The following is a 56171-nucleotide window of genomic DNA, read 5'->3' as shown; positions in this document are numbered from 1 at the left end:
TGAACCGCGGCCGATGCCGATGGTGGACCAGGTGGCCTGGTCTGGCAGATGGTCCAGGAAATGGAGATAGGCCTTGGCAGTGGCCGGTGCTCCCCATGGAGTGCCCAGGACGAACTGAAAATGCAAGGGGTCGTGGAGAAATCCATCCTGACGCAGCTTTTTGCAGGTCATGATCATGCCCAGGTCAAAGACTTCCAGCTCCGGCTTGACCTGGTATTCCCGCATTCTAACGGCCGCTTCCTGCAGGAAGTCTATGGGGTTGGCAAAGACCCCGCTGCCCAGATTGATGGATCCCGCGTCGAAGGAGGCCAGTTCCGGACGCAGCTGTAAAGGGGCCAGCCGCTCATCAATGGGCAGATTGCGGCCCGGGATGCCGCTGGTTGTCAGGCAAAGGACCAGGTCGGTCTGTTCCCGCAGGGGCTCGACGACCCGTTTGTATTGGTCCAAATCCTGGGTTCCCAGGCCGGTCTCCGGGTCCCGGACATGGATGTGGGCCACGGCCGCTCCCGCCTTCCAGGCCTCAACAGCCGACCGGGTGATCTCCTCGGCCGTGATCGGTATATACGGTGCCTTGTCCCTCATGATCCGGCTGCCGGTCAAGGCGGCGGTGATAATGATCTTGGACATATGCTCCTTCCTCTCGCGGTCTGCCGCTTTGGATGGGTGATCTTGACTCAGAGAGCTCCTTCCTCCTGCAGTTCGGCGCTGATCTCACCGATCACCCGGTCCAGGATGTCCACCATCTCTGCAATCTGATCCCGGGTGATGATAAAGGGCGGGGCCAGCAGGATATGATCCCCGTGTACCCCGTCCGCTCCTCCGGACCCCGGATAGACGATGAGCTCGTGGGCAAAGGCCCGCTCGGTGATCCGGGCGTGTATCTTCTGCCCCGGGGCAAAAGGGGCCTTGGTCTGTTTGTCCCGGACGAACTCCACCCCGGCGAACAGCCCGAGGCCTCGAATGTCGCCGACAATAGGGTGGGAGGACAGGCCCTGCAAGGCATCCAGGAGGACCTGTCCCATCTCTGCGGAGCGCTGGATGAGCCCCTCCTCCTGGATGGTGTCCAGAACCGCCAGGCCAATGGCGCAGGACAGGGGGTTCTGGCTGTAGGTGTGCCCATGGACGAAGGCTCCGCTGCCTTCCTGGATGGTCCTGTGGATCTCTTCCGAGGCGATAACGCAGAACAGCGGGGTGTAGCCGCTGGCCAGCCCCTTGGCGCAGACCAACAGATCCGGGGCGACCCCCCAGTGATCGATCCCGAAGTTGCGGCCGGTGCGTCCGACTCCGGTCATGACCTCGTCCACAATGAGCAGGACGTCGTATGCATCGCAGATTTCCCGGACCCGCTGGAAGTAGCCGTCCCGGGGGACCACCGCCCCGGCTGTGGCTCCGACCACCGGTTCGGCGATAAAGGCCGAGACCGAGTCCGGGCCTTCATACAGGATGGCCTTTTCCAGCTCCTCGGCGCATTCCAAACCACAGGCGTCCGGGGTGCGTCCGAACGGACAGCGGTAGCAGTAGGCCGGGCCGATGTGCGGGGTATGCTGGATAAGGGGTTGATAGTACTTGCGCCGGCCGGTATGTCCGCTCAGGGCCAAGGCGCCCAGGGTGTTGCCGTGGTAGCTGGACCACCTGGAAATGACCTTGTATTTGCCCCCCCGCCCCCGGTCCACCTGGTACTGCCTGGCCATCTTGATTGAGGTTTCAATGGCCTCTGATCCGCCGGAGAGGAAGTAGACCCGGTTCAGGCCCTCCGGGGCCATGCCCGCCAGTCTGGCCGCAAGCTCCCTGGCTGCCCTGGTGGTGAACTGGGAACCGTGGGTGAAGGCCACCTTGTCGGCCTGTTCCAGCATGGCCTCCCTGACCTTGTGCGACCCGTGGCCGATGGAGACCACCACCGCGCCGCCACACCCGTCAATGTACCGCTTGCCCTGGGTATCGATGATATAGATGCCTTCTCCGCGGTCCGCCTGTGGATAGTATTTGGTCGGGTTGCGGTAAAAGACATGGTCATTGGGATCGTGATGGCTGCACATAGTCTTCCTCGTCTTCCGGGGTTGAGGTTGGGTAAACGGATCAAGAGCCGGTCGGAGACAGGGCCGGTTCCTGTTTCCTTCTGCGGCTTAACTGGAGAGCCAGGACCAGAATGAACAGGGGGATGCCGATGCTGTCGGTGGCCAGTCCGGGCTTGATCATCAACAGGGCCACGATCAGGAGCATGAGTGTCTCGTACCAGGTGGACGGTACCAGCATGCAGGCCTGAACTCCGGCGGCCAGGCAGTAGATGCCCAGGAAGGCGGTCAGGCAGGCCAGGATGATCTTCAGCGGATGGCCGATGAGTAGAAGCTCCGGGGCGTACACAAACATAAAGGGGATGATGAACCCGGCGATTCCCAGCTGAAAGGCCCGGACCCCGGTCTTCATCGGGTCTGATCCGGCCACTCCGGAGCCGGCATAGGCGGCCAGGGCCACCGGAGGGGTAATGTCCGCCCTGGTCCCGAAGTAGAGGACAAAGAGATGGGCGGCTATGGGCACCACTCCCATCTGCGACAGGGCCGGGGCCACCAGGGAGGAGATGATCACGTACTGGGCGGTGGTGGGCACGCCCATGCCCAAAAAGATGCAGGCCAGCATGGTGAAGGGCAGGGCCAGGGCCAGATAGCCCATGGAGGCGTCCACAACCAGGGAGGAGAAACGGATGCCCAGGCCGGACATGGTGATGGAGCCGATGATAATTCCGGCCGCGGCGCAGGCGGCCGCGACCTCGGCCGTGCCCAGGGCCCCTTCCTTGAGCCCGGCCAGGACGGACAGTCCGAATTCCTTGAGAGATTCCCTGCGCACCACGCACATGATCAAGGAGGAAACCACGGTTGCGACAATGGCCCAGAACACCGCCCGTTCCGGAGAGTAGTTGTGCATCAGAAAGTAGACCAGAAGGACGATGGAGAAGATATGGTGCCATCCCCGGGACAGTGCCCCCCGCACCGTGGGCAGTTCGGATCTGGGGATGCCGGACAGACCCAGGGCCGTGGCCCGGAAATGGACCTGGAGAAAGGTGGCGGCGAAGGCCAGGAAGGCTGGTATCAGGGCGGCTATGCATACCTTGTAGTAGGGGATGGACAAGAACTCGGCCATGATGAAGGCGGCGGCTCCCATGATCGGGGGCATGATCTGGCCCATGGTCGAGGAGCAGGCCTCAACCCCGGCGGCGAACTCACCTGAATAGCCGGTCCGCTTCATCAGGGGGATGGTGAAGGATCCGGTGGTTACGGTGTTGGCCACCGAGCTGCCGGAGATCATGCCGAAGAAGGTACTGGAGGCCACGGCCGCCTTGGCCGGCCCTCCCCGGGCCCATCCGGTGAGGGCGAAGGCGATGTCGGTGAAGAACTGTCCGGCCCCGGTCTTGCGGAGCAGGGCCCCGTAGAGGATAAACAAGAGGATGAAGTTGGCCGAGACCCCGATGGGGACGCCGAAGATGCCGTCAGTGGACAGGGACAGATAGGTGGACAGGCGGTCGACCCCGTATCCCTTGTGGGCCAGGATGGCGGGCAGATGCGGTCCAAACAGGACATAGAAGAGAAAGACGGCGGCGATGGAGGTGACCGCCATGCCTGTGGCCCGCCTGGCCGCCTCCAGGACCAGGAGGACCAGGGCGGAGGCCAGAACCACGTCCAGCAGGGGATAGATCCCGGCCCGACGCATGATTTCCGTGGAATTGAAAAATATCCACAGACAGATCCCGCAGGAGATGGCCATGAACAGCCAATCAAATACGGACAGTCTGCCTTGGGGAGAGATCCTTCTGGAAAACGGGTAGCGGGCAAAGATGATCATGGACATGAAGAACCAGTGCAGTGCCCGATGGTCCAGAGCGAAATATGGATGAAAATAGGCGTAGTACAGGTGATAGACCGAGGCGGCGATGGCCACCATGGTCAGGACCAGACCGGAGAGGCCGGTAAAGTTTCGGGATTTTTCAAAGACCGAGAGCACCTGGTTGATCTTATCCGGGGAGCCGTTGCCGGCGCTTTGCGGATCGGACGCAGGCTGCAGGGGGCTCTGACTGTGCTCTTCACTCATGTCTGGGTTCTCCTCTTGGTCTGAGCCGTATCCACAGACTGGTTCCCCCGGGTGCGAGATCGCGGAGGGCAATGGATCGATTGCCTATGTGCAGGGCGTGATCCGCCACCCGGCCCACCCGGAGAAAGAAGGGATCCATGTCCCGATGCATGCGGACCGCAGTCCATTCCCGGGAGGTGTCTATGTCGCTTTGGGCATGAAAGGCCAAGCCTGCCCCATACCAGGCAAACCGTTCTTCCACCAGCACGATGCCCCCCTGGGCTGTGGCCTTGAATCTGGCCGCAACCGGGGTGTGGTCGGATGAATGGATGTAGTGCAGGACGAATTCCTGGTCCGGCTGCATGGGGTAGGAGGCCAGGATCGTGTTCTGACCGCGGTGGACCAGTTCCAGCCGGAACTCCTGGCCGGCAGCTGAACCGGGAAGTAGAGTTCCGTACACACAGACCACCAGGCACACTAAGACCGGTGCTCTCCTTCGACATGCCGTCCACAGCATGGAAAACATCCTCTCATATCCGGCAGGGCAGGCCTACCCTGCCGGATTGGTCTGCCGGTTTATGAGGCTTTTAAGGCTGGGCGCCCTGTTCTTTGAAGTATCGAGCTGACCCTGGGTGGAGATCCAAGGGGCTGTTGACCGCATTCTGGGGCGTAAGCTGCTTGGCAATGGGATGGATATCCACCAGGGCGTGCTTGCCCTGATCCACATTTTCAAAGATGGCCTTGGTCACTCTATAGGCCAGATCTTCCTGCATGTCCTTGTTGGCCACCATGACGTTGGAATCGCCGATGCACAGGACGTCTTCGCTCACGTCATCATATGTTCCGCCCGGGATGGTGGTCTTCAGGTAGTAGGGATACTTTTCAACGATTGTGTCGGCCAGGTCCTCGCCGACTGGAACCAGGGCGATGTCCCGGGTTGCAGCCAGGTCCATGACCGCTGAAGCCGGGTAGGCAAAGTTGAAAAAGCAGGCGTCGACAATGCCGTCCTTGAGGGCCTGCACTGATTCGGACTGAGACAGGTGGGCGATCTCCAGGTCTTTTTTCAGGTCATACCCGTACTCGCGGAGGATGACCTTGGCCATGGTCGAACACCCGCTGCCGGGCACGTCGATGGATACCTTCTTGCCTTTCAGGTCGGCCAGGGAGGTGATCCCCGAATCGGTGGTAGTCACGATGTGTTCCGGTGCCGGGTACATCTGGAACAGAGCGACCAGGGGATAGGAGTCCTGAAACGGGTCCTGGCCGTGGACCGCCTTATAGGCCACGCTGCCCATGACCATGCCCATATCCGTGTCTCCCAGCCCGACCAGGCGGCTGTTTTCCACGGAGGCGCCGGTGGACTCGGCCGCACAGCGGATACCGTCCACAGTCTTTTGGATGACCACGGACATGCCCCCGCCGAGAGGGTAATACACCCCTCCAGGGCTGCCAGTGCCCATGGTCAAAAAGGTGGTTCCAGCCCAGGCCAGGCCGGAGGCCAAAACCAGTGCCAGTCCAGCGATCAGGGGCGTGCACAGAAAACGTTTGCTCATAGCATCCTCCTGCAGGTTTGGGGTCCAGGCGCAAAGCGCCTTACAAGGCCTCGTCGCGAGAATAGGTATCAAAGTCCTCAAATGCTGATTCCATCTGCTCCAGGGCGTGCAGGGCACTGTTCCCGGTTTGCAGAGCCACCGCGGCCAAAAGGGCGTTTATCAGACTCATGGCCGCGGTATAGGATTCAAAAAAACTGGGCACGGCGGTGGAGACGATAAGAGGCGTATCGGCCAGGTGAGCCAGGGGCGAGAGCATGCTGTCGGTCAGGCCCACAACCTTTGTCCCCTTGGATTTCAGTTTTCCGGTCAAATCGATGGTGGTCTGGGTATAGCGGCGGAAGCTGATGCTGATCAGAACATCGTCCGGACCGGCCCCGATGGCCTGCTCCGGCAGGTCGCACACGTCCGGCTTCAACAGCCTGGATGTGGAGGAAAAAAAACGCAGGGTGAAAAAGAGGTAGAAGGCCAGGGCATAGCTGGAACGAAGGCCCAGGATGTATACGGTGTTCGCCTGAGTGATGGCCCGGACCGCTTCCTGAAAGGTCTCTTCGGTCAGGGAGGAGCTGATTTCCCGGATGTTGTCCATGTCCGTAGAGAGGACTGTGGAGAGGACGGAGCCCTGCAGTCTGTCCGGTGAGTCGGCCAGGCGGCGGGTGGTGCTGAAGTCGGTAAACGCCTCTCGGGCCAAGGCGTCCTTGAATGCATTGAATCGGGAGAAGCCCAAGAAGTGGATGAATCTGGACACTGTTGCCTCCGAGGTCCCCACCTGCGCAGCCAGCTGGGCCTGGGTAGAGACCAGGACATCGTTGGCGTGATGAAGGATATGCCTGGCTATTTTGCGTTGACTGGGGGTCAATCCCGGAAAACGTTCGGCCAGGATGGTGGAGAGCGTGCCCATATCAATGAACCTCAACCGGGGGAGTCTCAATCCTCAATACGAAGGGCTGGTGTTTCAATTGGTTAGGCTCAGGACCGTTGAGACCAAGTGAAAGAAAATTTTCATTAAATGTATAATTTGCAAATTTTATTGCATGAGGGATGAAAATTGTCAACCCAATGCTCCCTTTTTAAGGAAAGAGAATTCCCCTCCTGAGCTGTGGCAAGGAGTTCTGAACCTTTACCCCGGCCTGGATTTGTGAAATTAAGAACTTTGACCAGTGGGGCGCAGGTGGTGTTGAGGGCGTCATGCAAACTATCCAGGTCAAGAGGCAGGTATTGCAGGATGTTAAATGGTAAATCCGTTGAGTTGTTTTGTGAAGGTGTGAACTCGAGCGCTTAGGGAGATGTTCCAGGTCAGAGAGGGCAATAAAAATCTACAAATCTATTGACACAGAGGTGCTGATATGTAAAAACTTTCCAAAATACAAAAAAAGGCATGCATTTCATGTTATGCATTGTTATAATGCATAGTGTGTATGCTGTTTTGCATATGGCATAAGAAAAACAAAAGGAGGGATTATGTCATCTCAGGAAAGGCATTACGAATCGCACTGGCAGGAGGAAGAATACTATTATCAGAATCCTGAATTTATTGGCCAGGCCAATATTACTGATCCAGGCATATTCGACCGGATGAGCCTGGATAACTTTCCAGAATGCTATAAGGAGTTTGCCGATCTCTTGGATTGGGACCAGTATTGGCACACAACACTGGATACAAGTGATGCCCCATGCTGGAAATGGTTTGTGGGTGGAAGGCTGAACGCATGTTACAACTGTGTGGACAGACATCTGGACAGCTATAAAAATAAAACCGCCATACATTTTGTCCCTGAGCTGGAAGAAGAGCCGGTTCAGAATATCACCTATCAGGAGCTGTATCGCCGGGTGAATGAAACTGCAATCATGCTTCGCGACTTCTGCGGGCTCAAGGCCGGAGACAGGGTGACCCTGTATCTGCCCATGACCCCGGAGTTGCCCATTACCATGCTGGCTTGCGCCAGGTTGGGCATCATTCACTGCCAGGTCTTTGCCGGATTCAGCGGAAAAGCCTGTGGAGACAGGATCTGGGATTCGGAAAGCGAGGTCCTGATCACCATGGACGCCTATTACCGCAGCGGCAAGCTCTTAAACCACAAGGCCAATGCCGATGAGGCGGTCAAGGCGGCCGAAGAGCAGGGGCAGAAAGTGAACAAGGTTCTGGTCTGGAGACGCTATCCCGGGACCTATTCGTCCTCCGCACCAGTGGTCGAGGGCCGGGACTACTTTGTGGACCAGCTCCTTGAAAAGTATAAGCGGCAGGAGATTGCCCCGGCCTCCATGCCTGCGGAAGACATTCTGTTTCTGATGTACACCAGCGGCTCCACCGGCAAGCCCAAGGGATGCCAGCACAGCATAGGCGGCTATCTTTCCTATGTGGCCTGGATGTCCAAGTATGTTCAGGACATCCATCCCGAGGACGTGTACTGGTGCATGGCTGATATCGGCTGGATCACCGGCCATTCCTTCATTGTCTACGGCCCGTTGGCTGTGGCGGCCAGTACCGTGGTCTACGAAGGCGTGCCCACGTACCCCGACGCCGGCCGGTGCTGGCGCATAGCAGAAGAACTCGACGTGGACATCTTCCACACCTCGCCCACAGCTATTCGCGCCCTGCGCAAGGTGGGCGGGGATGAGCCGGCCAAGTACAATTACAGCTTTAAGCATATGACCACCGTGGGCGAGCCCATCGAGCCGGAAGTGTGGCGCTGGTACTACGAGGTTGTGGGCAAGGGCAAGGCGGTGATCGTGGACACCTGGTGGCAGACCGAGACCGGCGGCTTCCTGTGCAGCACCCTGCCCGGGATCCAGCCTATGAAGCCGGGAAGTGCCGGGACTGGGCTGCCCGGCATCCATCCGGTGATACTCGACGACGAGGGCAACGAGATCCAGCCCGGAGAAGGCAAGGCCGGGAACCTGTGCATTAAAAACCCCTGGCCCGGGGCCTTCCAGACCATTTGGAAGAACAAGGAGCGGTATATAGACAGCTACTACGGCAAGTACTGCCGTGACAAGAACAGCACGGACTGGAGGGACTGGCCCTATATGGCCGGGGATGCGGCGGTGATGTCTGCAGACGGCTACGTGCGCATCCTGGGCCGGATCGACGACGTGATCAATGTCTCGGGCCACCGTCTGGGAACAAAGGAGATCGAGTCCGCGGCCTTGGCGGCGGAAGAAGTGGCCGAGGCCGCAGTGGTTGCCGTGACCGATGAGATAAAAGGTGCGGTGCCGGAGCTGTACGTCTCGCTGAAGCCGGACTATGACCCAAGCGACGATCTGGCCAAGAAGGTCTCGGACGCTGTTGCCGATGTCCTGGGCAAAATAGCCAAGCCCTCCAATGTGTATATCGTTCCGGATATGCCCAAGACCAGATCCGGAAAGATCATGCGCAGGGTTTTGGCCTCAATCTCCTCCAACAAGGACGTGGGAGATGTGAGCACCCTGGCCAATCCTCAGGTGGTGGAAGAAATCCGGCGCCAGGTTCAATCAGGGTAAAGACCTCCCGGCCGGCGGGCCTTAAAGCCCGCCGGCCGGGGAATTGTTATTCAAAATGCGATTTGGCCTGGGAAAATGCGTCTTTGAGATGAGTCCAGGCCTGATCGACTCCCTTGCGCAAGTCCTCCCAGGCATCCTCGCTTGAGTCCCGCATCTTGTTCAGCTGCTCGCGGATCTCGTCCCGTTTGGCCCTGAACCTCTCCACCTGAGCCTCGTATTCCCGTCTGGAATCCATCTGAGCCAGCTTGCCCTGGACCTGCAGCTGATCAAGGGTGCTGTTCAGCTCGTCCAGCTTTTCTTTCAGGTCCTGAATATATTCTTCTCTGCTGCGCATGGGCATGTTTCAACTCCCGGTTGCGGTTTTGGGTAAAATATACCTTATGCGAAAAGGCCGGGAAGTTGTCAAGAAGACTCGACCCCCGCATCCGCTTCTGCTATACATGAGATGGGAATATGCGTGTTCGCCGGTTCAGACAGCTGAGAAGCCAAATCCACCATCCTCGTATGGGGCGAGCCCCTTCGGGGCTGGGAGAAGGAGCCCAAAGAGATGAGGACACAAGAGGATAATATTTGCTGGCTGGGTACAACCGGAATGGACGATGTGGGCCGGGTGGGAGGCAAGAATGCAGCCCTGGGGGCCATGATCCAGGAGCTGAAGGGAGAGGGGATCCTGGTTCCGGAAGGGTTTGCCACCACGGCCGACATGTACTGGCAGGTCATCCGGGCCAATGGGCTGGATCACACAGTCGCTCAAGGCATTTCCCAGCTGCGGGACGGAACACAGTCCCTGTCCGCAGTCGGACGGGAGATCCGGACCCGTTTTCTCCAGTTCAGCTGGCCGGAGGAGATCGCTGCGGACATAACCGAGGCCTACAGGCAGTTAAGCGCCCTGTACGAGACCCAGGCCGTGGATGTGGCCGTGCGCAGCAGCGCCACCGCAGAAGATCTTCCCGAGGCCTCATTCGCCGGACAGCAGGAGACCTTTCTGAACATCAGCGGTGAGAGTCAGCTCCTGGAGGCCATCCGCAAGTGCTTTGCCTCCCTGTTCACTGACCGGGCCATCAGCTATCGGGAGGAACGAGGCTTTGACCACCTGCAGGTGGCCCTGTCCGCCGGGGTGCAGAAAATGGTCCGTTCCGACCTGTCCGGGTCCGGGGTTATGTTTTCCATAGATACCGAGACCGGTTTCCCGCATACCGTGATCATCAATGCCGCCTGGGGGCTGGGGGAGAACGTGGTCCAGGGGACGGTCACCCCGGATGAATACCGCGTTTTCAAGCCCCTGCTCTCAGACCCCGGATGCCGGCCCATAGTGGAGAAGAACCTGGGGGCCAAGGAACAGAAGATGGTCTACGCTCACGGGGGGACGAAATCGATCAAGAATGTACTGACTACAGCGGAGGAAAAGCAGTCCTTTGTCCTGTCCGATGACGAGATCCTGCAGCTGGCCAGATGGGCCAAGGCCATTGAGGACCATTACGGCCGGCCCATGGATATGGAATGGGCCAAAGACGGGCAGAGCAAGGAGATCTTTATGGTCCAGGCCAGGCCGGAGACCGTGCAGTCCAGACGGGGAGCGGCCAGCCTGAAGCACTACCGTCTCAAAGAGCGGGGGGAGCCCATTGTCGCCGGACTGAGCATCGGGGATGCCATTGCCTCCGGGAGGGTGTGCCGGATCGCCTCGGCCGCGGATATCGAACGCTTTGAAGACGACTCCATTCTGGTCACGGAGATGACCGACCCGGATTGGGTCCCGATCATGAAGAAGGCAGCGGGCATCGTCACCGACCACGGAGGACGGACCTGTCACGCGGCCATCGTCAGCAGGGAGCTGGGTATTCCGGCCATCGTGGGCACCGGGAGCGGAACCCAGGTCTTGCAGCCAGGGGACGAGGTGACCATGTCCTGCGCCGAAGGGGAGGAGGGTGTGGTCTACCGAGGCATTCTGGACTATGAAATCAGCGAGGTCAGTCTGGACGACATCCCGGAAACAGCCACCCAGATCATGATGAATATCGCCAGCCCAACAGCCGCCTATCGCTGGTGGCGGCTGCCCTGCCACGGGATCGGCCTGGCCAGGATGGAGTTTATCATCAACAATGTGATCAAGATCCACCCCATGGCCCTGCTCCGCTTTGACCAGCTTGAGGACCGAACGGCCAGGGCGAACATCGAAATGCTCACCTATAGGTATGCGGACAAGGCAGAGTATTTTGTGGACAATCTGGCCATGGGCATCGCCAAGATCGCCGCTTCCCAGTATCCCTATCCGGTCATCGTGCGCATGAGCGACTTCAAGACCAATGAATACGCCAACCTGATCGGGGGACGGGCCTTTGAGCCCCATGAGAGCAACCCCATGATCGGGTTTCGGGGGGCCTCCCGGTACTATTCAAAGGAGTACCGGGAGGGCTTTGCCCTGGAATGCCGGGCTGTGAAGCGGGTCAGAGAGGAGATAGGTCTGAGCAACGTGGTGGTCATGATCCCCTTCTGCCGTACCCTGGCCGAAGCGGACAAGGTCCTGGAGGTCATGGCCGGGAATGGGCTTTCCCGGGGGGAAAACGGGCTGGAGATCTATGTCATGTGCGAGATCCCATCCAATGTCCTCCTGGCCGAGGAGTTCGCCCGCCGATTCGACGGCTTTTCCATCGGTTCCAACGATCTCACCCAGCTCATTCTGGGCGTGGACAGGGACTCTGGACAGCTCAAGCACCTGTTCAACGAGCAGGACGAGGCCGTCAAACGGAGCATCAGCGCCCTGCTGCAGACCGTAAAAGCCAAGGCCCCGGGGTGCAAGGTGGGCATCTGCGGCCAGGCCCCGAGCGACTATCCGGAATTTGCCGCCTTCCTGGTCCGGGAAGGGATCGACTCCATCTCCCTGAACCCGGACAGCGTGCTTCCTGTTATGCAGCGGGTGGCGGCCATAGAGAAGGAGATGGGCCACAGCCCGGGGAGATAGGGTTCTTCGACGTAGTCTGTGGATTTTTGGAGTTTGCCATCTCTTCTGTGTGCCCACTTTCGCCCCGGTATTTTCTAAGCCCCGCCAAAGGGGGATCCCTGCCCCCTCCAGGCACTCACATGATGGACATTGCCTTCAGATGGACTGAGCATATCATGCATGTGAGTGCCTGGTTTCCCCCTTTTGGCGGGACCAAGAAAATGTGCGGGCCTGTCGCTTACGGCACACAGAAGAAACGGCAAACTCTTATGTATGCAATTCCACCTTCTGTGTCGAAGAGCCGGGGAGATAGAGTCCAGGATGCCGGGCGGTGAAATGCAGCTTGACAGGGAGGCCGGGACAAGACACAAGGGCCAGTGGTCGCCGGCGTCTCGGAAAGAGACCCCTTCGGCCTGAGACGAGCGATATCCGCTCATATCCTATCCTTATTAGAAAGCAGGGGTGTTCATGCGAACATTCTTCTTGCCCCAGCAGGGAAAAGCCGGGGTGCTGACCATTGCCCATCGAGGGGCCCGCTCCATGGCCCCGGAAAACACCTTGCAAGCTATCAGAAAGGCCCACGCCGTGGGAGCTGACATGTGCGAGGTGGATGTCCGGCTCACAGCGGATGACGTGCCGGTGCTGATCCATGACAAGGTCCTGGAACGGGTGAGCAATATCCGGGAAGTCCCCGATTTTCAGGGCCGCAGGTCGTGGGCGGTGGGCAGCTTGACTTTGGAGGAGCTCATGCGCCTGGACTGCGGCTCCTGGTTCCTGGCCCAGGATCCTTTCCGCTGCATCCGCGGGGGGAAGATCCCTGCGCAAGAGATGGAAAGCTACAAGGGCCTGCACCTGGCCACCTTGGAGCATGCCCTGGGGCTGATCAAGGCCAGCGGGTGGCGGATCAACCTGGAGCTCAAGGACGTGGGCCCCAAGCGGAATCAGGTCCTGGTGGACCGGGTGTGCGCATTGATCCGGGACATGGACCTGGTGGATCAGGTCCTTATTTCCTCCCTGCGCTTTGAGACCCTGGAGGCGGTTCGGGCCATGGGGCCGGAGTTCCATTTGGCCTTTGTGGACAGCATTGTCCACCCCCAAGTCATCTACCGTCTGCAGAGCATCCAGGCCACGACCTATCACCCCAAGCATACCCTGGTCCGCCCGGATCTGATCAGGGCCTGCCGGGGGGCGGAAATTGCGGTCAATGTGTGGACAGTGAACAGGCTCACGGATCTGAGGCTGCTGCAGGCCATGGGCGTGGACGGGATCATCACCGATGTCCCCCAGCGGATGCACACCCTCCGGATTGTCCCGGCTGCGGTCTAGGTTGGGGTCAGGATGCGCAGGGCAGGGATGTCCGTCCAGGCCTATACCAACACCCAGAAGTAGGCGCAGCCGGCGGCCAGGAAGAGGACGCTGGGAGTGATTATCCGCAGCCAGGCAGCGAAAGGGTTGACCCGGAAGAACTCGCAGGTCAGCAGAAAGCAGATATGCAGGGGGGAGCCCAGGACCCCGGCGTATCCGGCAAACATGGCCAAAACCAGATACGCGAGCCTGTTTTCCAGCCCCAGGTGATCCAGGATGCCCACGATGAGCGGAAAAGTAGCCCCAACAAAGGCCAGGGTGATTCCGGAGATCATTCCCACCACCAAGGGCAGGAAAACGCTGATCAGAACCAGGGCCGAGGCGCTGCCCGTGCCCTGAGCCAACTCCCGGACCACACCGCTTGTATCCAGCACATCCTTGAAGACGAAGATGGCCACCAGGGTAAAGAGCATCTGGAGGAAGTGCTTCTTGACCAGAAGAGGCCAGACCGTGGCAGTCTTAAGCCGGTTCTGGCGCAGACAGGCCCAGATCGCAAGGACCAGGGCCAAAATGAACCCCAGTTCTGAGGGCACGGGGATATCAGCGACCCAGATCGCTCCCTGAAGGCCGAGGGTTCCCCCCACGGCCAGGGCCAGGGGGAGGGTGTCCCACCAGGTCCCGCTGTGCCCGTCAGGAGGGGCGGATTCAGAGGCCTGTTGCGGGAGGGGCATTTTCCGGGGACGCAAAAAGAAAATCCAGCCCAAGAGGATGCAGATGGGAAAGCTGGGCCAGGTGAGCCCGATGAACTGCAGCAGGGAGGTGCTGCTCAGGGAAGCGGCCAGGATGATGCCCGGATACATGGGCCAGATCAGCTCCCATAAATGCCGGAACCAGTAGTTGAGCAGGGTCTGATGCATTGGGGTCAGGGAGAATTCGCGGGCCGCGGACTTGACCATGGGAGCGGAGAACACGGCGCCGCCGGGCATGGGCAAAAGCCCGATCAGGGCCGGGAAAAAGGCCAGGCGGAGCCTGGGCCATTTCAGATGCCTGGACAGGGTGTGCATGATCTTCTGGCTCTGACCGCTGGTCTCCAAAAGATGGCTCAGGATCATGATGGCTTCAATGATAACCAGGAGCAGGATGAACTGGGGGGCGGCCAGGGCCGAAACTGCGGTTGCGGCCCAGTCTATCGGCCCCAGTCCGAAGCTCAGCCCCAGGATGAGGCTGCCGGCCAGGATGGAGAGACCTATGCCCAGCCTGAAGCGGATTCCAAGGAGCATGAGGGCAAAAGCCGCGCCGACCTTGAGCACGGGAAGAAACAGTGGTGCGTCCATATTTATCATAGCAGCGTATTAAGGTGTTTTTCCTTCATCCCCGGGGGCCTCCGGCCGGCCCAGAATCCATGCCGCGGCACTCGCCAGGTCAAAAGCGATGCACGACGGATGCCCGCCCCATCCGGATTCCTCCCTGCAGGGCTGTTTCTGTTCAGGCCCCGGACCCTGGGGGGAGGCAATCAGAATGGAGCCCAGCAGGCCCGCATTGCGGGCAAAGAGGATATCGGATTCTTTGTCTCCGATCATCAGGCTTGTGCCGGGCTGGAGGCCGTGCTCGGCAGCCAGCCTGGTCCACAGGCCGGTCCCGGGTTTGCGGCAGTCGCAGCCCTGGTCCGGGGCATGAAAGCAGACCGCATGGCCGTCAATGACGATGCCGTGCTCCCGGAGTCTGTCCTCCAGCGCGGCCTGGACCCGGGAGAAGTCCTGTCTGGAGAAATAGCCTCGTCCCACACCGGACTGGTTGGTGACCACAAACAAGCGGAATCCGGCCCGGGACAGGGCCCGGAGTCCTTGTGCGGCCCCGGGCAAAAGGCGGACCCCCTCCGGACTGGCCAGGTAGTGCCGGTCGTAGATGATGGTTCCGTCCCGGTCCAGGAGGATGCTGCAAACTGATGAAGCAGTGGGCATAGGCCTGTGTACCAAGGGGTCGGGAGGAAGTAAACACAGCAAAGGCCGGCTGTGTTGCAGGCCGGATAGGCTTCTGATATGTTTTGGCCAATCGAGGGGCTGGATGCCTTCGACGGGCGATACGCCCTTTTCAGGGTTGTGCACACACGTTTTCCCATCATTATATGATCACACTGATTGCAGCGGTGCTCCTCGCTCTGGGTGTTTCGGCCTTGTGTTCCCTGGCTGAAGCAGTCCTGTATTCCGTAAGCTGGAGCTACATCGAGACTCTGCGCCAGTCGGGAAGCACCTCGGGCAAGGTGCTGTTCAAGCTGCGGGAGAACGTGGACGAGCCGATTACGGCCATTTTGACCCTGAATACGATCGCCCATACCGTCGGGGCCTCGGTTGCCGGCGCATCCGCGGCAGTGGTCTTTGGCTCCGATTCCCTGCTTGTCTTTTCTGTGGTCTTTACCCTCCTGATCCTGATCCTGTCCGAGATCATTCCCAAGACCATCGGGGTGATGTACAACAGGGGACTGGCCGTCTTCATGGCTCGGCCTTTGAATCTTCTGGTCCTGGCCATGAAGCCGGTGATCAAGGCCATCAGCCTGCTGGTGTACTTCATCGGCCGCAATCAGGACAGCCCGGAGCATTCGGAAGAAGACCTTCTGGCCCTGGCCAGCTTGACTCGCAAGAGCGGGGTGCTTAAACGGTTCGAAGAGCTGTCCATTCAAAACATCCTGGCTCTTGATACCCGTACCGTGCGTCAGGTCATGACCCCGCGCACGGTTATTTTTTCTCTGCCCAGCCAGAGCACTGTATCCGAGGTCTGGGACGGACAGCATGTCTGGCCTCACAGCCGGGTGCCGGTGTACGACAACGATGATCCGGAAGATATCGTCGGTCTGGTCTACAGGCGGGAGGTTCTGCAGGCCCTGGCCCAGGACCGGTATGAACAGAAGCTCAGCGACCTGATGAAGCCGGTTCACTTTGTCCTGGAGTCCATGACCCTGGACCGGGTGCTGGTCACCTTTCTGGAATCCAGGCTGCATCTGGCCGTGGTTCTGGATGAATACGGCGGTTTGGCCGGGGTGATCACCCTGGAGGATATCCTGGAAGAGATCCTGGGCAACGAAATCATGGATGAAACCGATCAAGTTGCTGATATGCGCGATCTGGCCCGGCGCAAGCGCCAGAGGCTGCAGAACGCGGCTGGGAAAACCTAAGGAGGTGGCACATGGCCGGAAAATCAGGCCAGCGCATGATGTATATTGGTGCCTTCGCCCTGCTGGCCGTGGGGTTGGCGGGATTGATGATCAGCGGAGTGAGCAGGGACAGCGTCTACTTCTTGAATGTTTCAGAGGCCTTGGCCAAGGGGCTGGACAACCTGGACAAGGCCAGGCTGTTCGGGAAAGTGAAGGAAAACGGCCTGGAGCACCGGAAGGATACCGTGGGAGTGAGCTTTCTGCTGGCTGATACGGAGAATCCTGACCAGGCCATCCGGGTTGCCTACCAGGGGGCTGTGCCGGACACCTTCCGGCCCGGAGTGGAGGTGATCGTTGAAGGAAGATCACACAGCACGGCCTCGTCGTTCACCGCCCATACCCTGATGACCAAATGCCCCTCCAAATACGAGAACGAGTAGCAGCCCTTGATGACACATAGTATAGGTTTTTTCTGTTTGCTGGCTGGGATGGGGCTGAGCATTGCGCTCTGCGCCTGGTGCGGGCACATGCTCTGGCGGGGAAAGGCGCAGGGGATGCACAAGGTGGTGTGGATCCAGGCGCTCATCGTGGGCTTGACCCTGGTTCCCTCCCTCATTCTGGCCGACGCCCTGCTCGGACATGATTTTTCCTTTAAGCTGGTGGCCGACTACACAGACTCCCTCCTGCCCTGGACCTACGCCCTGACCGCATTCTGGGCCGGCCAGGAGGGCTCGTTCCTGTTCTGGACCCTGGCCCTGGCCGTGGTTGGGCTGTTCTGGGCCGGATCGTCCTCCGGCAGGGGCGTGCCGGCAGAAAGCACCTGTGCTTTCTGGATGGTCTACAGCCTGGTCCAGGCCTTTTTCTTTCTGATCTTGACCACGGTCAGCAACCCCCTGCTCCAGCTCTCACCGCCCCCTGCAGACGGAAACGGCCTCAATCCCTTGCTGCAGCATCCGGGGATGGTCTTTCATCCCCCACTGCTGTTCATCGGATACGCCGGTCTGACCGTACCGGCCGCGGCCGGCCTGGGAACGGTCTTTGTCCAGGACGACGCCTGGCTGGAACGGGTCAGAAACTGGACCTTAACGGCCTGGATCTTTCTGACCGCCGGCATTGTCCTCGGGGCCTGGTGGTCGTATATGGAGCTGGGCTGGGGCGGATACTGGGCCTGGGATCCGGTGGAGAACGCCTCCCTGATTCCCTGGCTGGCCTGCAGCGCCTTCGTGCACACGGCGGTCATCGGCCGCAAGAGCCGGGCCCTGGGCCGAACCAATGTAGCCCTGGCCGGGCTGAGTCTCGTGCTCTGCCTCCTGGCCACATTCGTTACCCGCAGCGGGATGCTGGACTCCCTGCACGCCTTCGGGGCTCAAGGGGTGGGCCTGCCCCTGATCTGGGGCATGGGAGCCGGAGTCCTCTTGGTGCTGCTGGGGATACTCGGGGCCCAAACCTCCCTCCGGCGCCAGCTGCCCTCCATCGGCAGCCAGCAGGGTGGGATCGTCCTGCTGACCTGGCTTTTGCTCATCCTGGCCGCTGTGATCGGCCTGGGGACCCTGTGGCCGCTGATCAGCCGGATCTGGTCCGCGCAAAGCGTGGGGTTCGGTCCAGATTTCTACAACCGGGTCTGCCTGCCCTTTTTTGCCCTGTTCATCATCGGCCTGCCCTTCTGCCCCTGGCTGGGGTGGACCGGCTGGAAGCGTTTTCCCAAAGTGCTGGCCGGAATCCTGGGCGGGGCCCTGATCCTGGGGGCGGCTGCCTGGACCCTGGGGATCCGGGATCTTCTCCCCCTGCCCACTGTTGCCTTTGCCCTTGTCGCCGTGCCCTCTCTGCTTGGTATCTGTCTGTATCGCTCCGCATACCGCAGGCGCAGGTCGGGATGGGCGGTGATGGCGGTTCATATCGGGCTGGCTGTAGTGGCTCTGGGCATTGCCGTGTCCGGTCCCTACGCCCAGGAGAAAGACGCGGTGCTCAGTCCTGGACAACAGCTGCGGCTTAAGGAGTATACCTTCACCCATCTCTCTCTGAGCAGAGAGCGGACCCAAAGGATGGAGGCCTACAAAGCCACTTTGCGGGTGGCCAAGAACGGCAGGGAGATCGCACGTCTGGTCCCGGAGCGCAGAATGTACCGCAGCTTCAACCAGCCCTTTGCCGAGGCCGCTGTTATTCCCGGCCTGGGAGACGAGATCTACGCCACATTGCTGGGCTTTGACCAGGAGGACCGGGTTCGGGTTCAGGTGCGGATCAATCCCGGAGTGAACTGGATCTGGATAGGAGGAACCCTCATGTGTCTGGCCGGGCTGCTGGCCATACGGAGGCAGAGGCCACCCCGGCAGGAAAGTGATGCATAAGGCAGTACCCAGGCATCCGGGACAAAAAATAGGGGTTCTTCGACGTAACCTGTGGATTTTTGGAGTTTGCCGTCTCTTTGTAATCGTTCAGGCTCCCTGAACAAATACCTCTATTCTATGTGCTGAGAAGGAAGGGCTTGAGGTGGGGACACAGGTGAGACAGGAGCTGGTCTTTGAGCTGAAGGATGTGAGCTACGGATACGGGGCCGGGGATGTCCTGCATGCTGTTTGGCTTCAGATCCCGGCCCGGACCACCGTCCTGGTCTCCGGCCCGAACGGAAGCGGAAAGACCACCCTGTTCAAGCTGCTGTCCGGGGTGCTGACCCCTTCGCAGGGGCGCATCGACCGCTGGATATCCTGGGCAGAGATGGTCAGTCTGGGCCATGAGACCGCTTTGTATTCCGGATTGACCGTGCTCGAGAATCTGCGTTTCTGGACCCGCATGTACCGCAGCCAGAAACCGGAGCGGGAGCTTCTGGACCTCCTGGCCCGGGCAGGGCTGGAGGCAGTGGCCTATGAGCCGGCCTCTCATCTGTCCCGGGGCATGGCTCAGCGCTTGAGCCTGGCCCGGGTGTTGGCCTTGACCCCCAAAGTGCTTCTGCTGGATGAGCCCATGACCGGTCTGGATGGTCCGTCCCAGGACATGATACGCAGGGAGGTGGTCCGGGCCAGAAGGCGGGGGGCCACGGTCCTGCTGATCACTCATTCCCCGGATACGGACATCCAGTCGGCGGACTACCGCCTGGAACTGGGCGAAGGGAAAGCGACAATGCGGGCGTGGGACTGATGCGAGACAGCGTGTGCGGACATGTTCAGGAAGCGAAGGCCGAAGGCGGGACATGTGGGCCCAGATAGCAGCCCTGGCCGGAAAGGACCTGCGCCTGTTTCTGACCCGGGGGCATGGGGCGGTTCAGGCCATTCTCCTTGGCCTGCTGCTGATTTTTCTCTTCAGCCTGGCCGGGGCCGGGGAGGACAGAGTGCCGGGGGATTGGGCCGCGGCCATCTTCTGGTTGGCCAGCTGTTTTTGCCAGGTCCTGGTTTTTAATGCCCTTTACGCCCTTGAGGATGCACACAATGCCCGGGACGCCCTGCTCATGGCCCCTATGCCCGTGCAGGCCATCTGGGCCGGGAAGGCGGCGGCCGGGGGAGCGGTGCTGATCATTGTCCAGGCCGTGTTCATCCCGGCCTGCACTGTTTTTCTCAAGCTGGGCGGGGTGCATTCCTGGGCCTGGCTGTATGGAACCATCCTGCTCATTGACTGCGGGGTGATTGTTTTGGGCGCCCTGCTCGGAGGGATGGGCAGCGAGCAGTCCGGCCGGGATTCCCTGTTCACAGTGATTTTTTTCCCCCTGCTGGCCCCGTTGCTCCTGGCCGGGATCCGCCTGGGCGGGTTTGCCCTGGAGGGCGGGCTGGACAATCCCTGGGCCTGGGTTCAGCTGGCCGCGTCCTTTGATCTGGTGTTTGCCGGTTTGGCCCTGCTCCTTTTTCCAGTTGTCTATCGAGGATGACCCGCTGGGGAAACCCCGCATGTCTGGCCAGCCGCAGGCCCGCAGCGACAGCCAGCAACTCCGCCGGAGATACAGGGATGCCGTTTTTTTTCATTCTTGCCGCGCTCACCTGGGCCGCCCTACTCGTTTCGCAGGGCATGGTCTGGCTCTACGCCCCGGTGGAGGCGAGTATGGGCCCGGTGCAGAAGATATTCTATCTGCATCTGCCTCTGGCCTGGTGGGCATTCATGGCTTTTTTTGCCGTTTTTGTGGCCAGCATCGGCTTCTTGTGGACCAGGAGACCGGCCTGGGACAGACTGGCCGCGGCCTCGGCCGAAGTCGGGGTTGTGTTTACCCTTCTGGTCCTGATTACTGGCTCCATGTGGGGCAGGGCTTCCTGGAACACCTGGTGGACCTGGGATCCCCGTCTGACCACGGCCCTGGTCATGTGCTTCGCATACAGCGCCTATCTGGCCCTGCGCCAGGCATGGATCCCCAGCCCCAGACGGGAGGTGCTGTGCGCGGTGCTCGGGGTTCTGGCCTTTGCCGATGTCCCCCTGGTCTTTGTCTCCGCCCGCTTGTGGCGGAGCATACATCCTGCGGTCTTTGCCTCTTCCGGAGGCGGAATGCCCGGGGAGATGCTGAGCACCGTGGCAGTCTGCCTGCTGGCCTGGGGAGGTTTGACAGGGCTCATGATCACCCACAGGTACCGTCAGCTCCAGGTGCAGGCCAGACTGGACAGGCTTCTGGCGGAAAGATACAGGTGAGGAGCGGACATGCTCCGGGAACCAAAAGAACAGGGAGTCGTTTCTATGCTCAGTGGGTCAGGTATGCTCCTGGCGGCCAATATCGTGGTCTGGAGCGGCATAGCCCTCTATATCGTGGGCTTGGGCCGTCGATTTCAACGCCTGGACAGACGCGTCCACCAGCTGGAGATTCTGCGTGAGCAATCCACTGAGTCGAAATAGGCCGCACAGCGCGGCGGCAACCGGTCTTGTCCTTGTGGCCCTGGTGCTCATGATCGGATACTCCGTGGCCTATCGATGGGCGAACCCCTCGCTGACCATCCACAGGAGCCACTCCCATGCGCCGGAGCAAAATGACATGACGGACATGATCGGGAGCTTGATGCAGCGCCTGGAGGACAACCCGGAGGATGCTGACGCCCTGCGGGGGCTGGGGCAGGCCTTTATGCGCATGCAGGCCTGGTCCCAGGCCAGACGGTTCTGGGAGCGCCTGGTGGCTGTAGAGCCGGAGAATACAGATGCCCGCCAGCGGCTGGCCATGTGTCTCTTCCGGCTTGAGGAATACGCAGCTGCTGCAAAGGAATTGAGCCAGGTCCTTCGGGCTGAGCCGCACAACGGCTTCGCCCTTTTCAACCTGGGGGTGCTGTACACCCATTATCTCCATGATCCCAAGCAGGGACAGGCCTATTTTCAAAAAATCGTTGATTCGCCTGGGGTCAGTCCTGAGATCAAAGACCAAGCCCAGGAGCAACTTGAAGCCAGGAATGGAGGATAAGAGAACAATGACCAAAGTGCTCAAGCACGCCCTGACCTTTGACGATGTCCTGCTGACCCCGAGATATTCGGAGGTCCTTCCGGACACTGTGGATGTATCCACCCAGCTCACCCCCAGCATCCGCTTGAACATCCCCCTGCTCAGTGCAGCCATGGATACGGTTACCGAATCCAGGCTGGCCATTTCTATGGCCCGGGCCGGCGGAATCGGCGTTATCCACAAGAACATGTCTATTTCCAGGCAGCGGGTCGAGGTGGACAAAGTCAAAAAGTCCGAAAGCGGAATGATCGTGGACCCGATCACCATCGAACCGGAGTGCAGCGTGGGCCGGGCCCTGGAGATCATGGGTGAATACCGGATATCCGGACTGCCTGTGGTCAAGAACGAGCAGCTCCTGGGGATCGTGACCAACCGGGACGTCTTGTTTGTGGAAGACATGCAGACCAAGGTCTCGGAGGTGATGACCAGTGAACATCTGGTCACCGTGCCTCCGGGGACCAGCCTGGAACAGGCCAAGCGCCTGCTGCACAAGAACAGGATCGAGAAGCTCTTGGTCGTGGACGATGCGTACCAGCTCAAGGGGTTGATCACGATCAAGGACATAGACAAGATCAAGAAGTATCCGGATGCCTGCAAGGACGAGCTGGGCCGCTTGCGGGTGGCGGCTGCGGTCGGAGGCGGAGAGGACCTGGACGAACGCTCCGCGGCCCTGGTCAGCGCTGGTGTGGATGTCCTGGTCCTGGACTCGGCGCACGGACACAGCAAGAATATTCTTGCCGCTATCTCCAGGCTGAAGTCCGATTATCCAGAGATACAGGTCGTGGCCGGAAACGTGGCGACCACGGAAGGAACCGAGGCCCTGATCAAGGCCGGGGCGGACGCGGTCAAGGTGGGCATCGGGCCGGGCTCCATCTGCACCACCCGGGTGGTGGCCGGAGTCGGTGTGCCCCAGGTCACCGCCATCATGGATGCGGCCAAGGCCTGCCGCAAGCACGGCCGCTGCTTGATTGCCGACGGCGGGGTCAAGTTTTCCGGGGATGTGGTCAAGGCCCTTTCCGCAGGCGCGGACTCGGTCATGATGGGCAGCATGCTGGCCGGAACCGAGGAAAGCCCGGGGGAGACCATCCTCTATCAGGGCCGGAGATACAAGATCTACCGGGGGATGGGCTCCATAGACGCGATGAAGGAAGGCAGCAGCGAGCGGTATTTTCAGCAGCAGAGCAACAAGTATGTGCCGGAAGGCATTGTGGGCCGGGTTCCGTACAAGGGCAAGGTCAAAGAGACCCTGTATCAGCTGGTCGGGGGGCTCCGCTCCGGCATGGGCTATGTGGGCTGCGCCTCTATCCAGGAGCTCAAGGAGGACAGCGAGTTCATCCAGATCTCTGCGGCCGGATACAAGGAAAGCCATGTCCACGATGTGATCATCACCAAGGAATCCCCCAACTATCAGATAGAAAGCTACTAGCAAATGCCTGCGGGCCCGCCGCAGGTTATGCGAACCTTGAATTCTGAACTCGGAGCGCGCAATGCATCCTGAAGAAACGGTTCTCATCCTGGATTTCGGTTCCCAGTACACCCAGCTGATCGCCCGCCGCATCCGGGAGGCCGGGGTGTATTCCGAAATCCAGCCCTATACATTGCCTGTGCAGGAGATTCGGGCTCTTCAGCCCACTGGCATCGTTCTTTCCGGAGGTCCGGCCAGTGTGTGCGACCCGGACTCCCCGGGGGTTGATGCGGAGATTTTTTCCCTGGGAATTCCCATCCTCGGGATCTGCTACGGCATGCAGCTCATGGCCAAGGCCCTGGGCGGGGACGTGGTTCCGGCCCAGAACCGGGAGTACGGCCGGGCCGAGCTCAGTCTGCTGGCCCGTAATGCAGTGTGGACCAACATGCGCGATGACGGGCTGACGGTGTGGATGTCCCACGGAGACAGGGTCATACGTCCGCCGGACGGGTTTACTGTCCTGGCCCGGACCGATCAGGTGGAGATCGCGGCCATGGCCGACCCGGACCGTAAACTGTACGCCTTGCAGTTTCATCCGGAAGTGGCCCATACCGAGGACGGAGATCAGATCCTGCGCAACTTCCTGTTTGAGATTGTTCAGGCCAAGCCGAGCTGGACCATGGCCTCCTTTGTCCAGTCCGTTCTGGACGAGGTCCCGGCACAGGTGGGTTCCAGCCAGGTGGTCTGCGGCCTGAGCGGGGGGATCGATTCCACGGTGGTGGCCGCTCTTTTGCACCAGGCAATCGGCAAGCAGCTGCACTGCATCTTTGTGGACAACGGTTTGCTCCGGGCCGACGAAGGGGAGGAGGTGGTCCAGTACCTGCGCAAGTACTTCGACCTCAACCTGCGTTACGTTCAGGCCCAGGACATCTTTCTCAGCCGCCTGCATGGGGTGCACGACCCGGAGGAAAAGCGCAAGATCATCGGAAACACCTTTATCGAGGTCTTTGAACAGGAAGCCACGTCCATTCCAGGGGTTCGCTTCCTGGCCCAGGGCACCTTGTATCCGGACGTGATCGAAAGCGTGTCCTTTAAGGGGCCGTCAGCCGTGATCAAGAGCCACCACAATGTGGGCGGGCTGCCGGAAAAGATGAATCTTGAGCTCATTGAACCCCTGCGGGAGCTGTTCAAGGATGAAGTGCGCAAGGTGGCCATGGAGCTGGGCCTGCCGGATTTTCTGGTCTGGAGGCATCCGTTTCCCGGACCGGGGCTGGCCATCCGGGTGATTGGAGAGATCACCCCGCAACGGCTGGAGATCCTGCGTCGGGCGGACAAGATCGTGCAGCACGAGCTCATGGCTTCTGGGTGGTATTTTAAGATATGGCAGGGGTTTGCCGTGCTCCTTCCGTTGAAGACAGTGGGCGTGATGGGAGACGAGCGGACCTATGAGCATGTGATCGCCCTGCGGGCGGTGGAGAGCAAGGATGCTATGACCGCGGACTGGGCCAGGCTGCCAGACGACCTCCTGGCCCGGATCTCCAACCGGATCATCAATGAGGTCAAAGGGGTCAATCGGGTAGTTCTGGATATCTCCTCCAAGCCCCCGAGCACTATTGAATGGGAGTAGGGCCACTGTCGGGATTCGGCTCCAGTGGCCGATATATGCCGGGGCTTGATCCCGAGTCACGGATGACGGCCTGATCAAAAGGAAAATGCCATGTTTGGAATTGGTACCACGGAAGTCCTGCTCATCCTGGTAGTGGCCCTGCTGGTCATCGGCCCCTCCAAGCTGCCGGACGTGGCTCGGGCCCTGGGCAAGGGCATGGCCGAGTTTCGGCGCATGAGCTCTGATGTGAAACGGACCATTGATTTTGAGTCCCAGCTGGCGGACATGGAACAGAGCAGTCAGGCCAAGACCGGAACGGACAAAGCCGGCGCCGGCCAGGAAAGCGCGGATTCATCTTCGCAGCAGGGGATGACCGGGGAAGGGACCCAGGGGGACGAGGAGAGGCCAACCGGCCGGGAAACGGACGCAGCCCAGGACCGGTCCGCTGCGGGGACTGGACAGGGGCCGGACCGGGCGGAGGAGACCCGGAGTACGCACAATGGCTGATACGGAGGGACAGGAGACTCAGGACCAAGGCTCCGGCCTGGGGGAAATGGGGTTTCTGGAGCACCTGGACGAGCTGCGGAAGCGGCTGATCCGGGCCCTGATTGCGGCATTTGCTGGAATGCTGGCCTGTTATGCATTCTCCAAGACCCTGTTCGACTGGCTTATGCTCCCCTTGTTCCGGGCCTTGCCGGATGAAAGCTCCATGATCTATACCGCCCCGCACGAGGCGTTTTTTACCTATATCAAGGTGGCTTTTGTGGCCGGGGTCTTTGTGACCAGCCCGTATATCTTCCACCAGGTATGGCTCTTCGTCCGCCCGGGGCTGTACGCCCATGAGCGGAAATACATCCTGCCCATTTCCTTCTGCTCGGCCCTGCTGTTTGTAGTCGGCAGCCTGTTCGGGTACTTCATCGTCTTTCCCTTTGCCTACAAGTTCTTCATGGGGTTCGCGGATGTATTCATCAGCCCCATGATTACTATGAAGGAAGGCTTTTCCTTTGCCCTCCGTCTGCTCATAGCCTTCGGCATTGTGTTTGAGCTGCCCCTGGTCATATTCTTCCTGGCCAGACTGGGCCTGGTTACCCCGGCCTGGCTGCGGGCGAAGCGCAAGTATGCAATCCTGTGCGGCTTTTTGGTTTCAGCCTTTTTGACCCCCCCGGATATCTTCACCCAGACCTTTATGGCCGGACCGCTTATTCTCCTGTATGAGCTGGGGATATGGATTGCGGTTTTTGTAGGCAGACAACGAAACGACGAGGCCAAGGAGACGGCCCATGCCTCAGATGACGGCGCGGCTTGAGCGGAGGACCAAGGAAACCAGCATCCGGGTCGGCCTAAAAATCCCTGGAGAGGGGCAGATACAGGTTGATACCGGCATGGGATATGCAGATCACATGATGACCCTGATGGCCTTCTGGGCCGGAATGGATCTGGAGCTCACCTGCCAGGGTGATCTGGAGGTGGACGCCCACCACAGCCTGGAAGATATCGGACTCTGCCTGGGCCAGGCCCTGCAGGAGGCGGTCGGGGACAAGGCAGGCCTGGCCCGGATTGGCTGGGCCAGGGTCCCCATGGATGAGGCCTTGGTGGAAGCGGTTGTCGACCTGTCCGGACGCCCCTATCTGGTCTATTCGGATCAGGTGGTTCCGGCCGTGCTCTTCGGCCAGGAAAAGGATGTCTGGCGGGAGTTTTTCAAGTCCCTCGCCTTTCGGGCCGGGATGAACATACACATCAATTTTGCTTACGGACGCAACGGACATCACCTTTTGGAAGCGGCCTTCAAGGGGGTTGGGCTGTGCCTGCGGCAGGCCCTGCGCCACGAACATGCAACGGTATTCAGCACAAAGGGGAGCTTGGATTGAACGCCAGATATGTACTCGGTCTCGGAGTCGCTATCGGACTGCTTCTCATCCTTGGATGCGGTCCACGGCAGGTAGGCGGTCCTGATCTGGATCAGACTGATCTGGCTGTGGCCAACTTCATCAAGCCCTGCCATGCATGGCAGCTCTTGGCCGGATGCCTTCCTGAAGACAGGGAGCGCCTGGACCCAGAGGTGCTGAAAACCCTGGATGCAATCTTGGACCAAGAGCTGGAGGCCCGGGATGTCACCGCCTATCAGGGGCCCTCGGTAGTGCGCCAGTGCCAGGAGATCATCCTGTTCGAAGCCGAAGACCTGGACATGTCCGGACTGGAGTATTGGACCCGGATAGGGCGCTGTGTACCGGCCGATCTTCTGCTGGTCCCTCAGGTCTTTGAATGGCGGGAACGCAAAGGAGGGGAATGGAGCGCGGAGCAGCCGGCCAAGGTTGTCTTTGATCTCTTCCTGGTGGATGTGCGCAAAAAAGAGCTTGTGGACCGCTTCCATTTTGATCAGGAGCAGAAATCCCTGACTGAGAATCTGCTCGGCCTGGGCCGCTTTTTTAGCCGGGGGGGCAAGTGGGTGCGCGCCGAGACCCTGGCCCGGGAAGGGATGCGCAAGGGCCTGGAGGAGCTGGGCCTATGATCGTCTTTCCGGCCATAGACATCAAGGACGGCCGCTGTGTGCGCCTGCGGCAGGGCGTGGCCAGCGAGCTGACCGTGTTTTCCGACGACCCCCTGCAGATGGCCATGCACTGGGTCGAACAGGGGGCACAGTGGCTGCATGTGGTGGACCTCGACGGGGCATTCCAGGGAGAGCCGGTGAATAAGGATCTCATCCAGGCCCTGTGCAGTCGGGTTCCAGTTCCGGTCCAGCTGGGCGGGGGGATCCGGGAGATTGAGGCAGCCAAACAGTATTTTCAGGCCGGAGTGGCCAGGTTGATCATCGGGACCATGGCCCTGGAGGACGCTGAAACCCTGAAGTCGTTGTGCCGGGCGTATCCCGGACAGGTCGGGGTGTCTTTGGATGCGGACAACGGCCGGCTCAAGGCCAGGGGGTGGGTGGCGGAAACGGATTTGACCGTGGAGCAGGTCCTTCCGGAATTGGAGGCCATGGGGGCCGCTTTTGTCGTGTATACGGACATCAGCCGGGACGGAATGCAGAACGGGGTGAATCTGGACGGGGTGGCCCGGGTGGTGGAGGCCACATCCCTGCCGGTGATCGCAGCCGGGGGGGTGACTGATCTGGAGGATATCAAGGCCCTGTTCCCCTTGGCTGCCAAGGGCCTGGCCGGGGTCATAACCGGAAAGGCCATCTACGATCACAGCCTGGAGCTGAAGCAGGCCCTGGATTGGGTGGCAGGGCAGAACACCTGGCCGGGGGCGTGACCTCAGACCCCGCCGGCCAGAGCAGTTTTCCAGGAAAGGGCGCCGAAAGGCGCCCTTTGTATTTACAGCAGGGGCAGGTACTTGTTCAGCTCGTAGTCTGTGACCTGAATCCGGTAGTTGTGCCACTCGATGCGTTTGTTCTCGATGAATTTGTCGAAGATGTGATCCCCCAGGGCCTCCTTGAGCATGGTGCTGGAGGCCATTTCCTCAATGGCCTCGTACAGGCTGCCGGGGAGATTGTGGATCCCGTGGGTCATGCGCTCCTCATGGTGCATGTCGTAGATGTCCGCCTCCACCGGGGCGGGGAGTTCGTAGTTCTGCTCAATGCCCTTCAGGCCGGCGGCCAGGGTCACGGCAAAGCACAGGTACGGATTGCAGGCCGGGTCCGGGGAGCGAAGTTCCACCCTGGTGGCCGCCTCCTTGCCCGGCTTGTACATGGGCACCCGGGCCAATGCCGAGCGGTTGCGCTTGGCCCAGGCGATGTACACCGGGGCCTCGTACCCGGGGACCAGACGCTTGTAGGAGTTGACCCACTGGTTGGTCACTGCCGTGTACTCCCGGGCGTGCTTGAGCAGGCCGGCGATGTAGGAACGGCCCATCTGGCTCAGTCCGTACTCCCCTTCCGGATCGTAAAAGGCGTTGACATTGCCCCGGAACAGGGACTGGTGAACGTGCATGCCGCTGCCGTTGGCCCCGAACAGGGGCTTGGGCATGAATGTGGCGTACACCCCGTGCTTGCGGGCGATCTCCTTGACCAGGACCCGGTAGGTGACTGATATGTCGGCCATCTTCAGGGCTTCCTGGTAGCGGAGATCTATTTCGTGCTGGCTGGGGGCCACTTCATGGTGGCTGTATTCGACCTCAATGCCCATATTGTTCAGGGCCAGGATGATGTCCCGGCGGATGGGGTTGGCCAGGTCCAGGGGGGGAGCGTCGAAATACCCGCCGACATCCAGGGTCTTGGGCTCCTGGGAGTTGGCGAAGAGAAAGAACTCCAGCTCCGGTCCGACATAATAGCTCAGGCCCTGTTCCGCGGCCTTGTTCAGGATGCGCTTGAGCACATACCGGCTGTCGCCCTCGTAGGGGAGGCCTTCCGGGGTCTTGATGTCGCAGAACATGCGGGCCACCGGGTACTCCGTGGGACGCCAGGAGATGAGCTGGAAGGTGGTTGGGTCGGGAAAGGCCACCATGTCGCTTTCATGGATCCGGGAGAATCCTTCGATGGAAGATCCGTCAAAGCCCATGCCTTCCTCGAAAGCCTCCTCCAGCTCCTGGGGCATGACCTGGAAGTTCTTGATTGTGCCCATGACATCCACGAACCAGAACTGAATGAAGTTGATGTTGTGTTCCTTGACCGCCTTTTTCACATCGTCCGGAGTTTTGCAATCGAAAATCGGGGGGGTGTTGGTCATGATCCTGCCTCTGTTGCACTGTGTTGGTGGTTGCCAGACTGCTTCCCGTGCGGTGCCGCCAAAAGGTCTGTGGACGGCCCTCGGGCCGTCCACAGGGTCGTGGCCTGAAAATTACCACGTATGGAATGCGTCAGTCGCAGCGCAGGAACGGGAAGAAGCGCATCCGGACGCCGCCCAGGATCCTGCGCCCAGCAGCAAAAAAACTGCCCGGAACGCAAATCCGAATACTTTACAGATTTCCATCCTGGAGGTCAAAGCACTGCACACGGGGCATACGCCAGGCAGATCCGGAAACTCCGGCTTCAGCATCCAGTGGCCAAGAGCCCGGAACGTCTGCAGTCTGTTGTGCTGGGAGGCATCCCCGGTTCCCTCCGAAAGCGAGCCGGGCTCATGCCTCCGGGAGCCATGCGCCGAGAAAGTCCCGGCTGTTTCCCCCGGAGCGCAAATGCTGGATCAGAGCGGAGCCGAAGACCACGGCGTCCACGCTGTCCTCCAACCCCTGAAGCTGCTCAGGGGAGCTGAGGCCAAATCCGAGGGCGATGGGCTGGGTGAAGATCTCCCGGGCCATCTGCAGCTGGCGGATAAGAACTGAGGGAAGGGAAGCTTTGGATCCGGTGGTGCCCAAAACGGAAACGAAGTAGACAAACCCCATGGCCCGACGGGCGTAGGCCTGCATCCGCTCCCTGCTCGTGTTCAGTCCGACCAGGCTGATCAGGGTCACCCCCTGGGCCGAGAGGAGACCTTCGATGTCCTGGTTTTCCTCCAGGGGCAGATCGGGAACGATGATGCCCTGCACCCCGGCCATGGCCGCATCCCGGGCCAGATTCTCCCATCCGTACTGCAGAAAGGGATTTGCATAGCCCATGAGCACGATGCCGGCCTTGATGCCCTCTCTGCGGGCCCGGAGTCCGTCCAGGATCCAGGGCAGGTCTACTCCCCGGGCCAGGCACTCCTGGGCCGCCTCGTCCACCACAGGGCCGTCGGCCACCGGGTCGGTGAAGGGGACGCCGATCTCAATGATATCCGCTCCAGAGGCATCCAGGGCCTGGATTTGATCCCAGAAGGCGTCCAGTTCCGGGAACCCGGCCGGGAGATAGGGAATGAGGGCCATCCGGCCCTGGGCTCCGGCCCGGCGGATTGTCTCCTGCAACATGTCGTTTTTCATGGCTGCCGTTCTCCTTTACAGTCCTTTGTCCATGACAATATCCAGATCCTTGTCCCCCCGGCCGGAAAGATTGACCAGCACATCCTGGTCCGCAAACAGGGATGCGTTGTCCAGGACATGGGCCAGGGCGTGGGAGCTCTCCAGGGCGGGAATGATCCCCTCCAGGCGGCACAGCCTTTGGAAGGCGTTCAGGGCCTGGGCGTCGTTGACCGCGGTGTAGCTGACCCGACCGGAACACATGAGGTGCACGTGCTCCGGCCCGACGCCGGGGTAGTCCAGTCCCGGGGCCACGGAATGGGAGGGCTCGATCTGTCCGTCCCTGGTCTGCAAGAGGTAGCTCAGGGTTCCGTGCAGGATCCCGGTCGATCCCTTGGTCACAGTTGCCGAGTGATGGCATCCGGGTGTGCCCTGACCAGCGGCTTCCACTCCGGTCAGGGCCACCTGGGCGTGGGGGACAAAGGGGTGAAAGATGCCGATGGCGTTGGATCCTCCACCGACACAGGCCACCACCTGATCCGGCAGGCGGCCGATGATCTCCCTGCTCTGGTCCACGGCCTCGGTGCCGATCACGGATTGCAGATCACGGACCAGGGTGGGAAAGGGGTGGGGGCCGACCGCTGATCCCAGGCAGTAATGGGTTGTCTCCTGCTCCGCGATCCAGTGGCGCAGGGCGGCGTTGACAGCGTCCTTGAGGGTCTGGGTGGAATGCTCCACCGGACGGACCTGGGCACCCAGAAGTTCCATCCGCCGTACGTTCTGGGACTGTCGCCGGACATCCTTGGCCCCCATGTACACGATGCAGCTCAGACCGAACATGGCCGCGGCCGTGGCCGAGGCCACTCCGTGCTGTCCGGCCCCGGTCTCGGCCAAAAGGCAGGTCTTGCCCATTTTTTTGGCCAGCAGGGCCTGGCCGACGGTATTGTTTATCTTGTGCGCTCCGGTGTGGGCCAGATCCTCCCGCTTGAGCCACAGGCGGCAGCCAAGCTCCCGGGACAGCCGGGAACAAAAGGTCAGCGGCGTGGGCCGGCCCACGACCTGGCTGAGCACTGTGTCCAGCTCAGTCTGGAATTCCCTGCCGGGCAGGATGGTCTGCATGGCCTGTTCCAGTTCCAGCAGCGGGGGCATGAGCAGCTCGGGCACGAACTGTCCGCCGAAGTCGCCGAAATATCCTTTTTTCATCGTCTCCTCCTTTCTGCGTCCTGGCCCGGGGATGGAGAGTCGGTCCTTGCTCCAAGGCGTCCCAGGCATTGTTCGATCCGTTTGTGGTTTTTGATCCCGGGGGAGTGCTCCACCCCGGAGTTGAGATCCACGCCGTCCGGACGGCAGGCCTGAAGCATGGGTTCCAGGTTGTCCGGGGTCAGCCCTCCGGCCAGGAACCAGGGGCGGGGGAACGCGAGGTCTGCGATCCAGGTCATATCAATGGTCCGGCCGTGTCCGCCCCCATGCAGTCCGCTGTCCAGAACAAAGGCGGAGCAGACCGGGGCGAAGCGCTCCAGGTCCTCCTGCATGGCCCGGGCATGGGGGTAGCCCTGGGGCCAGAGGACCTTGAGCACCCGCTCCGGACCGAGGTCCAGGCACTCCCCCGGGGATTGACCGCCGTGGAGCTGGGCCAGGTCCAGGCCGGCGGTGCGCATGCAGGCCGAAATCTCTCTTTGGCTCTGGCGGACAAAGACCCCAACCCGGCCGGGTGTGCCCCGGGGCAAGGCGCCTGCCTGCTCAGGCCGGACGAAGCGCGGGCTTTGGGGGTGAAAGATAAATCCGATCAGATCAATCCCCAGCCTGGCGCAGGCTGCCACATCTTCCGCTCTGGTCAAGCCGCAGACCTTGACTTTCATGCTCTGCTCTCCGCTGTGGGGCATTTCCCTGTCTGAGGCTCAAGGCCCTCGGTCAAGGCCCGCAGGGCCCCCAGCCGGTCCGGACTGTCCATGATGGAGGTCCCAATCAGACAGGCGGCGTAGCCCAGTTCGGCCCGGTCCAGGATCTGGGTCCGGCTGGACAGTCCGCTGGCGCAGATCCAGGTCTCGTTGTCCTCCCGGTCCGCAATAAGCTCCCGGTGCAGGTCCATATTCAACTCCAGGGTGTCCAGATCCCGGCTGTTGACCAGGATGACTGCGGCCCCGAGAGCTTTGGCCGCGGCCAGATCCCGGCGGTTGAAGACCTCGACCACCGGCTCCAGGCCGGCCTGGATACCGGCCTGGAACACTGTCTCCAGCCCCTCGGGGTGGGCGGAGAACAGACGGACAATGAGCAGGAAGGCGGAGGCCGGGGTTGCAGCGGTTTCGGTTACCTGGGCCGGATGGATGATGAAGTCCTTGCGCAGCAGGGGGAGCCTGCTGCCGGCCATGGCTGGCAAAGCATCCAGGCTGGAACCGAAGAATGTCCTGTCGGTGAGTACAGACACCGCCGCCGCCCCGCCGCGGGCGAACAGCTCCGCGGCGGAGGCCGGGGAGAGGTCCGGGGCAATGGCCCCTCGACTGGGGGAGGCCGGCTTGTATTCGGCTATGACCGCTCCCGGTCCGGCCTGAGTCAAGGCCGAAGCCAGGGCCGGTGAGCGTTCACGGCACGCAGGGGGCGGGCCGGTTTGGGTATAGGTCAGCTCCAGCCGGGCAGTTTCCTGTTCCTTGGCCCGGACAAAGCGCTGGAGCATGTCTGTTTTCCGGGTTCGGGCGGTATCCGATGTTCTGGACATAGGGGCTTCCTTTGTGGTTGGGCGTGCATCAAGCTCTGGTCATCCTGCTCAGGCCTCGGCCCCGATCGGGGTCATGACCCCCCGGTCCACGACCTGCCGTGCTCGACGGACGCATCCGGCCAGATCCGGATCCTGGTCCAGAAGGGACAGGGCCAGGCCCAGGTTCAGGGCCACCATGTTTTTGACCGCTTCCGTCCCTCGGCCCTGGAGGAGATCGCGCATGATGTGCAGGGCGGTCTCCTTGTCCCCGGCCGCAAGCTGGTCCGGACTGCATTTGGGGATACCCAGGCCGGCCGGGTCGACGTCCGCAGGTGTGCACCTTCCGTTGCGGATCATGATCACGGTATTCACCCCGCAGGGGGTAAGCTCATCAAAGCCTTTTGCCCCGTGGACGACTGCGCCGGCCTGGACTCCGGATCTGGCCAGGACGTCGGCCACCAGGGAAACGGCCCGCGGATCGCCGACTCCCAGGAGCTGATGCGTGGGCCGGGCCGGGTTCAGCAGGGGCCCCATGAGGTTGAACAGGGTGGGGATGCCCAGGTCCTTGCGGATGGGGGCGATATGGGCAAGGGCCGGATGGAAGGAAGGGGCAAAGAGAAAGGCGAAGTTGGAGGCCGCCAGGGAGGTATGGACCTCCTCCGCGGTCTGGGCAAAGGGGATGTTCATGGCCTCGATGACGTCAGCGCTGCCGCAGGCGCTGGAGACTGCCCGGTTTCCGTGCTTGACCACCTGGTAGCCCATATGGGCCAGGAAGAAGGAAACGGCCGTGGAGCAGTTAAAGCTTTTCTTCCCGTCTCCTCCGGTACCGCAGGTGTCGATGCTGCGGCCGTGAACCGCGGGGCACTGCCGGGAGTGCTTAAGGGCCGAGTGGACTGCCGCGGCCATCTCCTGACTGGTGGCTCCCTTGACCCGCAGGCCCAAAAGGAAGGCCCCGGATTGGGCCGGACTCATCTGCCCGGAAAACAGATGGTCAAAACATCGGGCGGCGGCACTTTCGGAGAGATCCTGGCTGCTGGCCAGGCGTTCCAGGCTTTGGGTTACGATCATGGCGGGCTCCTTTATGCAGCGGATATGTGGTTCTGATTTCTGTGCTTTGCAGGCTGGTCAGCCGCAGAGGGCATGGACGAAGCAGGGCGGTCCGCATCCGGCTTACGGTCCGGGATTGTCCCTACGTGGCGGACAAAGTTGCGGATCAGGGCGGGGCCGTCCGGAGTGAGAATGGATTCCGGATGGAACTGAATCCCCATCCAGGGCCGATCGGCATAGGCCAGAGCCATGGGCTCACCGTGCTCGCTCCAGGCCGTGACCTCCACCTCCAGGGTGGTGCTTTGCGGACTGCAGTCCATGATCAGGGAGTGGTATCTGGTTGCAGTGAAAGGCTGGGGCAGGCCGGTGAACAGACCGCTTCCCCGGTGAGAGACGGCTGAAGTCTTGCCGTGCATGATCCGCCCGGACCGGATGACTGGATACCCGGCGTGGCTGGCCAGGATCTGATGGCCCAGACAGACCCCCAGGACCGGGACGCGGGAGGGCAGGGCCCGCAGAAACTCCAGGCACTCTCCGGCATTGTCCGGCCCTCCGGGGCCGGGGGAGATGATCACCGCTTGCAGGGACGGGGCTGCGGCCAGAGAGAGGAGACCGGGATGATCGTGGCGCAGAACCCGGGGGAAGATATCCAGCCCCTGCAGGACCTGAACCAGATTGTAGGTAAAGGAATCATAGTTATCGATGAGCAAATACATCGCTGCCTCCGTTCTGATTGAGGATATGGGTGACCACTGAGGCCTTGCTCTGGCATTCCTCCCATTCGGCCTGGGGATCGGAATCGCTGACTATGCCTGCTCCGGCCTGCCACATGAGCTGGCCGTCCTGAAGCCACAAGGAGCGGATGGTGATTCCGGTGTCCAGGTCCACCCTGCCTGGGTCCAGGCCCAGCCAGCCGACGGCTCCGGCATACGGGCCCCGGGGCAGCTCCTCCTCCTGGGCGATGATCTCCATGGCCCGGATCTTGGGGGCGCCGCTGACCGTTCCGGCCGGAAACGCGGCCCGGAGGACGTCCAGGGCGTCCAATTCCGGGGCCAGCCGGGCCGAGACCGAGGAGGTGAGGTGCATGACATGGGAGAATCGCTCCACCTGGAGAAAGGAGCTGACCTCCACGCTGCCCGGAGCAGCGACCCGGCCCAGGTCGTTGCGGGCCAGATCCACGAGCATGACGTGCTCGGCCCGTTCCTTTTGGTCTGTGCTCAGCTCCCGGGCCAATGCCTCGTCCTCCTGCGCGGTGCGGCCCCGTTTCCTGGTCCCGGCTATGGGATGCTCCTCCAGATACCCATTGGTGCAGCGGACCAGCAGCTCCGGGGAGGAGCCGAGAACGGTCATTTCCGGGAGCTGGAGAAAGAACATGTACGGGGAGGGGTTGACCTGGCGCAGGCGGCGGTACACGGAAAACGGGGACCCGGAAAACCGGGTCTGGAACCTGGTGGAGAGCACGACCTGGATGGCTTCTCCGGCGTGGATCATTTCCCGGGTCCGTTCCACCGCCCGGCGGTAGGCGTTTTGATCAGGGGTGGACTGCACCGGCCCGGTGTGGACCTGGGCGGAATGCTCCCGGGAGGAGGCAAAAGAGGTGGGTTCATCCTGATTGAGCCCGAGATAGATGCATCTGGAATGCAGGTGGTCGAACAGGATCTGCTGAGCGGGAAGGACCAGCTGCAGATGGGCGTTCTCCGGAGGCAGAACATGCCGCAGCCTGGGCTCGAACACCCCGGCCAGCCCGTAGCCGAAGGATCCGAGCAGGGATCTGGTCATGGGCGGGAGGTCCGGGCCCCCTTCCGGAGGCAGGATGCGCAATGCCCGCATCACCCCGCGCAGACCGGAAAGCAAAGGCTGGCCATTGAGCCGGGCCAAGGGTTCGCAGTCCGGATGCAGGGGGGTGCAGTGCAGATTCCCTTCCCGGCAGGTGAGCAGCAGGGAGAAGTCCCAGGCCAACAGACTATAGCGGCCCATGTGGCCGTCAACTTCCGCGCTTTCGAGCAGGATTCCGGGGGCATCCCGGATCAGATCCAGGTACAGGCTGACCGGGGTCTGGGTGTCGGCGGGCAGTATTCTGGCCTGCTGGTGCAGGGCGATCTCCATGTCCATAAACAAAGGCTCCTGTGCTGTTGGGGTCAAGGGTTTGGATGTGAGCACAAAAAAGGCCGCGTTCCGGGGGGGAACGCGGCCTGAATCCTGCTGGCGGTTCAGCGGCAGGTCACGGTTCTCCCCCGGATTGGGCACCACTCCACCACCAGGCGGCCATGTCCTGGAGCAGGTCCAGCTCTCCGGCTGCGGCCAGATTCAGGAAACGCCGGAAGTGCCGGACTGCGTCCTGGCTGTAGGGGTTGGCTTCGAACAGGGTCTGAAACAGGGATCCGTCCTGGGTCAGCATTTTCTGCGCGGCCTGCAGCCTGCGCTGGAACGAGGGGGTGATGAAGTCCATGATCTCCTGATCCTGAGCAGCTGCGGCCAGATAGGAAATGGTGGTCACGAAATTCAGCCCCTGGATCCTGGCCATGGCCTGATCGTGAATCCGGGCGGTGGTGGCGAAGGGGGCGAGGCGCAAGGTGCGGAAAAAGTCGTGCACTGTGCCGCAGGCAGGCTCGTCTCGACCGGGGACGACGGCCACCTTCAGCGCGGTCTCCGGTTCAGGGCGGGGACCGAACAGGGGGTGGGTTCCGACCACCGGCCCGGCATGGGCATCCAGCATCAGGCGCAGCGGCTGCTCCTTGACTGAACAGATATCAGCCAGGATTGCCCTTGGGGGCAGGCAGGGGCCGATGGTGTCCAGGACCTCGGGCATGGCCTCTATGGGGACGGCCAGGAGCACGAGATCGGACCGGTTCAGGTTGGCTTCTATCTGCTCCGGCAGCAGGGGGCGGTCACAGCCGGAAACACGCAGGCCGCTGTCCCGCATGCGTGCGGCCAGGAGCCGGCCCATGCCCCCCTGGGCCCCGATCAGGGTTACCGTATGGATCTGGTTTGCTGGAACACTCATGACTCGTCCTCCATAAAGGCCTTCCAGGCATCCCAGAACCCAGGGAAGGACTTGGCCACACACCCCGGCTGATCCAGCTCGACCTGTATGCCGGCCAGGCCCAGAATGGAGAGGCTCATGGCCACCCGGTGGTCGCCGTAGGTGCAAAAGCGGATGCGCCGGTTCCGGGGCAGGGGCCGGGGGGAGATGATCATCCCGTCCTCCCGGAGATCCACCCGGGTTCCGATTCGTCCCAGTTCCGTGGCCATGGCCTGGGCCCGGTCGCTTTCCTTCAGCCGCAGATGGGCCACGTTGGTGATCCTGGTCGGAGAGTGGGCCAAGGCGGCCAGGACGGCCACGGTGGGCACCAGATCCGGACAGTATCCCATATCAGCGTCTGTACCCTGAAGCCTGGCCGGGGCAAGGGCTATCTCCTGCTGGTCGACCCGGGGCACGGCTCCCATGGACCGCAGGATGTCCAGGATCTGCCGGTCGCCCTGCATAGAGTCCGGGTTCAGGCCCAAAAGACGCACTCCCCGGGGATGGAGCAGACCGGCGGCCAGGAAGTACGAGGCATTGCTCCAGTCCCCCTCGACCTGAAAGCGGCCCGGGGTGTAGGGACCCGGGGGCACGATGAATCTGATTCCTCCGGGAACGATATCGGTCAGCCCGGTCCAGTCCGCGTCCAGCCACTCACCGGCCTGGGTGCAGGTCTGTACCCTTGCCCTCCGCCCGAAGGCCTGCATAACCTGCAGGGTCAGGGCCACATAGGGCCAGGAAAGGACCGTTTTTCCCGTGATGGCGATGGTCAATGCAAAGCGGGCATAGGGAGCGGCCAGGAGCAGCCCTGAGAGATACTGGCTGGACTGCTCCAGGCTGATCTCCACCCGTCCCCCGCTCAGTCCGTGGGGGGTGAGGACCAGGGGCGGACATCCGGGGCGATCTTCGTACCGGACCCCGCATCCCTGCTCAGAGAGGGCCCTGGCCAGCTCCTGGATGGGGCGCTGATGCATGCGCCCCCTGCCGAATACGCGGCATGGGACCCGGCCCAGGGCGGCCACTGGGAGGATCAGCCGGCAGGTGGTCCCGGATTCGCCCACGTCCAAGGACACAGTCGCATTCCCGGCAATGGTCCGGGGGTCGATCCCGGAAACGGCCAGGTCGCCGTCGGAGGTGACCTCAATTCCGGCCCCCAGGGCCTGCAGGCAGTGAACAGTGCAGCGCAGGTCCTCGCTGTCCAGGACATTGGACAGGATGGAGGATCCCGGGGCAAGGGCCGCAGCGATGACCGCCCGATGAGATACGGACTTGCTGGCCGGAACCTGAACGGCAATGCTCATGCCGGATCCTCCCCGTTCTGCACCTGATGGGACGCGGCCAGGTCCAATCCCGGACCGTTGGGATAGCTGCCCAATATGCGCAGGCTGTGGCAGGCGGAGCCCATCTCCTGCATGAGCTGGGCATACTCCTGTCCGGAGAGGTCGCACTCCACGTCGGCGAAAAAGACGTACTGCCAGCGTTCTCCTCCCGAAGGTCTGGATTCCAGCTTTTTCATATTTACCCCTTCCCGGGCCAGGAGGTTGAGGACTGCGGCCAGAGAGCCCGGGCGATCCGGGAGGGTGAAGACCAGGGAGGTCTTGTCCCGGTTGCCCTGGGGCGGGTGATCCGGGCCGATGATCAAGAATCGGGTCCAGTTTTCGGGCAGGTCCTCAATCCCGGTGCGCATGACCGTCAGCCCCAGGCTGCGGGCCAGGCCGGGGTGGGCAATGGCTGCTGTCCCGGGTTCGGTCCGGGCCCGTTCGGCCCCGGCAGCCGTGCTGGGCATGGGGACTATCTGGGCCTGGGGGACATGGCCGGCCAGCCAAGAGGTGCACTGCTGCAGGGCCTGGGGATGGGAGAAGACCACCTGGATGTCGGCGAGGCGCTCTGCGGTGGACAACAGGCTGTGACTGATGCGGCAGAAGATCTCGGCCTGAATGAAGACTTCGTAGCGAAGGAAGAGATCCAGGCTTTGGCCCACCGATCCCTGCAGGGAGTTTTCCAGGGGAATGATGCCCAGCTCGGCCTGCCGGGAGCGGACGGCCCGAAAGACCTCCTCCAGGTTCGGGCAGGGGGTGAAGGACGAGGCCCGCCCCAGGTAGTGTAGCCCGGCGTAGTAGGAGAATGTGCCTTCCGGGCCCAGGTAGACCACTCTCTGGGGGCGCTGCAGGCTGCGGGAGGAGGAGAGGATCTCCCGGTAAATGGCCTGCAGGTGCTCGGCTGGCAGGGGCCCGGGATTGGCCTCCAGGATCCGGTCCAGAACGTCCTTTTCCCGAAAGGGCTTGAACACGCTCTCCCGGCCTGAGTTCTTCAGCTGTCCCACGGCTATGCTCAAGCGGGCCCGCTGATTGAGCAGCTGGACCAGCTGGGAGTCCAGCTGATTGATCTCCTCGCGGATCTGAGTCAGATCCAGATTGTGGACCGTCTGGGGAGAAGGGGATGGGCCGTTCATGGTCATTTTTCCTCGATGCTTTCCTGGATCCGCATTCCAAAGTGGCGCCCGGCCGCATCGGTGCGGCACAGGATCTGGTCCGAGGGCTGCAGGGAGACCACGCTGGCCGGCCTGCCGTCCGCCCTGACCAGGCGGATGGTCTCCGCGTTCTGGACAAAGATGTGTCCGGTCCGGTCTGCGGTCCGGGCGGTGATCAGCAGAAGGGGACGGACTTCTACCTTGGCCCGGCCCACAGTGGCCCCCTGGGTCTGTCCCTGGGCGTCCACGATCAGGACCTCCCGGCCCGCTCCCAGCTCCTGGAGATAGGCTGTCCGGTCCCCGGGGAGCAGGACGTAGGCATGGGCCGCCCCGGCGTTGATCCGAAAGGGCCGGTCTGCGACGTAGGGGTTGGACTCTGTTTCGGCATGGACCAGAAAGGTGAAGGTGCTGGAGTTGCCGACCAGCAGGCCTTGTCCGGTGTGCAGGAGAGAGCAGGTGTCCACGCAGACCCGGTGTCCCAGGCCGACGGGGGTGATTTCAGTTATTTCAGCGGACTCCAAATCGATTGCTTCCTGGCGAAGCTTGAGCTCCTGCAGCATGGGTGTAAGGCCGGCCGGGTCTTGAGGACAAAAGACCATGAAATCAGCTCCCCGTTCCAGTATTCCTTGGGCCAGGCGGGCCTGCTCCAGGTCGGCCACCTCCAGGCCCAAAAGGCCGGAGGCGTCATGGGCCAAGAGGTTCTCCACCGGGATGATTTCCCAGCCCTGGGCCAGAAGGACCCTCTGGCCGGCCTGCAGGGCCCGGGCGGCCCTTTCCTCATCCTCGGGCGCGGTGAGTTCAATCTTGACTGTATCCGCCGGGGTGAGGACCTGGGTCCGGCTGAGGGCCAGGACGTCCTGGGCATGCTCTTCATCGACCAGCATCCCGTCCGCTCCGGCCTCCAGGGCCTGGGTGACCAGGGATTTGTCGAAGGGGACGGCCCGAACATAGATGGGGCAGCTCATGCCGGGGCCTCCGGGGTCGAGTCCTTTTGGGCCAGGAAAGCCATGGCCTCCTGGACGGTGGCGTCTTCATGGACCACCTGATGCAGGGCCTGGACCAGGTGCCGGGGCTGATGGTCCTGAAATATGTTCCGGCCGATGGACAGGCCGGCCGCTCCGGCCTGGACGGCTTCCGAGGCCATGCGGAGCAGGTCCTTGCGGCTGTCCAGCTTGGGGCCTCCGGCAATGACCACCGGTACGCAGCAGGATTCCACCACCTGCTGAAAGGACTCCACCCGGCCAGTGTAGTTGACCTTGATCACATCCGCGGCCAGTTCTTCCCCGGCCCGGGCGCAATGGGCCACGACCTGCGGGTCGAAGCCGTCCGCGACCTTGGGGCCCCGGGCGTAGACCATGGCCAGAACCGGCATACCCCAGGAGTTGGCCACGCTGCTGACCTGTCCCAGGTCCCGGAGCATCTCCCGTTCATTCTCATCCCCGAGGTTGACATGGACCGAGATGGCATCGGCCCCAAGCTTGATGCCGTCCTCCACCGTACCGACCAGGGTTTTGGTGTTGGGGAAGGGAGAGTGGCAGGTGCTGGCCGAAAGATGGATGATCAGACCCACGTCCCGGCCGTGCTCCCGGTGTCCGCAGCGGACCAGCCCCTTGTGCATGAGGACGGCGTTGGCTCCGCCTTCGGCCACATCGTTGACGATGCTTTTCAAGTCGGTGATTCCGTGAATGGGGCCGACGGTAACCCCGTGGTCCAGGGGGACGATGATGGTCCGACCTGTGTTGCGGTTGAAGATCCGTTCGGTGCGTATGGATTTGCCCAGGTGCATGCCGTGCCTCCTTATGGCCGGTTTGGTTCAGGACAGGCTTGCAGCGGACCAAAAAAAGGGCCGCCGGCTGGAAGCCTGCGGCCCTTGTGGGTGGTTCTTTTCGTATTCAAGATTCAGGCGGTACCACTCAGACCACAGACGTCCTTCTGGGAAAAATAATACCAAGCCCAATAGCTGACAAAGGAAGTGTGGCTGAGTGAGATATGCATGGAAAGCACTATAGCCTCCTGCATGGAATTTTGTCAACATGTTCTGCATGCATGGGACAAAATTTTAGTTCTTCGACCTAGCCTGTGGATATTTAAAGTTTGCCATCCCTGCTGTGTGCCCACTTTCGGCCCGGTATTTTCTAAGCCCCGCCAAAGGGGGGGGCTGCCTTGACATCTGCGTATATGACTTTACATTGATATGCACTGGATACGGAAAGGGACACGCAATGTATCCGGATCTGTCCGGGTACCGAACCAAGCGAGAATATCTCAGGAGTAATTATGGGATCAGAAGAAAAGAAATACACCTGCCCTCATTGCGGCCAGGAGCTCCAGGCCTGGCTGGCTCCGCCGGACACGGGCTGGGGCGAGATACTGGTCTGCTTCAACAATTCCTGTCCCCACTATGTGGGCTCAGCCACTGACATTGAAAACAAGGGGACGGACAACAGATCCATGGGCTGCCGATATGCTGTTGATCCGGCCAATAAGTACCAACCCTTCAACCTGCTTGCGGTCTGCCCGCACTGAAGCTTCGGATACCAAAGGCCTGAGCGGTTTACCGCTCAGGCCTTTGCGGTAAGGACCTATGGCATCATTGTTGACCATCAAAGAGATCGCCAAGCAGCTTCAGGTTCCAGAAAGCAATATCCGTTATTACCGGGACCGCTTTGAGGAGTATATTCCGAGTATAGGCCAGGGTCGGCGGCGGAGATACAAAAAAGAGGCTGTGGACGTATTCGGGCATATCGTGCAGGGATACAAGGATGAAAAGAACACGGAGCAGATAGCTGCCGAGCTGGCCGAAATGTTTCCCAGGACGGTTTCAGTGAGCAGCGATCTGCAGCCTGCCGGGGAGTCCTCTGAGTCCGGAGCCGAGAGGCAGTCCGGTTATGGTGGGGATCTTTCCCATCCCGTTCTTCAGGCTCAATCCAGGACCTTGGAGCATCTGGCCCAGGCCCTGGCCGAGAACAGCATGGTGCGGACCGAGTTCACCCGGGTGCGGGATGAGCAGGAGAAGTTGAGAAAAGGGCTGCTGTACCTGTGGCGGATGCAAAAGACCGGAACCCAGGGTGCGCAGAGGGTACAAAGCGGAGAAGAAAAGGCTCTGGCTCAGGATCTGCGCAGCCTGGAGCAACGGGTTGCCCGTCTTGAGGAGCGTGTGGGCCGGGAGCTGGAGAAGATGCGGTCCGAGATACGGGAGTGTGTGCTTTTGACTCGAGAGTTTGTGCAAAGTTCAGATGGGGAAAAGAAGTGAATCATCAAGGCAAGTGAGCGGAATCTGGACCCAAACGGCAAAGCTGCACCTGATGCGGAAATGTACTGTGTTTGACAAGCACGCCGCTGATAGGCTATTCTTTACAAATTCTTATTCTGATCATCTCCTGAACCTTCCTCACGAATTCATCAAAAAACATAGGAAATGTCCATGGAAGAACAAAATCCCAAAGTTGTGGTCCAGGATTTGTATAAGATCTTTGGTCCAAACCCGGAACGAGCCTACGATCTCATTGAGCAGGGGAAGACCAAAGACGAAGTTCTGGAAGAGACTGGTCTAACCATTGGAGTGCAGAAGGCGAGCTTTGAGGTTTACGAAGGCGAAATCTTTGTGGTCATGGGGTTGTCCGGGTCCGGCAAATCGACCCTGGTCCGGATGCTGAACAGGCTGATTGAGCCGACCTCCGGACACGTCTACCTTGAAGGCACGGACATCGCCAAGATGAGCAAGGAAGAGCTCATCGACATCCGGCGGAAAAAGATGAGCATGGTGTTTCAGTCCTTTGCCCTTATGCCTCATATGACGGTATTGGACAACGCGGGATTCGGGCTGGAAGTGGCCGGGATCACCGGGAAGGAGAGGGAAAGACGGGCCATGGCCTCCTTAGAGCAGGTCGGCCTCAAGGCCTACGCCAACAGCTATCCCCAGGAGCTGTCCGGGGGGATGCAGCAGCGGGTGGGGCTGGCCCGGGGGCTGGCCGTGGATCCGACCATCCTGCTCATGGACGAGGCCTTTTCCGCTTTGGACCCCCTGATCCGGACCGAAATGCAGGATGAGCTGATCAAGCTGCAGCAGGAGAGCCAGCGGACTGTGGTCTTTATTTCCCACGACCTGGACGAGGCCATGCGCATCGGAGACCGGATCGCCATGATGGAAGGCGGGCGGATCGTGCAGGTTGGAACCCCGGAAGATATCTTGAAAAACCCTGCAGACGAGTATGTACGGGCCTTCTTCCGCGGCGTGGACCCGACCAACGTCCTCAAGGCCGGGGATGTGGTCCGGGACAATCAGGTGACCATAATCCGGCATAGAGGCGGCGGCCCGCGGGCGGCCCTGGAGCGGCTCATGGATCAGGACCGGAGCTTTGGCTATATCCTGGATGCCGACCGCAAGTTTTTGGGGGTTGTGTCTGTCGATTCTCTGCGTGCGGCCATTGAAGAGAGCGGCGGGGATGAAAGCGAAGCCGTGCAGAAGGCCTTTCTGGACAATGTGCAGAGCGTTGCCACGGACGTCCCGATGCAGGATATCCTGCCCTCCATCACCGAACTGGACTGCCCGGTGCCGGTGGTCAACGAAAAGGGCGTGTACCAAGGGGCCATTTCCAAGAACCGCTTCCTGAAAACCCTCAAACGCGAAGGATAAAATACCATGAACTTTGATATACCTCTGGGACGATGGGTTGAAGGCCTGGTCAATTTCCTGATGGATAATTTCACCTGGCTGTTCGATTTCATATCCATGGTGGTGGGCTGGCTGGCCTCCTCCCTGGAAGGTCTGCTCATGGGCCTGCCAGCCTGGATCATGATCGGGGTCATCGTCATCCTGTCTTTCTGGAGAATAGGCTGGCGTTACGCCCTGGTCTTTCTGGCCACCTTGCTCCTGCTGGTCGGCATGGACATGTGGGACGCAACCATGTCCACCCTGGCCCTGGTCCTGGCCTCCACAGTGGCCAGCCTGATCGTATCCATCCCCATGGGGATCTGGATGGCCAAGAGCGATACAGTGGAGGGCATCGTCCGTCCGGTTCTGGACTTCATGCAGACCATGCCTCCATTTGTCTATTTGATCCCGGCGGCGATGTTCTTTGGCTTGGGCAAAGTGCCCGGAGCGGTGGCCACCATCACCTTTTGCGCCCCTCCGGCTGTGCGCTTGACCAATCTGGGCATTCGCCAGGTGCCCAAGGAGCTGCGGGAAGCCGGAATGGCCTTTGGCTGCACCGGGATGCAGATGCTGCGCAAGGTGGAGATCCCCATTGCCATGCCCTCAATCATGGCTGGAGTGAACCAGAACATCATGATGGCCCTGTCCATGGTGGTCATTGCCTCCATGATCGGTGCCGGCGGACTGGGGAACGTGGTTTTAAGCGGCATTCAGCGCATGGACATCGGCCTGGGATTTGAGGGTGGCCTGGGAGTGGTTATCCTGGCCATCATCCTGGACCGTCTGACTCAGTCTTTCGGACAAGGCCAGGGCCCGAGCTTCATGGGACGGCTCAAGAGCCTGTTCGGGAAATCGTAAACGTATATTCCTATCGTTGAATTCAACAAGGAGGCAACACGATGATCAAGCAACTACGTAAACTGTGCATCGGATGCATGCTGGTCGCAGCCTGCGGGCTGTTCTTCGGTCCGGCTGCTCAGGCGGCGGACTATGACAAACCGATCAAGCTGGGATGGACGGCCTGGTCCACGGCCGAGGCAAACGTCAAGCTGATCAAGAAAATCCTTGAGGACAAGATGGGCTATGATGTGGAGCTGATCATGTCCGATATCGGCATTCAGTACCAGGGCGTGGCCAATGGGGACATCGATGCCATGATCATGTCCTGGCTGCCCACCACCCAAAAGGACTACTGGGACAGGTTCGCCAAGGACGTGGTCAACCTGGGCCCCATCTATACCCGGGCCCGTCTGGGGTGGGCGGTTCCGAGCTACATCCCCAAAGACAAGCTCAACTCCATCTCCGATTTGACCAACCCGGAAGTGGCCGAAAAGCTGAACAACAAGATCACGGGCATCGATCCGGGAGCCGGGATCATGCAGGCCTCGGAAAAGGCCATGGATGAGTATGGGCTCAAAGATGCCGGATATCAGCTCCTGTCCTCCAGCGGAGCCGGGATGACGGCGGCACTGGCCCGGGCCGTCAAGCGGGATGAATGGATCGTGGTCACCGGCTGGAGCCCGCACTGGAAGTTCGCCAAGTGGGACCTGCGCTATCTGGAAGATCCCAAAGGCCTGCTGGGCGGCAAAGAGCGCGTTCACTGCCTGGTCCGAAAAGGGTTCTATCAGGATGTTCCCTACGAAGTGTTCGAGTTCTTTGTCCGGTACAATATTCCCATCGACGATCTGGAACAGCTCATGCTTGAGGCCAGGAACTCTTCCTACGAAGAGGCCGTCGATGCCTACATCGAGAACAATCCCAAGCGCATCCACTACTGGATGACCGGCGAACTCAAATAAACCTGCCAGTACCGGGGCTGGGCTCCAGCCCCGGACATACCCATTGGAGCACACATTCGTCGGGCTGAAAAAGGAAACCAAGGCTGTCCTTTCAGCTCGGTCTGTGATTCCTGCCCGTATTTTTCAGTACGTACACACAGTGGCCCGGCAGGGGACGGATTCCTGTCGAACCGGACCCAGCCGTACCCGGCGCATGGGCCACAGGTGTGGCTGGATCTTCCTGGATCTGTCACATGCGCCATCACCCTATCCGAGGAGGATATTTTGAGAAAGATCATCAGCACAGCGATCCTGGTCCTGGTCTGCAGTCTGTTGTTCGGGACAACAATGGCCGGTGCGGCCGAGTACAACAAACCTATCAGAATCGGATGGACAGCGTGGTCCTCCACAGAGGCCAATACCAAGCTGGTAAAGGCCATTCTGGAAGATGTCATGGGCTACGATGTCGAGCTGGTGATGGCCGATGTGGGCATTCAGTACCAGGGCGTGGCCAATGGGGACATTGACTTCATGCTCATGTGCTGGCTGCCTGTAACCCACAAAGCCTACTGGGAAAAGGTCGGGGACAAGGTGGTCAATCTGGGTCCGGTGTTTACCCGGGCCAAGCTGGGCTGGGTGGTTCCGGAGTATATTCCGGAGGACAAGATCAGCTCAATCACAGATTTGACAGATCCAGAGGTGAAAGAGAAACTGGGGGGCAAGATCATGGGTATTGATCCCGGGGCCGGACTTATGCAAGCCTCGGAAAAAGCCATGACCACGTATGGGCTCAAGGATGCCGGGTATGAGCTCATCTCCTCCAGTGGGGCCGGAATGACGGCCGCCCTGTCCAGGGCTGTGAAGAACAAGGACTGGATCGTGGTTACCGGGTGGAGCCCGCACTGGAAGTTCGCCAAATGGGATCTGCGCTATATAGAGGATCCGGAAGGCGTTCTCGGGGGCAGGGAAAGCGCTTCCTGCATCGCCAGGCAAGGCTTCTATCAGGACGTGCCGTATGAGGTGTTCGAGTTCTTGACCCGGTATTTCATCCCGGCCGAGGATCTGCAGGCCATCATGTACCAGGCCAGACAGACCTCATACGAGGATGCGGCCCAGAAATACATCGAAGAAAACCCCCAGCGCATCAAGTATTGGGTGACCGGGGACTTCTAAACCTGCCAGGAACCGGGCGCCGGGTCCCGAATTATGGGGCGGCGGCGTCCGGATGCGTACCGGCAGACTGGGGTGTGATTCACCTCCAGATGCTGGTTGGTACTGGATACAGCAAGGGTGCAGCCTGTATCTGTGGGTTGAATCCGTCCGTTTGACGGACATTGCAACGCACAATCCGCTCTTTCATCCCGCCCCAAGCAATGGGCGGAGCGGAGAGCCCCTCCTCAGGGCCTCCGTGCCGATCTTTAATGCTCCAAACCATAAGGAGGCGAGCTATGCTCCACAGTCTGAAGAAAACCGCAATGGTACTGTGCATTTGTGCTCTTTCGGTTCTGTTGTTTTCTCCCGTGGTCCAGGCCCAGGACTCAACCAAGCCGATCAAGGTCGGATGGACCGCATGGTCGGATGCCGAGGCGATCACCAAGATAGCCAGGCAGATTTTGGAAGAAAAGATGGGCTATGACGTGGAACTGGTCATGTCCGACATCGGGGTGCAGTATCAGGCCTTGAAGAGCGGGGACATCGACATCATGCTCATGTCCTGGCTGCCGGTTACGCACCAGAATTACTGGAAGAAGTATGCAAAGGACGTGGTCAATCTCGGCCCCCTGTATACCCGGGCCAAGCTGGGCTGGGTGGTCCCCAACTATGTGCCCAAGGACAAGGTCAACTCCATAGAGGACCTCAAGGACAAGGACGTGGCCGAGAAGCTGGAGAATAAGATCACTGGAATCGACCCCGGCGCAGGCCTGATGCAGGCTTCGGAAAAGGCTATGAAGGAATACGGACTGAGCAAGGCGGGATACGATCTTGTGGCCTCCAGTGGTGCCGGGATGACCGCAGCCTTGGCCCGGGCCATAGATAAAGAGGATTGGATTGTGGTCACCGGATGGAGTCCGCATTGGAAGTTCGCCAAGTGGGACCTGCGCTATCTTGAAGACCCCAAAGGGACCTTGGGTGGCCGGGAGCGCATTCATGCCCTGACCCGGAAGGGATTCTATCAGGACGTTCCGTATGAGGTCTTTGAATTTTTTACCCGCATGTATATCCCTTTGAGTGAACTGGAAGCGGTTATGCTGGAAGCCAGCAACAGCTCCTACAAGGATGCCGTGGACAACTACATCAAAGAGCATCCGGAGCGGGTCCACTACTGGATGACTGGAGAACTGAAGTAGGGTGATGTGCGCATCCCCTGATCTGTCGTAAGCTGCACCCCTTGCTATGGACAAAAAAACGCCTGCTTCCAGGAAGCAGGCGTTTTTTTGTCCGGGACTCTAAATGTGCAGGCTGGTTTTTACGAGGTTGTGCGCCTTTTCCACAGCTGCATTTCCTGCATCTTCTGTTTGCGTTGACGGGCAAGGGCCTTGGCGATCAAGGAGGTGTTTTTCTTGTAGCCCCACTTCTCCTTGTATTCTTCAGGAGTAAGCCCGTGCTGGGCCAGATGCTTCTTGGACAGAACCTTGAACTTCTTTCCGCATTCCAGACAAACAACAGCCTTTTCCCGAATCGCCTTTTTAGGATCAACTGCCGGTTCCTGGGTCTGCTCGGATTCTTGAGCGCTCTCCGTGCCTTCCACGATATCCTTGAGCTGTTTGGAGAGGCTCTGAACCATGGAAGTTATCTCTTCTTCGCTCATGGTCCGCACACTAGCTTGAGCCTTGACGATCTCCAGGGCTTGTTGAACATATTCTTCCATGCGTGTTCTCCTTGTGTTTGATTACTTTTCATCCATGCATTGTATGTACTTCAAGTTTTGTATTGTAAGTACAAACAAAAAAATGTCAAACACAGGAAGATGTTTTCATTATTTTTGAAGGTGCTTGATCTTTGTCCAGTCTCTGCCCAGCAACTCTGCTCCTTTGCGGTCCACCTCCCAGGGATCGCAACCACCAACAAGCACTTCCAGCGGTGGTGTGCAGTGAGCTCCTCCCAAATGATACTCGGGCATGCCCACACTTGCATCCATAATACACAGGTCGGGCGCCTTGTAGGAGTTCAGCTCACGGATGCTTTGCTGCACATCACAGTGGAAGGCTGCCTTTTTCCATGTTCCGCTCTGACCGCTGTAATAGGCGGGGGGAGCGAGGCCGATCATGTTTTTCAGTGCCCCGGTAATCCCGGCCAGAGAATGGGCCTTGAGGACCGGAACAGAGATCAGATAGCTGTTCACCGCGATTTGGGGCAGAAATATCTCCGGAAAGATGCGGCATTCGGGGTTGTGCATGCGGACAAGCTGGGCGGTGTTCAGGTCAACGAGCTGGACCCCGCATCCGGCGGCCATGTCTGTATAGCCCAGCCGGTCAAAGACAGCAGGCGTGTCCAGACCGGGTTGGCCGCATCCTTCGGCAATCACCACCCTGGCCGTGGATATGCTGCGGATGGAGTCCACCAGGGCCCGGCAGCAGGCGGCGGGGGTGGTGATCGGCGGCGGGGAGTCGTTGATCAGGTTGGGCTTGATGACAATGGTCCCGGTTTGGGGGAGTGACGTCTCAGTTTGTATCAGGTGAAGCAGTGCGGGAACTGATTCCTCATAGCTCGTGAAGTCGATGACGGCGGTCATGGCCGGGTACTCCAGGTATTATTTACGGACGCAGCGGGAGGCGCACATCAGGTCGGGCTTGGTGGGGTGCAGGCGGAGGCAGATCCGGCAGGCGCCGAGCCAGCGCTGCGCGGCCCGGATGCAGCGGAATAAGCGAAAATCGCGGGGGTAGCTCCCGATGTGGGCAAAGACATGGGCGATTCGGGCCAGGCCGTGGTCCAGCTCGTTGGGGCAGACCAGGGCGGTCTGAATGCCGGTCCCGCCTGACTGGGGGGCAGCCGGCGTGCTGAGCAGGCTCCGTCCGCCTTCAGCGGACCCGAAGCGCACAGATCCGTGGGTAAAATCCCACAAGTGGATGCTGCTTTCAGGTGTCCTTTGGGCCCTCCAGGCCATGGACATAAGGGCGTGGGCATCAATGAGGCCGGTAACTCGAAAGATGCGGACGGCATGGTCAAATGCGTACAGAGTGTGTATTGGGGCCATGATCGAAGTCCTTCTCCAGTTTGAGGTCAAATCCAAGCATAGCAGAGCCCGGGGAAAAGGAAAACGTCCCTGGACCCTGACCGAGGTGGTGTACAGATTCTTGATTTTTCATGGCTTTTGTTCTACGTCCTTGGTGCCCAGACTAAGCAGACATCCACAGGTAGAGTCGAAGAACCGGAAAGTCTAACAGATTACGAGGCGGTATGGACACACACGACGAATTTTTCTGGACCGGGCTGACCCCGGATCAGGCCAGGCAGGCCCTTGTGGCGAAGGACAAGTCCAAACGGGACAAGCGGTATGACCTGCAGACCGCTGTGGACAGGTTCATACACGACGGGGACACAGTGGCCATCGGCGGATTTGTTGATATCCGCCAGCCGGTAGCCACCTGTCATGAGATGATCCGGCACGGGTTCAGGGATCTGACCCTGTGCTTTCAGTCCGGAGGAATGGCCGTGGACTATCTGGGCGGGGCCATGGCCCTGTACCCCGACCATCTGCATATCAAGCGCATGGAGCTCGCCTATTGGGCCCATGAGTCCTTCGGGCTGTCCCCCATTTTCCGTTATCTGGCCGAGAACGGTCTGGTGGAGCTGGAGGACTGGAGCAACTACAACATGTCGGCCAGGTTCAAGGCCGGAAGCATGGGCTTGCCCTTTATTCCCTGCCGGGGTCCCCTGGGCAGCGATATCATCAAGACCTGCCGGGCCAAGGTTGAAAACTGCCCGTTCACCGGCAGGCCCGTGGTTCTCCTTCCGGCCTGCTATCCGAATGTGGGCCTTCTGCATGTCCAGAAGGCGGACATGTACGGCAACTGCATCATTCACGGCAGTGAAGCAACATGCGCAGAAATCGCTATGGCCTCGGCCCACACCATCGTGACCTGCGAGCGGATCGTTCCCCATGAAGAGATCACCAGGGAGCCCAAGGCGATCACCATCCCCTTCTTTGCAGTGGATGCCGTGGTTCAGGTCCCGTACGGGGCCTACCCCACAAGTTGCCGGGAGCACTATTACTTCAATCGGGAGCACATCGCCTCTGTGCATGCTTGGGGCAGCTTGCTGCACAAAGGGGACGACTCAGGTCTGCGGCACTACTTTGAAGACTCCATCATGAACGTCGAAGGCTTTGCTGACTTCATGGATCAGTTCCCTGTGCGCAAGATCATGGAAGAGCATCACGCTGAGCTGGAAAATCTGGAAGAAAGGGGATAGCAATGTATATTCAGGGATCAGAGTACACCCCCCAGGAGATGATCGTCATTGCCGGGGCCCGGGTCTTGGAGGATACCAAGGTCGTCTTTGTGGGGACTGGTCTGCCGATGATTGCCACAGTGCTGGCCATGCGCACGCATGCTCCGGGGGTCATTCCGGTCTTTGAGGCCGGAGCGGTGGGTCCGCCCCTAAGCGGCAAGCTGCCCTTTTCGGTGGGCGATTCGCGGACGGTGAGCGGCTCGTCCTATATTGGAGGACTGAACTCCGCCTTTGAAATGACTCAGCGGGGATTTTCCGACTTCGGGTTTGTGGGCGGGGCGGAGATCGATCCGTACGGAAATTTGAACTCAACCATGCTCGGTGATTTTCCCCAGGAGTACCGCAGCCCCAAGGTCCGGCTGCCCGGCAGCGGAGGGGCCAGCGATATGGCCGCTTCCTGCGAACGGACTATTCTGATCATGCCCCACGAGCGGAGACGGTTCAGAGAAAAAATCAGCTATGTGACCAGCCCGGGGCATATTGACGGCTCGCCCGGGGCCAGAGAAAAGGCCGGTCTCCTGGGCCAGGGCCCCTACAGGGTGATTACGGCCAAGGCCATCATGGATTTTGATGAGCAGACCAGGCGGATGCGTCTGCGGCAGCTTCTGCCCGGAGAGAGCGTGGAGTCGGTCCAGGAGGCCACGGGATTCGAGCTTTTGATCCATCCGGAGCTGGACGATTTCCCTCCGCCGACCGAAGAGGAGCTGCATTTGATCCGGGAGGAGATCGATCCCATGGGCATGTTTGTCAAAAAGCCGGCCGGAAAGAAGCTGGTCTCCCAGTTCTAACCCAGCTTCAGGGCGTACTGGAGGAGAAGGTACAAGAGGTAAACGCTCAGCATCCATCCGCCCTGCCAGCGTTTGAAATATCCGTCCCGGCTGCGGGCGATGAACAGGCGCAGGGAGTAGAGGATGAAGAGCATGGCCGGGAAATGAAAGGTGAAGAAGGTCGGGGCGATGACCAATGGTTTGGCTGTGGCCGCTGCGCCGATGACAAAGAGACAGTTCAGGACATCGGCCCCGACCACGTTGCCGACCATGATCTCCGGATGTCCCTTGCGCACCGAGGAAACGGCGGTCACCAGCTCGGGCAGCGAGGTGCCCAGGGCCACCATGGTGGCGGCGACGATGTCTTCGGGCACGCCCAGGCGGAGAGCGGTCTGGGAGGCGGCAGGGACCAGGATCCTGGCTGCGGCTACGACCAGGAAGATCCCCCCGGCAAGCTGCAGGACGGCCTGGGGCAGGGGACGGGGAGGGGCATCCTCGCCGAGGACAACCTGTTCGCCTCCGGCCCGGGCCCAGAAGTAGCTCAACAGGATATAGACACAGAGCAGAAACAGAAACAGCACTCCGACCTTCCAGCCCAGGACCGGCAGGTCCGGATTGCGCATTCTTGCTCCCACTGCCAGCAGGGTGAGCAGGGTGGCCGCTCCGACCTGTACCCATCCGGTGCGGTTCAGGATGAAGCTGTTTATGGGAACCCTGGTCAATAGACAGGCCAGGCCCAAGACCAATCCGGTGTCGGCGATGATCGAGCCGACTCCGTTGCCCAGGGCCAGGCCGGGGTTGCCCATCCAGGCGGCCATAACCGAGACAAAGGCCTCGGGCAAGGTGGTGCCCAGAGAGACTATGGTCGCACCGATGACGATGTGGGGCATTCCGGTGCGTTTGGCCATATCGACCACGGCATCGATCAGCCAGTCCGCTCCCTTGGACAGGACCGCAATGCACACGGCCAGGATCCCCAGCAGGGGCACAAGGCTGAACTGAGCGATGTATTGGGTCAGGAAATGTTCCATATGGCTTTGGAGTGTATTTGTTCAGTGGGCCTTGGGAAGGGCTGAACAATTACTTTTGATCGGCTAGCACTACAGCGACAGTTTGGGTACAACAAACGCCTGCAAAGAGCCAGGCGATTACTTATAGCTCCCACGCTCTGCGTGGGAGCTTTCCTGACCGCTCCCGCGGTCTCTTTCTGGACGCCGGAGCGCCCAAAAGAGTTCCCACGCAGAGCGTGGGAACGATAAAAAGCGATAAACAAGAAATCAATGAGTTACAGCAAAATGTCGCTGTAGTGATAGTTGGTTGAGGACAAAAAAACAGGGGCACCCAGCTGGGTGCCCCTGTTTTTTTGTCCTCTCAGGGACAGGATGTCAAATCTGGTTTGCCAGGGTTAAGGCTGAAAGCTAGCCCTTTTTGGTCAACAGCCACCACCTCTGGTTCGGGTTGTTGTACTCCTGTTCATAGACCTTCACATTCCCTTTGGCGGTGATCTGGAACCAGTCGGCGAAAAGCCGTTCATAGACCTCCGGATCCCGGTAGTGTGTGTGGGGATGGGGTTGGTTGGGATTGGACGCGCTCACGCAGCTCTCCCGCACAAACATGGTCCCTTGTGAGCTCAGCCAAGTGGTCAATCTGCGGGCCAGGACCGGAAGATCCTCGTCCCGGATATACATCAAGAGCCAGTTGATGAAGATGTGATCGAAGCTGGCCGCCGGAAAATCAGCCTCCATGATGTCCCCAACTGCGTGGCAGACATGGGGGTATTCGCAGCATGCGGACTTGTTGGAATCGATAAACTCATGGACAAAGTCTTGAGCCGTGACCTGAGCGGCCACAGGGGCGAAGCAGGTGGTGAACCGGCCGATCCCTGCCGCTGGTTCCAGAATGCGCAATCCGTTGAGGTCTGGAAGGTAGGAAAGTATTTCAGTCCGTTCCCGTTCCTCAAAGCTCGGATCCACGTCCTTGTTCAGCATCATGCTCTGGATATCCAGGTCCTGCTGCTCCCAAAAGCTCTTCTGTTCGGTGTTTTTCATGGGCTTCTCCTTGCTAGCCGGGAGTCCCCAGCCGGGGCTCCGCATCTTTCCCGCATGTCCCGGAGGAGTCTCCGCCGGGACATGCAGGTGACGAAATGATCGTGGAAACAGGGTGGGGGGTGAGGAAATGCTACACGGTCTCTTCCTGGCCCTGGAGGACCTCCTGGGCCGCCTGAAGAATGGCCGCGTTCTCGTCTTTGGTTCTGGAGGCAATGCGCACGAACTCACCGTCCAGGCCCACTTTGTCGTTGCAATCCCGGACATAGACCCCGTGCTTGATGAGCATGCGGCTCATGAACTCAAAGGCGCTCATGCCGTTGGTGATCTCGGCCAGGACAAAGTTCGCCTTGCTGGGGTACACCTTGAGCCCCGGGACCTCGGAGAGCTGAGCGAAAAAGGCCTGGGTATCCATGAGGTAGCGGATTCGGACCTTTTCGTAGCGTTCCAGAAAGTCCTCATCTGCGTACAGGCGGAAAAAGTATTCGGCCAGGCCGGAAAGATTCCATAAGTACCCGTTTTCCAAAAGGTCGGCCACCTTTTCCTCATCCATGACCGCGTATCCGGCCCGGATGCCGGCGATGCCGAAGTCCTTGGACATGCTCTTCATGATAATCAGGTTCTTGTATTTCTGGGTCAGGGGTATGGCGGTCTTGAGCTCCATGGAATCGTCTTCAAAGGCAAAATGAATAAAGCTTTCGTCCAGGACGATGGTGTCCACAAAGCTGAGCCGGTCAACCAGGTACTCGATATCCTCCTGGTCGATGTACCCCCCAGTGGGGTTGTTGGGGTTGATCAGGATGATGGTGTCCGGCCTCTCCTTTTCCACCAGGCGGATGTACTCTTCCAGATCGAAGTGGAAGTCGTTGTCCCGGGTCAGCTGATTGTAGACCACCTGGACGTCATCGCTGACAAACTCGTAGTAGGGAGAAAAGGTGGGGATGTTGATGATGATCTTGCGGTACGTGAAGTTGTGGATCACAGCCTGGATGATCTCGGTCGCCCCGTTGCCGACGAAGATCTTTTCCGTGGGCACGTTCAGGCATCCGGACAAGAGCTCCCCAATGACCTGGTTCTGGGATGGATAGAACTCCAGGACCTTGCGCAGGTCCCCGGTCTTGATCAGGTCGTTTTTCATCTCCTGAGTGAAGAGATCAGTTGCGTAGGGATTGGACAGAAAGCAAGCATCGATCTTTATTTCCAGTTCCGGCAACTTTTCGGCAATGGTATGAATGCTCGGCGAATGGGACCCGGACTGATCGCTCAGCTCCCGGAGGCCATAGGCCAGCTTCCGTTCTTTCATGCTCATATCGTACATATGCAACCTCCCTGTTTTTTCGTTGATAAAGCAACCACTATCAAAGAATATTGTTAAAGTCAAGATTATCGCACTATACATTATTTCGGTTTTGATTTTTTCAGCCCGAAGTATTTCAGTTCTTCGACGTAGCCTGTGGATTTTTGGAGTTTGCCATCTCTTCTGTGTGCCCACTTTCGGCCCGGTATTTTCTAAGCCCCGCCAAAGGGGGATCCCTGCCCCCTCCAGGCACTCACATG

55 protein-coding genes (1 of these 55 running past the window's edge) are annotated in these 56171 nt (G+C 60.2%); 27 read left to right on the top strand and 28 right to left on the bottom strand.

The window, feature by feature from the left end; translation table 11 throughout:
• The 6 genes from N902_RS0106935 to N902_RS0106910 form a co-directional block, all read right to left on the bottom strand.
• A protein-coding gene (locus N902_RS0106935; protein WP_027370346.1) for a beta-keto acid cleavage family enzyme crosses the window boundary here: on the bottom strand, nucleotides 1-627 show its 5' portion. 195 nt of this gene lie to the left of the window's left edge; only the first 627 of its 822 coding nucleotides appear in the window; its start codon is at nucleotides 625-627; its stop codon lies beyond the left edge, outside the window.
• 47 nt (nucleotides 628-674) lie between these two features.
• Entirely contained in the window at nucleotides 675-2036 is a 1362-nt protein-coding gene (locus tag N902_RS16840) for an aspartate aminotransferase family protein (RefSeq protein WP_034622095.1), read from the bottom strand.
• A 40-nt stretch (nucleotides 2037-2076) separates the two neighbouring features.
• The gene (locus N902_RS0106925) at nucleotides 2077-4080 is read right to left on the bottom strand and encodes a TRAP transporter permease (RefSeq protein ID WP_027370345.1); all 2004 of its coding nucleotides are present in this window, start codon (nucleotides 4078-4080) and stop codon (nucleotides 2077-2079) included.
• Nucleotides 4073-4519, bottom strand: a complete 447-nt coding sequence (locus N902_RS0106920) for a DUF1850 domain-containing protein (RefSeq protein ID WP_161635161.1) — start codon at nucleotides 4517-4519, stop codon at nucleotides 4073-4075. Before N902_RS0106920 ends, N902_RS0106925 begins: the two co-directional genes overlap by 8 nt.
• A gap of 127 nt (nucleotides 4520-4646) precedes the next feature.
• On the bottom strand, nucleotides 4647-5612 hold the full coding sequence (locus tag N902_RS0106915; RefSeq protein ID WP_027370343.1) for a TAXI family TRAP transporter solute-binding subunit: 966 nt from the start codon (nucleotides 5610-5612) through the stop codon (nucleotides 4647-4649).
• Between the two features lie 40 nt (nucleotides 5613-5652).
• A complete protein-coding gene (locus N902_RS0106910; RefSeq protein WP_027370342.1) occupies nucleotides 5653-6510 on the bottom strand; it encodes a MurR/RpiR family transcriptional regulator in 858 nt (285 codons plus the stop codon).
• Between the two features lie 560 nt (nucleotides 6511-7070).
• On the opposite strand from N902_RS0106910, the gene acs reads away from it, so the two are divergent.
• Entirely contained in the window at nucleotides 7071-9089 is a 2019-nt protein-coding gene (acs, locus tag N902_RS0106905; RefSeq protein WP_027370341.1) for an acetate--CoA ligase, read from the top strand.
• 46 nt (nucleotides 9090-9135) lie between these two features.
• On the opposite strand, the gene N902_RS0106900 is transcribed toward acs, so the two are convergent.
• Entirely contained in the window at nucleotides 9136-9429 is a 294-nt protein-coding gene (locus tag N902_RS0106900; protein ID WP_051564399.1) for a sll1863 family stress response protein, read from the bottom strand.
• 207 nt (nucleotides 9430-9636) lie between these two features.
• Between N902_RS0106900 and ppsA the strand changes: the two genes are divergently transcribed.
• On the top strand, nucleotides 9637-12048 hold the full coding sequence (gene ppsA / locus N902_RS0106895) for a phosphoenolpyruvate synthase (protein WP_034622093.1): 2412 nt from the start codon (nucleotides 9637-9639) through the stop codon (nucleotides 12046-12048).
• Nucleotides 12049-12495: 447 nt separating this feature from the next.
• Nucleotides 12496-13353, top strand: a complete 858-nt coding sequence (locus tag N902_RS16830; RefSeq protein ID WP_051564398.1) for a glycerophosphodiester phosphodiesterase — start codon at nucleotides 12496-12498, stop codon at nucleotides 13351-13353.
• Between the two features lie 41 nt (nucleotides 13354-13394).
• Here the strand turns inward: N902_RS16830 and N902_RS0106885 are convergent, their stop codons facing one another.
• Entirely contained in the window at nucleotides 13395-14666 is a 1272-nt protein-coding gene (locus N902_RS0106885; RefSeq protein WP_027370338.1) for a DUF401 family protein, read from the bottom strand.
• Between the two features lie 18 nt (nucleotides 14667-14684).
• The gene (locus N902_RS16825; protein WP_034622090.1) at nucleotides 14685-15293 is read right to left on the bottom strand and encodes a D-glycero-alpha-D-manno-heptose-1,7-bisphosphate 7-phosphatase; all 609 of its coding nucleotides are present in this window, start codon (nucleotides 15291-15293) and stop codon (nucleotides 14685-14687) included.
• A 164-nt stretch (nucleotides 15294-15457) separates the two neighbouring features.
• On the opposite strand from N902_RS16825, the gene N902_RS0106875 reads away from it, so the two are divergent.
• The 15 genes from N902_RS0106875 to hisA all read left to right on the top strand — a co-directional run bounded on the left by N902_RS0106875 (nucleotide 15458) and on the right by hisA (nucleotide 28135).
• Nucleotides 15458-16501 (top strand): hemolysin family protein, encoded by a 1044-nt coding sequence (locus N902_RS0106875; RefSeq protein WP_027370337.1) that lies wholly within the window; start codon nucleotides 15458-15460, stop codon nucleotides 16499-16501.
• 11 nt (nucleotides 16502-16512) lie between these two features.
• On the top strand, nucleotides 16513-16920 hold the full coding sequence (locus N902_RS0106870) for a cytochrome c maturation protein CcmE (protein WP_027370336.1): 408 nt from the start codon (nucleotides 16513-16515) through the stop codon (nucleotides 16918-16920).
• 9 nt (nucleotides 16921-16929) lie between these two features.
• Nucleotides 16930-18825 carry a heme lyase CcmF/NrfE family subunit gene (locus tag N902_RS0106865; RefSeq protein WP_034622089.1) on the top strand — a complete coding sequence of 632 codons (1896 nt, stop codon included), beginning with the start codon at nucleotides 16930-16932 and terminating at the stop codon, nucleotides 18823-18825.
• A 142-nt stretch (nucleotides 18826-18967) separates the two neighbouring features.
• Complete coding sequence (locus tag N902_RS0106860) at nucleotides 18968-19612, top strand: ABC transporter ATP-binding protein (RefSeq protein ID WP_051564395.1); 645 nt, start codon at nucleotides 18968-18970, stop codon at nucleotides 19610-19612.
• Nucleotides 19613-19664: 52 nt separating this feature from the next.
• Complete coding sequence (locus N902_RS0106855) at nucleotides 19665-20333, top strand: heme exporter protein CcmB (RefSeq protein WP_027370333.1); 669 nt, start codon at nucleotides 19665-19667, stop codon at nucleotides 20331-20333.
• Nucleotides 20334-20410: 77 nt separating this feature from the next.
• Nucleotides 20411-21079, top strand: coding sequence for a cytochrome c biogenesis protein CcsA (ccsA, locus tag N902_RS0106850; protein ID WP_027370332.1), 669 nt, complete (start codon nucleotides 20411-20413; stop codon nucleotides 21077-21079).
• Between the two features lie 9 nt (nucleotides 21080-21088).
• The gene (locus N902_RS16820; RefSeq protein WP_034622087.1) at nucleotides 21089-21280 is read left to right on the top strand and encodes a CcmD family protein; all 192 of its coding nucleotides are present in this window, start codon (nucleotides 21089-21091) and stop codon (nucleotides 21278-21280) included.
• The gene (locus tag N902_RS0106840) at nucleotides 21255-21833 is read left to right on the top strand and encodes a tetratricopeptide repeat protein (protein ID WP_153304159.1); all 579 of its coding nucleotides are present in this window, start codon (nucleotides 21255-21257) and stop codon (nucleotides 21831-21833) included. Before N902_RS16820 ends, N902_RS0106840 begins: the two co-directional genes overlap by 26 nt.
• Nucleotides 21834-21840: 7 nt before the next feature.
• Nucleotides 21841-23298, top strand: a complete 1458-nt coding sequence (gene guaB, locus N902_RS0106835; protein WP_027370330.1) for an IMP dehydrogenase — start codon at nucleotides 21841-21843, stop codon at nucleotides 23296-23298.
• A 61-nt stretch (nucleotides 23299-23359) separates the two neighbouring features.
• Nucleotides 23360-24904: a glutamine-hydrolyzing GMP synthase gene (gene guaA, locus N902_RS0106830; protein WP_027370329.1), complete on the top strand. Its 1545-nt coding sequence runs from the start codon at nucleotides 23360-23362 to the stop codon at nucleotides 24902-24904.
• A 90-nt stretch (nucleotides 24905-24994) separates the two neighbouring features.
• Nucleotides 24995-25390: a Sec-independent protein translocase protein TatB gene (gene tatB, locus N902_RS19140; RefSeq protein WP_027370328.1), complete on the top strand. Its 396-nt coding sequence runs from the start codon at nucleotides 24995-24997 to the stop codon at nucleotides 25388-25390.
• Nucleotides 25391-25436: 46 nt separating this feature from the next.
• A complete protein-coding gene (gene tatC, locus N902_RS0106820) occupies nucleotides 25437-26189 on the top strand; it encodes a twin-arginine translocase subunit TatC (protein ID WP_027370327.1) in 753 nt (250 codons plus the stop codon).
• Complete coding sequence (gene hisB / locus N902_RS0106815; protein WP_027370326.1) at nucleotides 26164-26751, top strand: imidazoleglycerol-phosphate dehydratase HisB; 588 nt, start codon at nucleotides 26164-26166, stop codon at nucleotides 26749-26751. The genes tatC and hisB overlap by 26 nt, the downstream gene beginning before the upstream one ends.
• Nucleotides 26748-27392 (top strand): hypothetical protein, encoded by a 645-nt coding sequence (locus N902_RS16810; RefSeq protein ID WP_051564394.1) that lies wholly within the window; start codon nucleotides 26748-26750, stop codon nucleotides 27390-27392. The genes hisB and N902_RS16810 overlap by 4 nt, the downstream gene beginning before the upstream one ends.
• Nucleotides 27389-28135, top strand: a complete 747-nt coding sequence (gene hisA / locus N902_RS0106805; RefSeq protein ID WP_027370325.1) for a 1-(5-phosphoribosyl)-5-[(5-phosphoribosylamino)methylideneamino]imidazole-4-carboxamide isomerase — start codon at nucleotides 27389-27391, stop codon at nucleotides 28133-28135. The genes N902_RS16810 and hisA overlap by 4 nt, the downstream gene beginning before the upstream one ends.
• Before the next feature lie 62 nt (nucleotides 28136-28197).
• On the opposite strand, the gene N902_RS0106800 is transcribed toward hisA, so the two are convergent.
• The 13 genes from N902_RS0106800 to N902_RS0106740 form a co-directional block, all read right to left on the bottom strand.
• Entirely contained in the window at nucleotides 28198-29547 is a 1350-nt protein-coding gene (locus N902_RS0106800) for a glutamine synthetase family protein (protein WP_027370324.1), read from the bottom strand.
• Between the two features lie 388 nt (nucleotides 29548-29935).
• On the bottom strand, nucleotides 29936-30712 hold the full coding sequence (trpA, locus tag N902_RS0106795; protein ID WP_027370323.1) for a tryptophan synthase subunit alpha: 777 nt from the start codon (nucleotides 30710-30712) through the stop codon (nucleotides 29936-29938).
• Nucleotides 30713-30727: 15 nt separating this feature from the next.
• A complete protein-coding gene (gene trpB, locus N902_RS0106790) occupies nucleotides 30728-31891 on the bottom strand; it encodes a tryptophan synthase subunit beta (RefSeq protein ID WP_027370322.1) in 1164 nt (387 codons plus the stop codon).
• The gene (locus N902_RS16805) at nucleotides 31888-32547 is read right to left on the bottom strand and encodes a phosphoribosylanthranilate isomerase (RefSeq protein WP_051564393.1); all 660 of its coding nucleotides are present in this window, start codon (nucleotides 32545-32547) and stop codon (nucleotides 31888-31890) included. Before N902_RS16805 ends, trpB begins: the two co-directional genes overlap by 4 nt.
• A complete protein-coding gene (locus tag N902_RS16800) occupies nucleotides 32544-33401 on the bottom strand; it encodes an indole-3-glycerol-phosphate synthase (RefSeq protein WP_244147385.1) in 858 nt (285 codons plus the stop codon). The genes N902_RS16805 and N902_RS16800 overlap by 4 nt, the downstream gene beginning before the upstream one ends.
• Before the next feature lie 48 nt (nucleotides 33402-33449).
• Complete coding sequence (gene trpD / locus N902_RS0106775) at nucleotides 33450-34448, bottom strand: anthranilate phosphoribosyltransferase (protein ID WP_027370321.1); 999 nt, start codon at nucleotides 34446-34448, stop codon at nucleotides 33450-33452.
• A gap of 11 nt (nucleotides 34449-34459) precedes the next feature.
• Nucleotides 34460-35143, bottom strand: a complete 684-nt coding sequence (locus N902_RS16795; RefSeq protein WP_084287953.1) for a glutamine amidotransferase-related protein — start codon at nucleotides 35141-35143, stop codon at nucleotides 34460-34462.
• On the bottom strand, nucleotides 35124-36539 hold the full coding sequence (locus N902_RS0106765; RefSeq protein WP_244147384.1) for an anthranilate synthase component I family protein: 1416 nt from the start codon (nucleotides 36537-36539) through the stop codon (nucleotides 35124-35126). The genes N902_RS16795 and N902_RS0106765 overlap by 20 nt, the downstream gene beginning before the upstream one ends.
• A gap of 109 nt (nucleotides 36540-36648) precedes the next feature.
• Nucleotides 36649-37431 (bottom strand): prephenate dehydrogenase/arogenate dehydrogenase family protein, encoded by a 783-nt coding sequence (locus tag N902_RS0106760; RefSeq protein WP_027370319.1) that lies wholly within the window; start codon nucleotides 37429-37431, stop codon nucleotides 36649-36651.
• Nucleotides 37428-38750, bottom strand: a complete 1323-nt coding sequence (locus tag N902_RS0106755) for a 3-phosphoshikimate 1-carboxyvinyltransferase (RefSeq protein ID WP_027370318.1) — start codon at nucleotides 38748-38750, stop codon at nucleotides 37428-37430. Before N902_RS0106755 ends, N902_RS0106760 begins: the two co-directional genes overlap by 4 nt.
• Nucleotides 38747-39901 carry a prephenate dehydratase gene (gene pheA / locus N902_RS16790; RefSeq protein WP_051564392.1) on the bottom strand — a complete coding sequence of 385 codons (1155 nt, stop codon included), beginning with the start codon at nucleotides 39899-39901 and terminating at the stop codon, nucleotides 38747-38749. The genes N902_RS0106755 and pheA overlap by 4 nt, the downstream gene beginning before the upstream one ends.
• Before the next feature lie 2 nt (nucleotides 39902-39903).
• Entirely contained in the window at nucleotides 39904-40884 is a 981-nt protein-coding gene (locus N902_RS0106745) for a 3-dehydroquinate synthase II domain-containing protein (protein ID WP_027370317.1), read from the bottom strand.
• Complete coding sequence (locus N902_RS0106740; protein WP_027370316.1) at nucleotides 40881-41705, bottom strand: 2-amino-3,7-dideoxy-D-threo-hept-6-ulosonate synthase; 825 nt, start codon at nucleotides 41703-41705, stop codon at nucleotides 40881-40883. Before N902_RS0106740 ends, N902_RS0106745 begins: the two co-directional genes overlap by 4 nt.
• A gap of 491 nt (nucleotides 41706-42196) precedes the next feature.
• Here N902_RS0106740 and N902_RS0106735 point away from each other — a divergent pair, with 491 nt between their 5' ends.
• The 7 genes from N902_RS0106735 to N902_RS0106705 all read left to right on the top strand — a co-directional run bounded on the left by N902_RS0106735 (nucleotide 42197) and on the right by N902_RS0106705 (nucleotide 48699).
• Nucleotides 42197-42445, top strand: a complete 249-nt coding sequence (locus tag N902_RS0106735) for a hypothetical protein (RefSeq protein ID WP_034622085.1) — start codon at nucleotides 42197-42199, stop codon at nucleotides 42443-42445.
• A gap of 58 nt (nucleotides 42446-42503) precedes the next feature.
• Nucleotides 42504-43172, top strand: coding sequence for a MerR family transcriptional regulator (locus tag N902_RS18670; protein WP_027370314.1), 669 nt, complete (start codon nucleotides 42504-42506; stop codon nucleotides 43170-43172).
• A gap of 171 nt (nucleotides 43173-43343) precedes the next feature.
• Complete coding sequence (proV, locus tag N902_RS0106725) at nucleotides 43344-44555, top strand: glycine betaine/L-proline ABC transporter ATP-binding protein ProV (RefSeq protein WP_027370313.1); 1212 nt, start codon at nucleotides 43344-43346, stop codon at nucleotides 44553-44555.
• 6 nt (nucleotides 44556-44561) lie between these two features.
• Complete coding sequence (locus N902_RS16780; RefSeq protein WP_034622081.1) at nucleotides 44562-45431, top strand: ABC transporter permease; 870 nt, start codon at nucleotides 44562-44564, stop codon at nucleotides 45429-45431.
• A 41-nt stretch (nucleotides 45432-45472) separates the two neighbouring features.
• Nucleotides 45473-46372, top strand: coding sequence for a glycine betaine ABC transporter substrate-binding protein (locus N902_RS0106715; protein WP_027370312.1), 900 nt, complete (start codon nucleotides 45473-45475; stop codon nucleotides 46370-46372).
• Nucleotides 46373-46636: 264 nt separating this feature from the next.
• Nucleotides 46637-47524 carry a glycine betaine ABC transporter substrate-binding protein gene (locus N902_RS0106710; RefSeq protein WP_027370311.1) on the top strand — a complete coding sequence of 296 codons (888 nt, stop codon included), beginning with the start codon at nucleotides 46637-46639 and terminating at the stop codon, nucleotides 47522-47524.
• A 275-nt stretch (nucleotides 47525-47799) separates the two neighbouring features.
• A complete protein-coding gene (locus N902_RS0106705; protein WP_051564391.1) occupies nucleotides 47800-48699 on the top strand; it encodes a glycine betaine ABC transporter substrate-binding protein in 900 nt (299 codons plus the stop codon).
• 119 nt (nucleotides 48700-48818) lie between these two features.
• On the opposite strand, the gene N902_RS0106700 is transcribed toward N902_RS0106705, so the two are convergent.
• The 3 genes from N902_RS0106700 to N902_RS0106690 all read right to left on the bottom strand — a co-directional run bounded on the left by N902_RS0106700 (nucleotide 48819) and on the right by N902_RS0106690 (nucleotide 50546).
• A complete protein-coding gene (locus tag N902_RS0106700; protein ID WP_027370309.1) occupies nucleotides 48819-49220 on the bottom strand; it encodes a Ros/MucR family transcriptional regulator in 402 nt (133 codons plus the stop codon).
• 108 nt (nucleotides 49221-49328) lie between these two features.
• On the bottom strand, nucleotides 49329-50084 hold the full coding sequence (locus N902_RS0106695; protein WP_027370308.1) for a DUF362 domain-containing protein: 756 nt from the start codon (nucleotides 50082-50084) through the stop codon (nucleotides 49329-49331).
• Between the two features lie 18 nt (nucleotides 50085-50102).
• Nucleotides 50103-50546: a hypothetical protein gene (locus tag N902_RS0106690; protein WP_027370307.1), complete on the bottom strand. Its 444-nt coding sequence runs from the start codon at nucleotides 50544-50546 to the stop codon at nucleotides 50103-50105.
• A 203-nt stretch (nucleotides 50547-50749) separates the two neighbouring features.
• On the opposite strand from N902_RS0106690, the gene N902_RS16775 reads away from it, so the two are divergent.
• Nucleotides 50750-51763, top strand: coding sequence for a CoA transferase subunit A (locus N902_RS16775; protein ID WP_034622078.1), 1014 nt, complete (start codon nucleotides 50750-50752; stop codon nucleotides 51761-51763).
• A 2-nt stretch (nucleotides 51764-51765) separates the two neighbouring features.
• Complete coding sequence (locus tag N902_RS0106680) at nucleotides 51766-52590, top strand: CoA-transferase subunit beta (protein ID WP_034622077.1); 825 nt, start codon at nucleotides 51766-51768, stop codon at nucleotides 52588-52590.
• Here N902_RS0106680 and N902_RS16770 read toward each other — a convergent pair.
• The 3 genes from N902_RS16770 to N902_RS0106665 all read right to left on the bottom strand — a co-directional run bounded on the left by N902_RS16770 (nucleotide 52587) and on the right by N902_RS0106665 (nucleotide 55932).
• On the bottom strand, nucleotides 52587-53600 hold the full coding sequence (locus tag N902_RS16770) for a sodium:calcium antiporter (protein ID WP_034622074.1): 1014 nt from the start codon (nucleotides 53598-53600) through the stop codon (nucleotides 52587-52589). The two genes, N902_RS0106680 and N902_RS16770, sit on opposite strands and share 4 nt — an antisense overlap.
• Nucleotides 53601-53987: 387 nt before the next feature.
• Nucleotides 53988-54617, bottom strand: a complete 630-nt coding sequence (locus N902_RS0106670) for a methyltransferase domain-containing protein (protein WP_027370305.1) — start codon at nucleotides 54615-54617, stop codon at nucleotides 53988-53990.
• Nucleotides 54618-54747: 130 nt separating this feature from the next.
• The gene (locus N902_RS0106665) at nucleotides 54748-55932 is read right to left on the bottom strand and encodes a pyridoxal phosphate-dependent aminotransferase (RefSeq protein ID WP_034622072.1); all 1185 of its coding nucleotides are present in this window, start codon (nucleotides 55930-55932) and stop codon (nucleotides 54748-54750) included.
• Nucleotides 55933-56171: the final 239 nt, after the last annotated feature.

The sequence above is a fragment of the Desulfovermiculus halophilus DSM 18834 genome (assembly GCF_000620765.1).
In the GTDB taxonomy this organism is placed as follows: domain Bacteria; phylum Desulfobacterota; class Desulfovibrionia; order Desulfovibrionales; family Desulfothermaceae; genus Desulfovermiculus; species Desulfovermiculus halophilus.
Note: the sequence above shows the minus strand (reverse complement) of the source record. Positions and strands in the feature narration are given on the sequence as shown.

Excerpts from the sequence above, each read along its gene's own strand:
- N902_RS16840 (WP_034622095.1), bottom strand. The coding sequence starts at position 2,036 with ATGTGCAGCCATCACGATCCCAATGACCATGTCTTTTACCGCAACCCG.
- N902_RS0106925 (WP_027370345.1), bottom strand. The coding sequence starts at position 4,080 with ATGAGTGAAGAGCACAGTCAGAGCCCCCTGCAGCCTGCGTCCGATCCG.
- N902_RS0106915 (WP_027370343.1), bottom strand. The coding sequence starts at position 5,612 with ATGAGCAAACGTTTTCTGTGCACGCCCCTGATCGCTGGACTGGCACTG.
- N902_RS0106910 (WP_027370342.1), bottom strand. The coding sequence starts at position 6,510 with ATGGGCACGCTCTCCACCATCCTGGCCGAACGTTTTCCGGGATTGACC.
- acs (WP_027370341.1), top strand. The coding sequence starts at position 7,071 with ATGTCATCTCAGGAAAGGCATTACGAATCGCACTGGCAGGAGGAAGAA.
- N902_RS0106900 (WP_051564399.1), bottom strand. The coding sequence starts at position 9,429 with ATGCCCATGCGCAGCAGAGAAGAATATATTCAGGACCTGAAAGAAAAG.
- ppsA (WP_034622093.1), top strand. The coding sequence starts at position 9,637 with ATGAGGACACAAGAGGATAATATTTGCTGGCTGGGTACAACCGGAATG.
- N902_RS16830 (WP_051564398.1), top strand. The coding sequence starts at position 12,496 with ATGCGAACATTCTTCTTGCCCCAGCAGGGAAAAGCCGGGGTGCTGACC.
- N902_RS0106885 (WP_027370338.1), bottom strand. The coding sequence starts at position 14,666 with ATGGACGCACCACTGTTTCTTCCCGTGCTCAAGGTCGGCGCGGCTTTT.
- N902_RS16825 (WP_034622090.1), bottom strand. The coding sequence starts at position 15,293 with ATGCCCACTGCTTCATCAGTTTGCAGCATCCTCCTGGACCGGGACGGA.
- N902_RS0106875 (WP_027370337.1), top strand. The coding sequence starts at position 15,458 with ATGATCACACTGATTGCAGCGGTGCTCCTCGCTCTGGGTGTTTCGGCC.
- N902_RS0106870 (WP_027370336.1), top strand. The coding sequence starts at position 16,513 with ATGGCCGGAAAATCAGGCCAGCGCATGATGTATATTGGTGCCTTCGCC.
- N902_RS0106865 (WP_034622089.1), top strand. The coding sequence starts at position 16,930 with ATGACACATAGTATAGGTTTTTTCTGTTTGCTGGCTGGGATGGGGCTG.
- N902_RS0106855 (WP_027370333.1), top strand. The coding sequence starts at position 19,665 with ATGTGGGCCCAGATAGCAGCCCTGGCCGGAAAGGACCTGCGCCTGTTT.
- ccsA (WP_027370332.1), top strand. The coding sequence starts at position 20,411 with ATGCCGTTTTTTTTCATTCTTGCCGCGCTCACCTGGGCCGCCCTACTC.
- N902_RS16820 (WP_034622087.1), top strand. The coding sequence starts at position 21,089 with ATGCTCCGGGAACCAAAAGAACAGGGAGTCGTTTCTATGCTCAGTGGG.
- guaB (WP_027370330.1), top strand. The coding sequence starts at position 21,841 with ATGACCAAAGTGCTCAAGCACGCCCTGACCTTTGACGATGTCCTGCTG.
- guaA (WP_027370329.1), top strand. The coding sequence starts at position 23,360 with ATGCATCCTGAAGAAACGGTTCTCATCCTGGATTTCGGTTCCCAGTAC.
- tatB (WP_027370328.1), top strand. The coding sequence starts at position 24,995 with ATGTTTGGAATTGGTACCACGGAAGTCCTGCTCATCCTGGTAGTGGCC.
- tatC (WP_027370327.1), top strand. The coding sequence starts at position 25,437 with ATGGGGTTTCTGGAGCACCTGGACGAGCTGCGGAAGCGGCTGATCCGG.
- hisB (WP_027370326.1), top strand. The coding sequence starts at position 26,164 with ATGCCTCAGATGACGGCGCGGCTTGAGCGGAGGACCAAGGAAACCAGC.
- hisA (WP_027370325.1), top strand. The coding sequence starts at position 27,389 with ATGATCGTCTTTCCGGCCATAGACATCAAGGACGGCCGCTGTGTGCGC.
- N902_RS0106800 (WP_027370324.1), bottom strand. The coding sequence starts at position 29,547 with ATGACCAACACCCCCCCGATTTTCGATTGCAAAACTCCGGACGATGTG.
- trpA (WP_027370323.1), bottom strand. The coding sequence starts at position 30,712 with ATGAAAAACGACATGTTGCAGGAGACAATCCGCCGGGCCGGAGCCCAG.
- trpB (WP_027370322.1), bottom strand. The coding sequence starts at position 31,891 with ATGAAAAAAGGATATTTCGGCGACTTCGGCGGACAGTTCGTGCCCGAG.
- N902_RS16805 (WP_051564393.1), bottom strand. The coding sequence starts at position 32,547 with ATGAAAGTCAAGGTCTGCGGCTTGACCAGAGCGGAAGATGTGGCAGCC.
- N902_RS16800 (WP_244147385.1), bottom strand. The coding sequence starts at position 33,401 with ATGTCCAGAACATCGGATACCGCCCGAACCCGGAAAACAGACATGCTC.
- trpD (WP_027370321.1), bottom strand. The coding sequence starts at position 34,448 with ATGATCGTAACCCAAAGCCTGGAACGCCTGGCCAGCAGCCAGGATCTC.
- N902_RS16795 (WP_084287953.1), bottom strand. The coding sequence starts at position 35,143 with ATGTATTTGCTCATCGATAACTATGATTCCTTTACCTACAATCTGGTT.
- N902_RS0106765 (WP_244147384.1), bottom strand. The coding sequence starts at position 36,539 with ATGGACATGGAGATCGCCCTGCACCAGCAGGCCAGAATACTGCCCGCC.
- N902_RS0106760 (WP_027370319.1), bottom strand. The coding sequence starts at position 37,431 with ATGAGTGTTCCAGCAAACCAGATCCATACGGTAACCCTGATCGGGGCC.
- N902_RS0106755 (WP_027370318.1), bottom strand. The coding sequence starts at position 38,750 with ATGAGCATTGCCGTTCAGGTTCCGGCCAGCAAGTCCGTATCTCATCGG.
- pheA (WP_051564392.1), bottom strand. The coding sequence starts at position 39,901 with ATGAACGGCCCATCCCCTTCTCCCCAGACGGTCCACAATCTGGATCTG.
- N902_RS0106745 (WP_027370317.1), bottom strand. The coding sequence starts at position 40,884 with ATGAGCTGCCCCATCTATGTTCGGGCCGTCCCCTTCGACAAATCCCTG.
- N902_RS0106740 (WP_027370316.1), bottom strand. The coding sequence starts at position 41,705 with ATGCACCTGGGCAAATCCATACGCACCGAACGGATCTTCAACCGCAAC.
- N902_RS0106735 (WP_034622085.1), top strand. The coding sequence starts at position 42,197 with ATGGGATCAGAAGAAAAGAAATACACCTGCCCTCATTGCGGCCAGGAG.
- N902_RS18670 (WP_027370314.1), top strand. The coding sequence starts at position 42,504 with ATGGCATCATTGTTGACCATCAAAGAGATCGCCAAGCAGCTTCAGGTT.
- proV (WP_027370313.1), top strand. The coding sequence starts at position 43,344 with ATGGAAGAACAAAATCCCAAAGTTGTGGTCCAGGATTTGTATAAGATC.
- N902_RS16780 (WP_034622081.1), top strand. The coding sequence starts at position 44,562 with ATGAACTTTGATATACCTCTGGGACGATGGGTTGAAGGCCTGGTCAAT.
- N902_RS0106715 (WP_027370312.1), top strand. The coding sequence starts at position 45,473 with ATGATCAAGCAACTACGTAAACTGTGCATCGGATGCATGCTGGTCGCA.
- N902_RS0106705 (WP_051564391.1), top strand. The coding sequence starts at position 47,800 with ATGCTCCACAGTCTGAAGAAAACCGCAATGGTACTGTGCATTTGTGCT.
- N902_RS0106700 (WP_027370309.1), bottom strand. The coding sequence starts at position 49,220 with ATGGAAGAATATGTTCAACAAGCCCTGGAGATCGTCAAGGCTCAAGCT.
- N902_RS0106695 (WP_027370308.1), bottom strand. The coding sequence starts at position 50,084 with ATGACCGCCGTCATCGACTTCACGAGCTATGAGGAATCAGTTCCCGCA.
- N902_RS0106690 (WP_027370307.1), bottom strand. The coding sequence starts at position 50,546 with ATGGCCCCAATACACACTCTGTACGCATTTGACCATGCCGTCCGCATC.
- N902_RS16775 (WP_034622078.1), top strand. The coding sequence starts at position 50,750 with ATGGACACACACGACGAATTTTTCTGGACCGGGCTGACCCCGGATCAG.
- N902_RS0106680 (WP_034622077.1), top strand. The coding sequence starts at position 51,766 with ATGTATATTCAGGGATCAGAGTACACCCCCCAGGAGATGATCGTCATT.
- N902_RS16770 (WP_034622074.1), bottom strand. The coding sequence starts at position 53,600 with ATGGAACATTTCCTGACCCAATACATCGCTCAGTTCAGCCTTGTGCCC.
- N902_RS0106670 (WP_027370305.1), bottom strand. The coding sequence starts at position 54,617 with ATGAAAAACACCGAACAGAAGAGCTTTTGGGAGCAGCAGGACCTGGAT.
- N902_RS0106665 (WP_034622072.1), bottom strand. The coding sequence starts at position 55,932 with ATGTACGATATGAGCATGAAAGAACGGAAGCTGGCCTATGGCCTCCGG.